Origin of the sequence: Streptomyces sp. NPDC056169 (assembly GCF_042268445.1) — a bacterium.
Lineage (GTDB): Bacteria > Actinomycetota > Actinomycetes > Streptomycetales > Streptomycetaceae > Streptomyces.
Map to the genome: position 1 here is coordinate 55349 of NZ_JBHJUO010000019.1, position 56554 is coordinate 111902.

The 56554-nt window shown below is 71.7% G+C and carries 50 protein-coding genes (2 of these 50 cut by a window edge); 17 read left to right on the plus strand and 33 right to left on the minus strand.

Annotated elements, in window-relative coordinates; genetic code table 11:
• The 4 genes from ACFC0G_RS29425 to ACFC0G_RS29440 all read left to right on the plus strand — a co-directional run.
• Positions 1 to 332 carry the end of a sensor histidine kinase gene (locus ACFC0G_RS29425; protein ID WP_376408700.1) on the plus strand. 955 nt of this gene lie to the left of the window's left edge, so only the last 332 of its 1287 coding nucleotides appear in the window; its start codon lies beyond the left edge, outside the window; it ends in the stop codon at positions 330 to 332.
• Positions 333 to 464: 132 nt separating this feature from the next.
• Positions 465 to 1124 (plus strand): response regulator transcription factor, encoded by a 660-nt coding sequence (locus tag ACFC0G_RS29430; protein WP_056652441.1) that lies wholly within the window; start codon positions 465 to 467, stop codon positions 1122 to 1124.
• A 358-nt stretch (positions 1125 to 1482) separates the two neighbouring features.
• On the plus strand, positions 1483 to 3420 hold the full coding sequence (locus ACFC0G_RS29435) for a 2-oxoacid:acceptor oxidoreductase subunit alpha (RefSeq protein ID WP_376408703.1): 1938 nt from the start codon (positions 1483 to 1485) through the stop codon (positions 3418 to 3420).
• The gene (locus tag ACFC0G_RS29440; RefSeq protein ID WP_376408706.1) at positions 3413 to 4474 is read left to right on the plus strand and encodes a 2-oxoacid:ferredoxin oxidoreductase subunit beta; all 1062 of its coding nucleotides are present in this window, start codon (positions 3413 to 3415) and stop codon (positions 4472 to 4474) included. Before ACFC0G_RS29435 ends, ACFC0G_RS29440 begins: the two co-directional genes overlap by 8 nt.
• 47 nt (positions 4475 to 4521) lie before the next feature.
• On the opposite strand, the gene ACFC0G_RS29445 is transcribed toward ACFC0G_RS29440, so the two are convergent.
• The 4 genes from ACFC0G_RS29445 to ACFC0G_RS29460 all read right to left on the minus strand — a co-directional run bounded on the left by ACFC0G_RS29445 (position 4522) and on the right by ACFC0G_RS29460 (position 10264).
• Positions 4522 to 6699, minus strand: a complete 2178-nt coding sequence (locus ACFC0G_RS29445; RefSeq protein WP_376408708.1) for a bifunctional serine/threonine-protein kinase/ABC transporter substrate-binding protein — start codon at positions 6697 to 6699, stop codon at positions 4522 to 4524.
• 3 nt (positions 6700 to 6702) lie between these two features.
• Complete coding sequence (locus ACFC0G_RS29450) at positions 6703 to 8943, minus strand: bifunctional serine/threonine-protein kinase/ABC transporter substrate-binding protein (RefSeq protein WP_376408710.1); 2241 nt, start codon at positions 8941 to 8943, stop codon at positions 6703 to 6705.
• Positions 8940 to 9713: a hypothetical protein gene (locus ACFC0G_RS29455; protein ID WP_376408713.1), complete on the minus strand. Its 774-nt coding sequence runs from the start codon at positions 9711 to 9713 to the stop codon at positions 8940 to 8942. The genes ACFC0G_RS29450 and ACFC0G_RS29455 overlap by 4 nt, the downstream gene beginning before the upstream one ends.
• 146 nt (positions 9714 to 9859) lie before the next feature.
• Positions 9860 to 10264: a winged helix-turn-helix transcriptional regulator gene (locus tag ACFC0G_RS29460; RefSeq protein ID WP_376408716.1), complete on the minus strand. Its 405-nt coding sequence runs from the start codon at positions 10262 to 10264 to the stop codon at positions 9860 to 9862.
• A gap of 103 nt (positions 10265 to 10367) precedes the next feature.
• On the opposite strand from ACFC0G_RS29460, the gene ACFC0G_RS29465 reads away from it, so the two are divergent.
• Both ACFC0G_RS29465 and rarD read left to right on the plus strand, forming a co-directional pair.
• Positions 10368 to 11231, plus strand: a complete 864-nt coding sequence (locus tag ACFC0G_RS29465) for an SDR family oxidoreductase (RefSeq protein WP_376408718.1) — start codon at positions 10368 to 10370, stop codon at positions 11229 to 11231.
• 92 nt (positions 11232 to 11323) lie between these two features.
• Positions 11324 to 12328 carry an EamA family transporter RarD gene (rarD, locus tag ACFC0G_RS29470; protein WP_376408721.1) on the plus strand — a complete coding sequence of 335 codons (1005 nt, stop codon included), beginning with the start codon at positions 11324 to 11326 and terminating at the stop codon, positions 12326 to 12328.
• Positions 12329 to 12353: 25 nt separating this feature from the next.
• Here the strand turns inward: rarD and ACFC0G_RS29475 are convergent, their stop codons facing one another.
• Entirely contained in the window at positions 12354 to 12671 is a 318-nt protein-coding gene (locus ACFC0G_RS29475) for a DUF6401 family natural product biosynthesis protein (RefSeq protein ID WP_376408724.1), read from the minus strand.
• Between the two features lie 123 nt (positions 12672 to 12794).
• On the opposite strand from ACFC0G_RS29475, the gene ACFC0G_RS29480 reads away from it, so the two are divergent.
• Together ACFC0G_RS29480 and ACFC0G_RS29485 are read left to right on the plus strand one after the other, a co-directional pair.
• A complete protein-coding gene (locus ACFC0G_RS29480) occupies positions 12795 to 13232 on the plus strand; it encodes a winged helix-turn-helix transcriptional regulator (RefSeq protein WP_376408727.1) in 438 nt (145 codons plus the stop codon).
• A 145-nt stretch (positions 13233 to 13377) separates the two neighbouring features.
• A complete protein-coding gene (locus tag ACFC0G_RS29485) occupies positions 13378 to 14025 on the plus strand; it encodes a DUF4291 domain-containing protein (RefSeq protein ID WP_376408730.1) in 648 nt (215 codons plus the stop codon).
• On the opposite strand, the gene ACFC0G_RS29490 is transcribed toward ACFC0G_RS29485, so the two are convergent.
• Both ACFC0G_RS29490 and ACFC0G_RS29495 read right to left on the minus strand, forming a co-directional pair.
• A complete protein-coding gene (locus ACFC0G_RS29490) occupies positions 13968 to 14621 on the minus strand; it encodes an NADPH-dependent F420 reductase (RefSeq protein WP_376408733.1) in 654 nt (217 codons plus the stop codon). The two genes, ACFC0G_RS29485 and ACFC0G_RS29490, sit on opposite strands and share 58 nt — an antisense overlap.
• A gap of 95 nt (positions 14622 to 14716) precedes the next feature.
• Positions 14717 to 15358, minus strand: a complete 642-nt coding sequence (locus ACFC0G_RS29495; protein ID WP_376408736.1) for a CGNR zinc finger domain-containing protein — start codon at positions 15356 to 15358, stop codon at positions 14717 to 14719.
• A gap of 21 nt (positions 15359 to 15379) precedes the next feature.
• Between ACFC0G_RS29495 and ACFC0G_RS29500 the strand changes: the two genes are divergently transcribed.
• Positions 15380 to 15847 carry a VOC family protein gene (locus ACFC0G_RS29500; protein ID WP_376408739.1) on the plus strand — a complete coding sequence of 156 codons (468 nt, stop codon included), beginning with the start codon at positions 15380 to 15382 and terminating at the stop codon, positions 15845 to 15847.
• Positions 15848 to 15865: 18 nt separating this feature from the next.
• Here ACFC0G_RS29500 and ACFC0G_RS29505 read toward each other — a convergent pair whose 3' ends face one another.
• Positions 15866 to 16363 carry a DUF1203 domain-containing protein gene (locus tag ACFC0G_RS29505; RefSeq protein ID WP_376408742.1) on the minus strand — a complete coding sequence of 166 codons (498 nt, stop codon included), beginning with the start codon at positions 16361 to 16363 and terminating at the stop codon, positions 15866 to 15868.
• 1069 nt (positions 16364 to 17432) lie between these two features.
• Positions 17433 to 18539 carry a hypothetical protein gene (locus tag ACFC0G_RS29510; protein ID WP_376408745.1) on the minus strand — a complete coding sequence of 369 codons (1107 nt, stop codon included), beginning with the start codon at positions 18537 to 18539 and terminating at the stop codon, positions 17433 to 17435.
• Positions 18540 to 18772: 233 nt separating this feature from the next.
• Here ACFC0G_RS29510 and ACFC0G_RS29515 point away from each other — a divergent pair, with 233 nt between their 5' ends.
• Entirely contained in the window at positions 18773 to 20080 is a 1308-nt protein-coding gene (locus ACFC0G_RS29515) for a M28 family metallopeptidase (RefSeq protein ID WP_376408748.1), read from the plus strand.
• Positions 20081 to 20165: 85 nt separating this feature from the next.
• Here ACFC0G_RS29515 and ACFC0G_RS29520 read toward each other — a convergent pair whose 3' ends face one another.
• A complete protein-coding gene (locus ACFC0G_RS29520) occupies positions 20166 to 21371 on the minus strand; it encodes an outer membrane lipoprotein carrier protein LolA (RefSeq protein WP_376408751.1) in 1206 nt (401 codons plus the stop codon).
• Positions 21372 to 21560: 189 nt separating this feature from the next.
• The gene (locus ACFC0G_RS29525) at positions 21561 to 22571 is read right to left on the minus strand and encodes a polyprenyl synthetase family protein (RefSeq protein ID WP_376408754.1); all 1011 of its coding nucleotides are present in this window, start codon (positions 22569 to 22571) and stop codon (positions 21561 to 21563) included.
• A gap of 211 nt (positions 22572 to 22782) precedes the next feature.
• On the opposite strand from ACFC0G_RS29525, the gene ACFC0G_RS29530 reads away from it, so the two are divergent.
• Positions 22783 to 24288 carry a peptide MFS transporter gene (locus tag ACFC0G_RS29530; protein ID WP_376408756.1) on the plus strand — a complete coding sequence of 502 codons (1506 nt, stop codon included), beginning with the start codon at positions 22783 to 22785 and terminating at the stop codon, positions 24286 to 24288.
• Positions 24289 to 24308: 20 nt separating this feature from the next.
• Positions 24309 to 26315, plus strand: a complete 2007-nt coding sequence (locus tag ACFC0G_RS29535; protein WP_376408758.1) for a CocE/NonD family hydrolase — start codon at positions 24309 to 24311, stop codon at positions 26313 to 26315.
• A gap of 77 nt (positions 26316 to 26392) precedes the next feature.
• Here the strand turns inward: ACFC0G_RS29535 and ACFC0G_RS29540 are convergent, their stop codons facing one another.
• Positions 26393 to 27751, minus strand: coding sequence for an LPXTG cell wall anchor domain-containing protein (locus ACFC0G_RS29540; protein ID WP_376408761.1), 1359 nt, complete (start codon positions 27749 to 27751; stop codon positions 26393 to 26395).
• Positions 27752 to 28039: 288 nt separating this feature from the next.
• Between ACFC0G_RS29540 and fahA the strand changes: the two genes are divergently transcribed.
• On the plus strand, positions 28040 to 29266 hold the full coding sequence (gene fahA / locus ACFC0G_RS29545; protein ID WP_376408764.1) for a fumarylacetoacetase: 1227 nt from the start codon (positions 28040 to 28042) through the stop codon (positions 29264 to 29266).
• Between the two features lie 42 nt (positions 29267 to 29308).
• Here the strand turns inward: fahA and ACFC0G_RS29550 are convergent, their stop codons facing one another.
• The 16 genes from ACFC0G_RS29550 to ACFC0G_RS29625 all read right to left on the minus strand — a co-directional run bounded on the left by ACFC0G_RS29550 (position 29309) and on the right by ACFC0G_RS29625 (position 47051).
• The gene (locus ACFC0G_RS29550) at positions 29309 to 30148 is read right to left on the minus strand and encodes a carbohydrate-binding protein (protein ID WP_376408767.1); all 840 of its coding nucleotides are present in this window, start codon (positions 30146 to 30148) and stop codon (positions 29309 to 29311) included.
• A gap of 46 nt (positions 30149 to 30194) precedes the next feature.
• Entirely contained in the window at positions 30195 to 31145 is a 951-nt protein-coding gene (locus ACFC0G_RS29555; protein WP_376408770.1) for an AraC family transcriptional regulator, read from the minus strand.
• Positions 31146 to 31306: 161 nt separating this feature from the next.
• Positions 31307 to 32959 carry an NADH-quinone oxidoreductase subunit NuoN gene (gene nuoN, locus ACFC0G_RS29560; RefSeq protein ID WP_376408773.1) on the minus strand — a complete coding sequence of 551 codons (1653 nt, stop codon included), beginning with the start codon at positions 32957 to 32959 and terminating at the stop codon, positions 31307 to 31309.
• On the minus strand, positions 32956 to 34536 hold the full coding sequence (locus tag ACFC0G_RS29565) for an NADH-quinone oxidoreductase subunit M (RefSeq protein ID WP_376408775.1): 1581 nt from the start codon (positions 34534 to 34536) through the stop codon (positions 32956 to 32958). Before ACFC0G_RS29565 ends, nuoN begins: the two co-directional genes overlap by 4 nt.
• 5 nt (positions 34537 to 34541) lie before the next feature.
• Positions 34542 to 36434, minus strand: coding sequence for an NADH-quinone oxidoreductase subunit L (gene nuoL / locus ACFC0G_RS29570; RefSeq protein ID WP_376408778.1), 1893 nt, complete (start codon positions 36432 to 36434; stop codon positions 34542 to 34544).
• 11 nt (positions 36435 to 36445) lie between these two features.
• Positions 36446 to 36745, minus strand: a complete 300-nt coding sequence (gene nuoK / locus ACFC0G_RS29575) for an NADH-quinone oxidoreductase subunit NuoK (RefSeq protein ID WP_030693539.1) — start codon at positions 36743 to 36745, stop codon at positions 36446 to 36448.
• Positions 36742 to 37569, minus strand: coding sequence for an NADH-quinone oxidoreductase subunit J (locus ACFC0G_RS29580; protein ID WP_376408781.1), 828 nt, complete (start codon positions 37567 to 37569; stop codon positions 36742 to 36744). Before ACFC0G_RS29580 ends, nuoK begins: the two co-directional genes overlap by 4 nt.
• Positions 37566 to 38144 (minus strand): NADH-quinone oxidoreductase subunit NuoI, encoded by a 579-nt coding sequence (gene nuoI / locus ACFC0G_RS29585; protein WP_376408783.1) that lies wholly within the window; start codon positions 38142 to 38144, stop codon positions 37566 to 37568. The genes ACFC0G_RS29580 and nuoI overlap by 4 nt, the downstream gene beginning before the upstream one ends.
• Positions 38137 to 39498 (minus strand): NADH-quinone oxidoreductase subunit NuoH, encoded by a 1362-nt coding sequence (gene nuoH / locus ACFC0G_RS29590; protein WP_376408786.1) that lies wholly within the window; start codon positions 39496 to 39498, stop codon positions 38137 to 38139. The genes nuoI and nuoH overlap by 8 nt, the downstream gene beginning before the upstream one ends.
• Complete coding sequence (locus tag ACFC0G_RS29595) at positions 39495 to 41978, minus strand: NADH-quinone oxidoreductase subunit G (RefSeq protein ID WP_376408789.1); 2484 nt, start codon at positions 41976 to 41978, stop codon at positions 39495 to 39497. Before ACFC0G_RS29595 ends, nuoH begins: the two co-directional genes overlap by 4 nt.
• Entirely contained in the window at positions 41975 to 43336 is a 1362-nt protein-coding gene (gene nuoF, locus ACFC0G_RS29600; RefSeq protein ID WP_376408792.1) for an NADH-quinone oxidoreductase subunit NuoF, read from the minus strand. The genes ACFC0G_RS29595 and nuoF overlap by 4 nt, the downstream gene beginning before the upstream one ends.
• Positions 43336 to 44076: an NADH-quinone oxidoreductase subunit NuoE gene (nuoE, locus tag ACFC0G_RS29605; protein ID WP_329621794.1), complete on the minus strand. Its 741-nt coding sequence runs from the start codon at positions 44074 to 44076 to the stop codon at positions 43336 to 43338. Before nuoE ends, nuoF begins: the two co-directional genes overlap by 1 nt.
• Positions 44073 to 45395, minus strand: a complete 1323-nt coding sequence (locus ACFC0G_RS29610; RefSeq protein ID WP_024756029.1) for an NADH-quinone oxidoreductase subunit D — start codon at positions 45393 to 45395, stop codon at positions 44073 to 44075. The genes nuoE and ACFC0G_RS29610 overlap by 4 nt, the downstream gene beginning before the upstream one ends.
• Positions 45392 to 46123 (minus strand): NADH-quinone oxidoreductase subunit C, encoded by a 732-nt coding sequence (locus ACFC0G_RS29615; RefSeq protein WP_376408795.1) that lies wholly within the window; start codon positions 46121 to 46123, stop codon positions 45392 to 45394. Before ACFC0G_RS29615 ends, ACFC0G_RS29610 begins: the two co-directional genes overlap by 4 nt.
• A complete protein-coding gene (locus ACFC0G_RS29620; RefSeq protein ID WP_024756031.1) occupies positions 46120 to 46674 on the minus strand; it encodes an NADH-quinone oxidoreductase subunit B family protein in 555 nt (184 codons plus the stop codon). Before ACFC0G_RS29620 ends, ACFC0G_RS29615 begins: the two co-directional genes overlap by 4 nt.
• A 17-nt stretch (positions 46675 to 46691) precedes the next feature.
• Positions 46692 to 47051 carry an NADH-quinone oxidoreductase subunit A gene (locus ACFC0G_RS29625; protein WP_266895216.1) on the minus strand — a complete coding sequence of 120 codons (360 nt, stop codon included), beginning with the start codon at positions 47049 to 47051 and terminating at the stop codon, positions 46692 to 46694.
• Positions 47052 to 47712: 661 nt separating this feature from the next.
• Between ACFC0G_RS29625 and ACFC0G_RS29630 the strand changes: the two genes are divergently transcribed.
• On the plus strand, positions 47713 to 48636 hold the full coding sequence (locus ACFC0G_RS29630) for a C40 family peptidase (RefSeq protein WP_376408799.1): 924 nt from the start codon (positions 47713 to 47715) through the stop codon (positions 48634 to 48636).
• 89 nt (positions 48637 to 48725) lie between these two features.
• Here ACFC0G_RS29630 and ACFC0G_RS29635 read toward each other — a convergent pair whose 3' ends face one another.
• The gene (locus ACFC0G_RS29635; RefSeq protein WP_376408802.1) at positions 48726 to 49670 is read right to left on the minus strand and encodes an NAD(P)-dependent oxidoreductase; all 945 of its coding nucleotides are present in this window, start codon (positions 49668 to 49670) and stop codon (positions 48726 to 48728) included.
• Between the two features lie 85 nt (positions 49671 to 49755).
• Here ACFC0G_RS29635 and ACFC0G_RS29640 point away from each other — a divergent pair, with 85 nt between their 5' ends.
• Positions 49756 to 50766, plus strand: coding sequence for a helix-turn-helix domain-containing protein (locus ACFC0G_RS29640; RefSeq protein WP_376408804.1), 1011 nt, complete (start codon positions 49756 to 49758; stop codon positions 50764 to 50766).
• 4 nt (positions 50767 to 50770) lie between these two features.
• Here the strand turns inward: ACFC0G_RS29640 and ACFC0G_RS29645 are convergent, their stop codons facing one another.
• From ACFC0G_RS29645 to ACFC0G_RS29660, 4 genes are read right to left on the minus strand one after another with little or no spacing between them, the layout of a single operon-like run.
• On the minus strand, positions 50771 to 52012 hold the full coding sequence (locus ACFC0G_RS29645; RefSeq protein WP_376408807.1) for an ABC transporter permease: 1242 nt from the start codon (positions 52010 to 52012) through the stop codon (positions 50771 to 50773).
• Positions 52009 to 52830 carry an ABC transporter ATP-binding protein gene (locus tag ACFC0G_RS29650; protein WP_376409015.1) on the minus strand — a complete coding sequence of 274 codons (822 nt, stop codon included), beginning with the start codon at positions 52828 to 52830 and terminating at the stop codon, positions 52009 to 52011. The genes ACFC0G_RS29645 and ACFC0G_RS29650 overlap by 4 nt, the downstream gene beginning before the upstream one ends.
• 50 nt (positions 52831 to 52880) lie before the next feature.
• Entirely contained in the window at positions 52881 to 54329 is a 1449-nt protein-coding gene (locus ACFC0G_RS29655) for a peptidoglycan-binding protein (protein ID WP_376408810.1), read from the minus strand.
• Positions 54322 to 54819 carry a hypothetical protein gene (locus ACFC0G_RS29660; protein WP_376408813.1) on the minus strand — a complete coding sequence of 166 codons (498 nt, stop codon included), beginning with the start codon at positions 54817 to 54819 and terminating at the stop codon, positions 54322 to 54324. Before ACFC0G_RS29660 ends, ACFC0G_RS29655 begins: the two co-directional genes overlap by 8 nt.
• Before the next feature lie 377 nt (positions 54820 to 55196).
• Between ACFC0G_RS29660 and ACFC0G_RS29665 the strand changes: the two genes are divergently transcribed.
• Entirely contained in the window at positions 55197 to 55610 is a 414-nt protein-coding gene (locus ACFC0G_RS29665; RefSeq protein WP_376408816.1) for a hypothetical protein, read from the plus strand.
• Between the two features lie 39 nt (positions 55611 to 55649).
• Positions 55650 to 56554: the 5' portion of a hypothetical protein gene (locus tag ACFC0G_RS29670; RefSeq protein WP_376408819.1), read on the plus strand. It continues 85 nt past the right edge of the window; 905 of the gene's 990 nt are visible here — the first part of the coding sequence; its start codon is at positions 55650 to 55652; its stop codon lies off the right edge, out of view.

A 56554-nucleotide genomic window follows, 5' to 3' on the forward strand; every position in this document is an offset into this window, starting at 1 on the left:
CCCGGTGCTCGGTCCCGGTGTCGGTGGACGTGGACCTGCCGGCCCGGCCGGTCGCGGCGATCGAGGGGATCGCGTACTTCTCGGTCTCGGAGCTCCTGCGGAACGTCACGGAGCACGCACGGGCGCGGCGCGCCTGGGTGGACGTGTGGCGGGCCGGCGACCGGCTGATGCTCCAGGTGCGGGACGACGGTGTCGGCGGCGCGGAGGCGGCGGCGGGCCGGAGCCTGGCGGGGCTCACCGAGCGGGTCGGGGCGGTGGACGGGGTGCTGGCGGTGGACTCGCCGGCGGGCGGTCCGACGACGGTGACGGTCGAGCTGCCCTGGCGTGCGTAGCGGTGCTCCGGCCGTCGCGGCCCGCCCCGGGGTGCTCCCCCGGGGCGGGCCGCTTCCTGCGATGCTGGGGCCGATGTCGACCGTCGGAGCAGGGGGCTGTGGGACGTGGGTGTACAAGAGGTGACGGACCGGGTGCGAGTGGTCATCGCGGAGGATTCGGTGCTGCTCCGTGAGGGGCTGACCCGGCTGCTGACCGACCGGGGGCACGAGGTCGTCGCCGGGGTGGGTGACGGCGAGGCGCTGGTGAAGCTGGTGGCCGGGCTCGCGGACGAGGGCGCGCTGCCGGACGTGGTCGTCGCGGACGTGCGGATGCCGCCGACGCACACGGACGAGGGCGTCCGGGCGGCGGTGCGGCTGCGCAAGGAGTACCCGGGTCTGGGTGTCCTGGTGCTGTCGCAGTACGTGGAGGAGCAGTACGCCACCGAACTCCTGGCCGGTTCGAGCCGGGGCGTGGGCTATCTGCTGAAGGACCGGGTCGCGGAGGTCCGCGAGTTCGTGGACGCGGTCGTCCGGGTCGCCGGGGGCGGTACGGCCCTGGATCCCGAGGTCGTGCAGCAGCTGCTCGGCCGGAGCCGGCAGCAGGACGTGCTCGCGAACCTGACGCCGCGCGAGCGGGAGGTCCTCGGTCTGATGGCGGAGGGGCGGACGAACTCGGCGATCGCGCGTCAGTTGGTGGTGAGCGACGGCGCGGTGGAGAAGCACATCAGCAACATCTTCCTGAAACTGGGCCTCTCCCCGAGTGACGGTGATCACCGGCGGGTACTGGCGGTGTTGACGTATCTGAAGTCCTGAATATCTGACACCCTGTCAGAAGTTGGCGCGGCCGCGCGTGACCGAGTGCGGCCGAGTGCGGCTGGAGCGAGGCCGGAGCGACATCGGGGAGGCTGCCGACCGTCCGACAACCGGAGGGTCCTAGATCCAATGGATGAGGCGTAACGCGACCTTCCGGAACAATCCGGGTGGCGACAGAACGTGACAATTCAGGGCAAGAGGGCGTCTCAAAAAGAGGTCCGGTATGCGAGAAGTCCCGGGAGGGCCCCCCTTACCGTCGTAGGGTGGGCCACGGGACGACCGGTGATCGGCCGGCGTCTCCCGAGCCTTCTCCCGCCTCCGGCGGAGAGTCCCCTTGCCACGAGGGAGGTCCAGTTCAGTGACCAGCCAGGTCAGTAGCGAGGCCGGTGAGGCCCTGCTCGGGGAGCAGCGCAGCGCCCCGGCGACGGCCCACCACGGCACCGAGAAGGAAGTGCGCCGTCTCGACCGGGTGATCATCCGCTTCGCGGGCGACTCCGGCGACGGCATGCAGCTCACGGGTGACCGCTTCACCTCGGAGACGGCGTCCTTCGGGAACGACCTCTCCACGCTGCCGAACTTCCCGGCCGAGATCCGGGCACCCGCCGGAACCCTGCCGGGCGTCTCGTCCTTCCAGCTGCACTTCGCCGACCACGACATCCTGACCCCGGGCGACGCCCCGAACGTGCTGGTCGCGATGAACCCGGCCGCGCTCAAGGCCAACATCGGCGACGTGCCGCGCGGCGGCGAGATCATCGTCAACACCGACGAGTTCGCCAAGCGCGCCATGGCCAAGGTCGGCTACGCGACGTCGCCCCTGGAGGACGGGTCGCTGGACGGCTACCGGGTCCACCCGGTGCCCCTGACCACGCTCACCATCGAGGCCCTCAAGGACTTCGGCCTGTCCCGGAAGGAGGCCGAGCGGAGCAAGAACATGTTCGCGCTCGGGCTGCTCTCCTGGATGTACCACCGGCCGACCGAGGGCACCGAGAGGTTCCTGCGCCAGAAGTTCGCGAAGAAGCCGCAGATCGCCGAGGCCAACGTGGCCGCCTTCCGGGCCGGCTGGAACTTCGGCGAGACCACCGAGGACTTCGCCGTCTCCTACGAGGTCGCCCCGGCGACCCGGGCCTTCCCCACCGGCACCTACCGGAACATCTCGGGGAACCTGGCCCTCTCGTACGGTCTGGTCGCCGCCTCCCGCCAGGCGGACCTGCCGCTCTACCTCGGCTCGTACCCGATCACCCCGGCCTCGGACATCCTCCACGAGCTGTCCAAGCACAAGAACTTCGGCGTGCGCACCTTCCAGGCCGAGGACGAGATCGCCGGCATCGGCGCCGCGCTGGGAGCCGCCTTCGGCGGTGCCCTCGGCGTGACGACCACGTCCGGCCCCGGTGTGGCCCTCAAGTCGGAGACGATCGGCCTCGCGGTCTCCCTGGAACTGCCGCTGCTGATCGTCGACATCCAGCGCGGCGGCCCGTCCACCGGTCTGCCCACCAAGACCGAGCAGGCCGACCTCCTCCAGGCCATGTACGGCCGCAACGGCGAGGCCCCGGTGCCGATCGTGGCGCCGAAGACGCCCGCCGACTGCTTCGACGCGGCGATCGAGGCGGCCCGGATCGCCCTCACGTACCGCACGCCCGTCTTCCTGCTCTCCGACGGCTACCTGGCCAACGGCTCCGAGCCCTGGCGCATCCCGGACGTCGACGAGCTCCCCGACCTGCGGACGCGGTTCGCGACCGGACCCAACCACGAGCTGGCCGACGGCACCGAGGTCTTCTGGCCGTACAAGCGCGACCCCGAGACCCTGGCCCGCCCCTGGGCCGTGCCCGGCACCCCCGGCCTCGAACACCGCATCGGCGGCATCGAGAAGCAGGACGGCACCGGCAACATCTCGTACGACCCCGCCAACCACGAGTTCATGGTCCGCACCCGCCAGGCCAAGATCGACGGCATCGACGTCCCCGACATCGAGGTCGACGACCCGGACGGCGCGACCACCCTCGTCCTCGGCTGGGGCTCCACCTACGGGCCGATCACCGCCGCCGTCCGCCGCCTCCGGGTCGCGGGCAAGCCGATCGCCCAGGCCCACCTGCGCCACCTCAACCCCTTCCCGAAGAACCTCGGGGAGGTCCTGAAGCGGTACGAGAAGGTCGTGATCCCCGAGATGAACCTCGGCCAGCTCGCCACCCTCGTCCGCGCCAAGTACCTCGTCGACGCCCGCAGCCACACCCAGGTCAACGGCATGCCGTTCAAGGCCGAACAGCTGGCCGCCGCCCTCAAGGAGACCATCGATGCCTGAGCCCACGGAGCTCCTGCTCAACCTGGTCCCCAAGGCCGAGGCCGTCCAGACGATGAAGGACTTCAAGTCCGACCAGGAGGTCCGCTGGTGCCCCGGCTGCGGTGACTACGCCGTCCTCGCCGCCGTCCAGGGCTTCATGCCCGAACTGGGCCTGGCGAAGGAGAACATCGTCTTCGTCTCCGGCATCGGCTGCTCCTCCCGCTTCCCGTACTACATGAACACGTACGGGATGCACTCCATCCACGGCCGCGCCCCGGCGATCGCCACCGGCCTCGCCACCTCCCGCCGCGACCTGTCCGTCTGGGTCGTCACGGGCGACGGCGACGCGCTCTCCATCGGCGGCAACCACCTCATCCACGCGCTCCGCCGCAACGTCAACCTGAAGATCCTGCTCTTCAACAACCGGATCTACGGGCTGACCAAGGGCCAGTACTCGCCCACCTCCGAGGTCGGCAAGATCACCAAGTCGACCCCGATGGGCTCGCTCGACGCGCCCTTCAACCCGGTGTCGCTCGCGCTCGGCGCGGAAGCCTCCTTCGTGGCCCGTACGGTCGACTCCGACCGCAAGCACCTCACCGAGGTGCTGCGGCAGGCCGCCGACCACAACGGCACGGCGCTCGTCGAGATCTACCAGAACTGCAACATCTTCAACGACGGCGCCTTCGAGGTCCTCAAGGACAAGGACCAGGCCCAGGAGGCGGTCATCCGCCTGGAGCACGGGCAGCCGATCCGCTTCGGCGCCGAGGGCGGCAAGGGCGTCGTCCGCGACCAGGCCACCGGCGACCTCCAGGTCGTCACGGTCACCCCGGAGAACGCGTCGCGGATCCTCGTCCACGACGCCCACGCGACCAGCCCCACCACCGCCTTCGCGCTCTCGCGGCTCGCGGACCCGGACACCCTCCACCAGACGCCCATCGGGGTGTTCCGGTCGGTGGAGCGCCCGGTCTACGACACGCTGATGGCGGATCAGCTGGAGACGGCCGTGGAGCAGAACGGCAAGGGCGACCTGGGCCGGCTCCTCACCGGCAACGACACCTGGACGGTGGCGGGGTAGCACGCGTACGACGTCAGGGGCCCGGCCGTGCGAACGGCCGGGCCCCTTCACGTGCCCTTCGCCGCCGCCTCGTCGAACTTCCCGAGGAAGCGGGGCACTCCGTCCTTCACCTGCCAGAGGAAGAGGCCCGCGAGGGCGGTGGGCCTGTTCTTGTCCGTGAAGACCGTGTACGTCTTGGAGAACCCTGTGTACGGGCTCCGCTGGAGATTGTTGCGAACCCCCGTGGCCGGCGACTCGACGTGGTCCAGAACCGCCGTGCGCACTGCCTGGAGCGCCCAGTTGGTGGCCTCGTACGCCTCCGTCGCGAACCGCTGGACGGGAGTCGTCCCGGCGAGCCCCCAGCGCTTCCGGTACGCGGCGGTGAACCGCCGGGCCGCCGCAAGCCCGTCGGGGTCGACATACCCCGTGCCGAAGAACCAGCCTTCGGCGGCCGGGCCGGCCAGGGTGAGGAACTCCGGCTGGAGCACGTACTCGACGCTGCCGCAGGGCCCCCGGTATCCCAGGTCGCGCAGGGCCCTGGCGCACAGCGCGGCCCGGCGCGGCGACACCCCCGCGAACATCACGCCCTGCGGGTCGGTCGCCAGGGCGGCCCGTACGGCGGGGCCGAAGTCCTCGCTGTCGGCCTCCACGGCGTGCGAGGTGGCCACCCCGCCCTTGTCCGGCGACGGCGGGTAGTCCTTCAGGTTCTTGACCGCCAACCAGCTGTACCGGCCGGCGGCCCTGTCCTCCACGACGGCGGTCCTGACGGCCCCGTGCTCGGTGAGGTAGCGGCCGAAGGGGACGATCATCAGGTCCTGAAGGGTCCGCGGCTGGAAGTAGGTGAGCGTGGTCTCCTGGCCCTTGATCTGACCGGCTTGGACGTCGGCGATGACACTCGCCAACGCCATCCCGGCGGCGGCGAGCGCGTCTCCCGCGGCGATGGCGGTCGCCGTGGCCGTCGGCCCCAGGACGCCCACCAGGTGAGGGTCCTTGAGCAGAGCCCGGGCGGCCGCCTCGGCGCGCGCCGGCTTCCCCCCGTCGTCCTCGACCCGGAGACGCACCTCGAAGGGCCGGTCGGAGCGGGCGTTGAACTCCTCCACGGCCAGCCGGATGCCGCGCTCCTGCCCCCGGCCGTCCGTCCTGGTGGGACCGCTCAGGTCGGTGAGAACGCCGATCGTGTACGTGGCGAGCGGGGCGCCGGTGCCGACCGTGCCCGTCCCGCCCGGTGTCCGGCTCAGCAGCCAGGCGGTCAGGCCGCCGGCTCCCGCCACGGCGGCGGCCGAGCCCGCCATGAGAACGCGTCGCCGCGAGATCCCCGGGGGCTGCTCGGAGTTCACCAGCATCGTCGGCTCGGCGACGGGCAGGTCCAGGACCCGTGACGAGCGCTCGGCGATGAGCGCGGGCAGGCCGGGCGGCAGCCAGTCCCCCGCCGGTCCCTCGGCGTCCCCCAGCGCCGCCCGCACCTCGGCCGCCGCCGGCCGGTCCGCCGGATCCTTGGCCAGACACGCGCCGACCAGCGGCAAGAGCGTGTCCGGTACGCCGTCGAGGTCGGGCTCCTCGTGGACGGTGCGGTAGACGACGGCCGCCACCCCGCCCGTACCGAAGGGACGTTCCCCCGTCAGCGCGTACGCGAGGACGCAGCCGAGCGAGAAGACGTCGCTGGCCGGGCCGACCTCGCCGGCCCCGGCGGCGCGGGCCTGCTCGGGGGCGAGGAAGCCGGGGGTGCCGATCATCGCGTCGGTGGCGGTCAGGGCGGTCTGCCCGGCGGACCGGGCGATGCCGAAGTCGATGAGCCGCGGCCCGTCGAGGGCGAGGAGGACGTTCCCCGGCTTGACGTCGCGGTGGACGAGCCCGGCGGCGTGCATGTCGGCGAGCGCGGCGGCGAGCCGGGCGCCCAGGGCCCGTACGGTCGGCTCGGGCAGGGCGCCGTGCAGGCCGACGGCCTCGGCGAGGGACGGCCCCGGCACGTACTCGGTCGCCAGCCAGGGCTCCCGGGCCTCCGGGTCCGCCCCGAGGACCCGGACGACCCAGCGGCCCGTGATGCGCTCGGCGGCGCGGGCCTCGCGGCGGAACCGCTCCCGGAAGCCCGGATCGGCGGCGTGCTCGGCGCGGATCAGCTTGACGGCGGCGAGCGCCCCGCCGCCGGAGCGGGCGAGGTAGACCACACCCATGCCGCCGGCGCCGAGGCGGCCGAGGATCCGGTACCCGGCGATGGCCGACGGGTCGGCCTTGCGGAGCGGCTGCACGGGTCAGGCCTTCTTGTCGTTCTTCGCGGGCTTGTTCGGCAGCAGGGGCGCTGAGCCGATCTGCTTGTACGCGCCGTTCTGCACCGCGAAGACGAAGGTGCCGCCGAGCCCCAGGTCGCCGAACTCGTTGAAGTGGTAACCGCCCATCGCGCCGGTGTACTTCTGCTTGCGCAGCGCGGCCCACAGGCCCTTGCGGGCGGGCTTGCCACCGGCCTTCGCCCGGGCCGTCAGCTGCTTGACCGTCATGGTGACCACGTCGTACGACTCGCCCGTGTAGTACGCGGGGCCCGTGTCGTACCGCTTGCGGTGGGCGGCGGTGAAGGCGGCGGCCGTCTTCTGCGTGGTGGGGTCGGCGACGGGCGCGCACACGAACCAGCCCTCGGCGGCGGCCCCGGCCTGCTTGAGGAACTCCTGGCCGAAGACGGCCTGGCCGGTGAACCTCGGCCCGGTGAAGCCGAGGCCGGTGAGGGCGCGGGCGGCGTGGACGGCCGTCTCGGTGACTCCGCAGTGGACGTACGCGTCCATCCCGGCGTCGATCATCTCGCCGAGCACCCGGCGGTACGCGGCGGCGTCGGCGTGGGCGGGGACGACCCGGAAGTGCGGGGTGATGCCGGCCTGCCCGAAGCCGAAGCGGACACCGCCGGTGACCTGCCAGCTGTAGTGGTCCTCGGTCCGGTCCTCCAGAACCCCGGGGCGGCGGATCTGGGGAAGCAGCGTGACGGCGAAAGAGAGGTGGGTGCCCGCGCTGATGTGGTTGGGGATGGCGCGCAGGAACGTCTCGTTCCGCGCGGTGTCCGACCGCAGGGTGAGCAAGTTGTATCCGGCCGAGACCGTGATCAGGGGGATCCCGGCCTCCTCGAAGGCGGGCATGACGGCCTGTCCGACGGCATCGGTGGTGGGGCCGAGGACGGCGAGGACCCCGGGGTCGGTGGTGAGGGTCTTGGCGGTCTCCAGGGCCCGGGAGCCGTCGCCCCGTTCGTCGACGACCTTGAGGTCGAGCGTGAAGGGTTTGTCCTTGCGGGCGTTGAACTGCTCGACGGCCAGCCGTGCGCCGCGCTCCTGGGCGCGGCCGATCTCCTTGGCGGGCCCGGACAGGTCGGCGAGGACGCCGATCGCCCAGCGGGTGCGGGGCGGAGCGGTCTTCTTGCCGCCGCCCTTGGCGTCGTCCTCGTCGTCGAGCCCCGCCCAGACGGCGGCCGCACCGCCGCCGACGGCCAGCACGGCGGCGCCGGAGGCGAGCAGCAGGAAGCCGCGTCTGCTCTTCTCCGGGGCGGCCGGGGCGGTGGTGCCACCGGTCTCGGTGACGTCGATCTCGGGGAGGGCGAGCATCCGGGCGGAGCGTTCGGCGATGGTCCGGACGACCGGGGCGGGCAGCCAGTCGGCTCCGTTGCCCGGGCTGTCCTCGACGAGCCGGACGCCGATCTCGGCCGCGGTGGGCCGGGCGGCCGGGTCCTTGGCGAGACAGGCCCTGACGAGGTCGAGCAGCCCTTCGGGGACGCCGGTGAGGTCGGGTTCGTCGTGGACGGTCCGGTACATCAGGGCGTCCACGGCGCCGGTGCCGAAGGGCGGGCGGCCGGTCGCCGCGTACGCGAGGAGGCAGCCGAGGGCGAAGACGTCGGCGGGCGGGCCGATGGCGTCGGTGCGGGCCTCGGCCTGCTCGGGGGCGAGGAAGCCGGGGGTGCCGACGACCATGTCGGTGGCGGTGAGCGCGGTCTCGCCGGTGGCGCGGGCGATGCCGAAGTCGATGAGGCGGGGGCCGTCGACGGCGAGGAGGACGTTGCCGGGCTTGACGTCCCGGTGGACGAGCCCGGCCGCGTGCACGGCGGCGAGGGCGCGGGCGACGGACCAGCCGAGGAGCCGGACGCTCCGCTCGGGCAGCGCGCCGTGCGCGGTGACGGCCTCGCCGAGGGAGGGGCCTGCGACGAAGGCGGTGGCCATCCACGGTTCGGGGGCGTCGGGGTCGGCGCCGGTGACGGGGACGGCCCAGGGGCTGGAGACCCGGCGGGCGGCCTCGACCTCGCGGCGGAAGCGGGCCCGGAAGTCGGGCTGGTCGGCCTGGTCGGCGTGGGTGACCTTGACGGCGGCGAGTTCGCCGGCTGCCGTGCGGCCGAGGTACACGACGCCCATGCCGCCGGCGCCGAGGCGGCCGAGGAGCCGGTAGCCGGCGATCGCCGACGGGTCGGAGGGCAGCAGCGGCTGGAGGGCGCCGGGCTCGGGGCGGGGCTGCGGGGTGGTGGCGCTCACGACTGGACCTCCAGCTCGTCCTGGGCGCGTTCGAGCATGGTGACGAGCGCCTGGATCTGTGCCTGGCTCGTGCCGATGGCAGCGCCCTGGTTCAACTCGGTGTAGCCGGGGGCGCCCTTGACGACGGTGGCGACGGTGACCTGGCCGATCCTGGACTGGTACCAGCTGTAGAACTGCTTCCCCTTCACGGCGTCGTTGAGGTAGGAGCCGCCCTCGCGGAGTGCGTCGTGGGCGGTGGCGTTGCCGCCGACGCCGAAGGGATTGCCGAGCGACATGAGGCCGGTGATGCGCTCGCCGTCGCGGAGTTTCTGGTCGGGGCAGCGCAGCACCTCTTCGAGGGTCGAGGCCATCTCCCAGTCGGCGTCGGACTCGGTGCGGTGCACGGTGACGGTGGCGGCGACCCGCAGGACGCCCTTGCCGCCGGCGGCGGGGATCTCGCTGTAGGCGGTGACGCTGGCGAGGACGTCGGCCGGTCGGGTGCCCGTCTCCCAGGAGCAGTTGGCGCCGAGGACGGGCCAGTAGTCCGGGTCGCTGAGGTAGGGCGTGCGCTTGACGTAGCCCGGGGCCCAGGCGTCGGGCCCGGCGACGACGGCAAGGGCGAGGCGCCGGGCCTCGGCTTCGGTCTTCGGCGCGCGCTCGGGGTCCGGGGTGAAGTCGAGGGCGGTCGGGGTGGGTGCCGGGGCGGTGGTCGGCGTCCTGGTGGGTGGTGGCGCCGCCGTGGTCGTACCGCCCTTGCCCTCCGGCTTCCCTCCGTCGGTGCACCCCGTCACGGCCAGCCCACCCACCAGCACGGCGCAGCAGGCGCGCCACAGTCTTCGGTCCCCGTATGCCACAGTTCCCCCACGGTCTTCACGGTCTCCCCCGACAGTGAGCAGATCGTACGGCCCGGCGCGGGCAACTCGCCCTGGTTACAGCATCATTGGGACGGACTCGTGGCACTCTCGCGACGCGACGCGTCGTACCGTCCGCGAGCCTCCTCGACGGCTCCGACCTGCCGCTCGGTCCAGCGGGCGAGCTCCCAGACCTGGCGGGCGGCCTCCTCGCCCAGGCCGGTGAGGGTGTAGTCGACGCGGGGCGGAATGACGGGCTTGGCGTCGCGGTGGACGAAGCCGTCGCGCTCCAGGGTCTGGAGGGTCTGGGCGAGCATCTTCTCGCTGACGCCGCCGATCGCGCGGCGCAGTTCGCTGAAGCGGTACGAGCGCTCCAGCAGGGCCGCGAGGATCAGGACGCCCCAGCGGCTGGTGACGTGCTCCAGGACGAGCCGGGAGGGGCACATCGGCTCGTTCACGTCGGGCTTCTTGACCTGTGGACTTACTCCCATACCAGTACCTTACTTCAAAGTGGGTACTTACGAAAGGAAAGCGCCCGTCGTACGGTGAGTGCATCGCCCACCGCACCCCACGGGAAAAGGAACAGGACACACCATGAGCATCGTCGTCACCGGAGCCACCGGACAGCTCGGCCGTCTCGTCATCGACGCCCTCCTCGCCACCGTCCCCGCCGGGTCCGTCGCGGCCGTCGTCCGCAACAAGGAGAAGGCCGCGGACCTCGCGGAGCGCGGCGTCGAGCTGCGGATCGCGGACTACAGCCGTCCGGAGACCCTGGCCGAGGCCTTCGGGGCCGGCGACCGGGTGCTCCTCATCTCGGGCAGCGAGGTCGGGCAGCGCGTCGCGCAGCACACCGCCGTGATCGACGCGGCCAAGGCGGCGGGCGTCGCCCAGCTCGCGTACACCGGCATCCTCGGCGGCCCGGAGGCCGACTTCGACCTGGCCGACGAGCACAAGGAGACCGAGCGGCTGATCCTCGCCTCGGGCCTGCCGTACACCTTCCTCCGCAACGGCTGGTACAGCGAGAACTACACCGCGAACCTCGCCCCCGTCCTGGCCCACGGCGCCGTCGTCTCCAACGCCGGCGAGGGCCGGATCGCCTCCGCCACCCGCGCCGACTACGCCGCCGCGGCGGCCGCCGTCCTGACCGGCCCGGCCGAGGAGCACGTGAACCGGGCCTACGAGCTGAGCGGCGACACCGCCTGGTCGCACGCCGAGTACGCGGCCGAGGTCGCCGCGCAGTCCGGCCGGGAGATCACGTACAGCAACGTCCCCGCCGAGGCCCACCTCGCGATCCTCACCGGCGCCGGGGTCCCGGAACCCTTCGCCGCGATCCTGGTCGACGTCGACCGGGCCGTCGAGCACGGCGCGCTCGCCCTGCGGACCGGCGACCTGGCCCGACTGATCGGCCGCCCCACCACCCCGATCGCCGTGACGATCAAGGAAGCCCTCGCCGCGTGAACTGTCATGACCGTATGGCGATACGGGCATGACAAGCAGCCCCGTGCGGCGCTACCTTCGACAGGACAGCGTGGCGCGGGGCAGGAGGTCCGGTGGAGACGAAGAACGAAGGACGAGCAGGATTGCTCTACGGGATCGGCGCCTACGGCATGTGGGGACTGGTCCCGCTCTTCTGGCCACTCCTCAAGCCCGCCGGCGCCGTCGAGATCCTCGCCCACCGGATGGTCTGGTCACTCGTCTTCGTCGGCCTCGCGCTGCTCGCGCTCCGCCGCTGGAGCTGGATACCGGAGCTCGTGCGCAGCCCGCGGAAGCTGGCGCTGATCACCGTCGCCGCCGCCGTCATCAGCGTGAACTGGGGCCTCTACATCTGGTCGGTCAACACCGGCCGCGTCGTCGAGGCCTCCCTCGGCTACTTCATCAACCCGCTCGTCACCATCGCGCTCGGCGTCCTGGTGCTCAAGGAGCGGCTGCGCCCGGCCCAGTGGGCGGCGGTCGGCGTCGGCTTCGCGGCCGTCCTGGTCCTCGCGATCGGGTACGGGCAGCCGCCGTGGGTCTCGCTCACCCTCGCCTTCTCCTTCGCGATCTACGGCCTGGCGAAGAAGAAGCTCAACCTCGGCGGCCTGGAGTCGCTCGCCGCCGAGACCGCGGTCCAGTTCCTGCCGGCGCTCGGCTATCTGATCTGGCTCGGCACCCAGGGCACCCTGGCGTTCGGCTCCGAGGGCACGGGCCACGCGGCCCTGCTCGCCGCCACCGGCATCGTCACGGCGGTGCCGCTGGTCTGCTTCGGCGCGGCGGCCATCCGCGTACCGCTGTCGACGCTCGGCCTCCTCCAGTACCTGGCGCCGACCTTCCAGTTCCTGCTCGGGGTCCTCTACTTCCACGAGGCGATGCCGCCGGAGCGGTGGGCGGGCTTCTCCCTCGTCTGGCTCGCCCTGACGCTCCTCACCTGGGACGCGCTGCGCACGGCCCGCCGCAGCCGGGCCGCGATGGCCGCGGCGGCGGCGGAGGCGGTGGCGTCCGCGGAAGCGGTGGCGGTGGCGTCGGTCGAGGCGGCGGCGCAGCCTTCCCCCGCGTCGGCGGTCCGCCCGGGGCGCTGACGCCGAGGGGCCGGGGGCCCGCCCCTCACGCGTTCAGGAGGTCGTGCTCCCGGATCAGCCAGCAGACCGCCGTCAGCCGCAGGGTCACGAAGTCGTGGCCCGCGGGCTCGGCCCACTCGGCCTCGGAGAGCCCGTAGGTGAACCCGAGGACGTAGTCGGCGAGCTCCTCCCGGCGTACGGTCCGGCCCTCCGGCCCCCGCTGGGCCGGGACGAGCGCGTCGCACACGGCGGCGGCGTGCTGGTCGACGGCGGCCGCGAGGCCCGGCTCGGAGGTGACCTCCGCGAGCCGGGGCAGGTACGCGACGACGACCTCGGTCAACGGGCAGCCGGATGAATCGCTCATCACTCCACATTAGGGGCGGATCGGGGCGTTCAGGCCGTGACCTTGGTCGCACCCCGGCCCCTTCCGTCGCCGACCTCGGTTCCCTCTTGTAACCGACCCGGCCCTGCGCCAGGATCAGGTGTCATGGACGAGACCACCATGAAGTCACCGAGCCACTGCGCGGGAAGCTACGGGAGCGACGGGGACCCGGACCCCTTCCAGTGGGACACCCGCGAGGACTGCGAGGTCCGCCAGATCCTCGACCGCGTCGCCGACAAGTGGTCCCTCCTCGTCATCGCCCTCCTCGACCGCCGCGTCCTGCGCTTCACGGAGCTCAAGCGCGAGATCGACGGCGTCAGCCAGCGCATGCTGACCGTCACGCTGCGCCAGCTGGAGCGCGACGGCCTGGTGAAGCGCACCGTCCACCCGGTGGTCCCGCCCCGGGTCGAGTACGAGCTCACGCCCCTGGGCGGCACCCTGCACACCACGATCCGTTCCCTCGTGACCTGGACCGAGCAGCACCAGAACGAGATCGCGGCGGCGCGCGAGGAGTACGACGCGAAGGAGGCGGCAGTCGCGTGAGCACCGGGGCGGGGCGACCGGACGACGGGTGGCCCCGCCGATGACCCGGTGGCCCCGCCGATGACCCGGTGGCCCCACCAATAGCCCGGTGGCCCCGCCGATAACCGGTGGCCCGGCCCCCCGGACTTCGCGCACCCTGACGGTCATGGAAGAACCGAAGTACCGGATCCGGGCGCTCCACACCCCGGACACCGTCACCGTCTACCAGGCGTACACGCCGGCGATCGGCCTGCCGGCCGCCCGCGACGGTCGATTCCCGGCCTCGTGGAAGCGGGACCGGATGACGTGGATCAAGCCGTCGTTCCTGTGGATGATGTACCGCTGCGGCTGGGGCGCGAAGGAGGGCCAGGAGACGGTCCTCGCCGTGGAGATCACCCGCGAGGGCTTCGAGTGGGCCCTGCGGAACGCCTGCCTCTCGCACTACGTACGCGGCTTCCACCCCGACCAGGCCTCCTGGAAACGGCAGTTGAGGCAGGCCCCGGCCCGCGTCCAGTGGGACCCGGAGCGCGATCCGCACCTGCGGCCGCTCCCCCACCGCTCGCTCCAGCTCGGCCTGTCGGGCGAGGCCTCCCGGCGGTACGCGGACGAGTGGACGGTCTCCGTCACCGACGTGACCCCGCTCGCCCACGACGTCCACGCGCTCGTCCGCGCCGGCGACCTGGCCGCCGCCGGCCGGCTGCTGCCCCGGGAGGAGCCGTATCCGGCGCCCGAGGGGCTGCTCGACCACCTCCGGGTTCAGGAACCGGCGGTCACGACCGAGAAGTTGAAGTCGCCGGTGCCGAGCACGCCGTAGAGGCGCAGCCACAGCGGCAGGAGCTGTTCGGTGGCCCGGGCGCTCGACAGGTCGCCGAGGTCCAGGATCCGGTCGGCGGGCCAGCCGAAGGAGCCGAGCAGGTCCGCGACCACGGCCTTCGCGTCCTCGTCGTCGCCGCTGAGGAACACGTGGTGCCGGCCCGGGACCCGGCCGGGCTCGACCATCACCGTGTTGGTCATGGTGTTGAGCGTCTTGACGACGCGGGTCTCCGGGAACGCCTTCTGGAGGTGCTCGGCGAGGCTGCCGCCGTCGAACGTGACGACCTTGGGCGGGAAGCCCTCCGAGAAGTCGAGCGCGTTGGACACGTCGACGAGCACCTTGCCGCGGAGGTTCTCCGCGCCCGCGGCCTCCAGGACCGCGAGGGAGACGAGCCCGCCCGTCGCGTTCACCACCAGCTCGGCGGGGCCGGCGACGTCGGCGAAGGTGCCGTGTCCGCCGCCGTGCGCCTCGGCCCACTTCACGGCCTCGGCGTTGTCCGCGGTGCGGGAGCCCAGGGCGACCTCGTGCCCGAGCGAAACCAGCTTGCCGGCGAGGCGACGACCGACCTCGCCCGTTCCCAGTACGGCGATCTTCATGACGTGCGCTCTCCTCGGTTGTCGATTCGGTTGTCGATCGGCGTCCGACCGGCGCCCGATCGGTGTCCGAAAACCAACGGCCCAACCGCCCGACCTTACGACGCCGAGGGCGCCTCTGGCGTCCCGAACCGTCCCACGTCGTCCCGTTCTCGCGCGGCGCGGTGGGCCCGCACCTTGTGGCGGTTGCCGCAGCGGTCCATCGAGCACCAACGGCGGCGCCCGGGACGGGAGGTGTCGGCGAAGACGAGGGCGCAGTCGTCGGCGCCGCATACGCGGACGCGGTCGGCGTACGGGCCGGTGAGGAGCTCGACCGCGTCCCTGGCGACCGTCGCGAGGAGCCGGGCCCCGGTGGCGCCGGGCGCCCACGCGCGCGTGCCGTCGGCGGCGATCAGGGCGACGAGCGGCGGCTCTGCGGCAGCGGCGTTGACCACGGCCAGCTCCCGGGGGTCGGGGGCGGCGCCCCGGGCCCGCGCGAGGGCGAGGCCCCAGAGCGCGTCCCGCACCTCCCGTACGGCCGCCAACTCGCCGTCCGTGACGGTGAGGTCGAGTCCGGGGGCGAGGCGGCAGTCCCGCGCCCAGTCGAGCAGCCCGTCGGCCCGGTCGAGGACCTCGTACCGCGCGGCGACGGGCCCGGGGCCGCCGGTGAGCAGCAGCTCCAGGGAGAGGGCTCCGGCGTCGAAGCGGAACACCTGCCCGTCACGGTGCCGAAGGGTCATTCCGGTGGCGGCCAGCGTCATGTAACCAGTATAACCAGTTACATGAAGCCCATCCATTGGAAGCTTGTCCTCGACGCCGCCGACCCGCACGCGCAGGCCGTCTTCTGGGCCGCCGCCCTCGGCTACGCGGAGGAGGACCACGACGCGCTCATCCGCCGCCTCCTCGACCTCGGGGCCGCCCCGCCCGCGACGACCGTGACGGTCCACGAGGGCACGGACCACGAGCGCCTCGGCTGGCGGGACCTCGCCGCCGTCCGCCACCCGGACGACCCCCACGACCCGGCGACGGGCGTGGGGCTCGGCCGGCGCGTCCTCATCCAGCGCGTCCCGGAGCCCAAGACCACCAAGAACCGGCTCCACCTCGACCTCCACCCGGACCCGGGCACCCGTGAGGCGGAGGTCACCCGGCTGGAAGCGCTCGGCGCGACGGTCCTGCGCCGGGTGGAGGAGCCGTCCGGGTCCTGGACGGTGATGGCGGACCCGGAGGGCAACGAGTTCTGCGTGCACTGAGGGACGCCGGGGCCGGGGTCAGGGCCTGCGCACCTCGAACTGGAAGCAGCCGTACTCCACCGCGCGGACGTGCACGAGGACGACGGCCGGGTCGGCGAAGGCCTCCTCGAAGGCCTGGTCGAAGCCCTCGCCGGGCACTTCCGGCAGCTCAAGGAGCCGCCCGCCGGCGATGCGGCCCTCGGCGTCGTACCGCCGGACGGTCCGCAGCGCCCCGGCCCGAGCGAAGGGGTACGCCTCCGAGGGCGCGGGGCCGCCGCACTCCTCGGCGTGCACGAAGACGGGCCCCTGCTCGTCGTACGCCCCCGGTGCGACCCCGTCCTCGGCGGCCCAGCGCCGCAGCGGCGCGTACGACACGAGCGCGATCTTCTCCCCGACGACGGCGGACCGCAGGCAGCACCGCAGGGGGCTCCCGTCCTCGACGGCGACGAACGGCACACAGGGACGCCCGGCGTCGTCGACGACGCGCAGCTGGGCGAGGGCGAGGGGCGGAATGGCGCGGGCGCTGTAGAGACTCATGCCCCCAGCGTCACGTGCCCCCACCACGGCCGCTGGCGGAATTCGGACGGGGCGCTCGGGGGGAGGCGCTCGGGGCGGGGCAGGCGGCAACGGATGGCCGTTTCCGGCGAGCTTCTGGTGGGACCGCCCTCTTTCCGAGAGTCGCAGCTTCCGGCACCGCGTCAAGGGCGCCTTCGGCGTCGCTACGCGATGGGCTGCGCCCACCCTTGACCCGGCGCCGGAAGCTGCGCAACAACTCTCGGAGGGCGGTCCGGGGGCCGGAGTCGCCGGGGGCCCGGGCAGCATCCGGGGCCGGAGGGCGCCTGACGGGCCGGTGGGTGGGGGCTTGGTTAGTGGCCGAGGCGAGTGGTCACCTTCCGTCGGTTCGGGGTGCGCGGTCGTTGAATGGGGCAGCTGGGCTTGGCTTAGCGAGAAACGGCCGCCGTTTGGCCGGGATTCAGGCCCCGCTGGTCGCTCCCGGTGGGTGGAGACATGCCTAACCCGCAGTTACTCCAGGTAATGAACTCAGAGATGTCCGCCAAAAGGGGCATTTCACCTTTACCGGGCGGAGAAAGTGCACGAATGTCTCGCCACCACCCCACCGACCACTCACCCCTGATCCCTGACCCCTGACCCCTGACCGCTGACCGCTCACCGCTGACCGCTGACCGCTGACCGCTGACCAGCCACCAATCACCAACCACCAACCACCAACCACCGGGAGTGACCAGCGGGGCCTGAATCCCAACAACCCACCCGCCGTCCCCCGCCAAGCGCCGCCGGGCCGCCCCATTCAACAACCGCGCACCCCGGACCAACCCCAAGGGACCCACCCGCCCCCGCCACTGACCAAGCCCCCACCCACCGGCCCGCCACCCGCCATCCGGCCCCGGATACTGCCCGAAGCCCCGCGTGGCCACGCCCCCGGCCGCCCTCCGAGTGTGAAAAGGCGGCCTCCGCCGCCGGGTCAAGGGTGGGCGCAGCCCATCGGCGAAGCCGACTTGCCCTTGACGCGGCGGTGGAGGCCGCCACACTCGGAAAGAGGGCGGCCGCACCAGAAGCCCGTGAAGCCGGGTCATCCCCAGAGCCTCTACAACCTCCGCAACACCTGCGCCTCCGCCCGCTCCACCGACGCCCTCCCATGCACATGCACCAGTGCCAGGTGGAAGAGCGACGGGGCCAACGGGGCCCAGCGGTGGCGGCGTTCGGGGCTGAGGAGGTGGCGGGTGACATCCGCCGTACGGAACGGGACGTACTCGATCGTCCCGTGCTCCCAGCGGTCCGCGACGCCCCGGCCCATGCGGGCCTGGAGCTGCTCCCCCGTGAGGTCGGTGAGCCGGGCGTAGAAGTGCGCGCTCCAGTGGCGCTTGCTGACGTCGAGGACGAAGGCGAGGAGCGCGAGCGTGTACTCGTGCGGCTCGATGGCCAGTTCCTCGCGCATGCCACGGCGGGCCACCGCGTGCAGGTCGGGGGCGTTGCGGCCGGCGGAGTCGATGTGCCGGGAGAGGCCTTCGTTGACCGAGGAGTTCCAGAGGCCGGGGGCCATCCGGACGCGGTCGCTGCGGCGGCTGACGACGAGCAGGTGGTCGGCGGTGACGACGGCGACGTTGACGGCGAAGCTGCACTGGAGGAAGGCGGGCGAGGCGAGCGGCGCGTCCGGGTCGAGGTAGCGGCCGCGCGGTGTCGTGCCGTCCGGGAGGCGGCGGTCGAGCTGCTGGGCGGCGAGGAAGGTGTAGTAGTCGGTGGGCCGCAGCCGTAGGTGGACCTCGGACTGTTCGTCGAGGGCGGTACGGGAGATCTCGACGGACTCGACGGCGTACCGGGGCCCGTTCCAGACGGGCCGGCGTTCGCCGGCCTCGGCGGCCCGGCTCTCCTCGGCCTCGATCTCGGCGCGCCACTCCACCATCTCGTCCGGCAACGCGACGTCGCCTTCGAGGACTTGGACGTGGACGGATTCCGGGGCGATGGCCCGGTCGCCGTCGCCCTCGACGATCAGGGCGGGGGTGTGGAGCGGGCCGAGGGAGAACGCGGTCCAGGCGCGGCCCGGTTCCTGCCGGTAGGTGAGGCTGCGGACGACTCCGGCGGAGCGGCGTCTGACCTTGAACCACAGGTCCTGCGTCCACTGTTGGAAGAGGGTCGCGAAGACGACTCCCAGGATGGCGCCGACTATTCCGTTGCCGAGGTCTATTCCGCTCACGGGCAGCAGCGTAGGTCAGACCCAGGTCGCGGAGGTTTTCGTTCGCTGAGCGAACGCACCTGACCGGTTTCCGCTCTTGACGCAGAGTCAAACTCTCACTGAACATTCAGCACGCACAACAGAACAACTGAACACCGCACATGCACTCGCACAGCTCCAGCGCCTCGTGGCACCCAAGCCCGAGGCGTCTCGCACGTTCCGTCCCATCCCCGTTCGGAATCCGGAGCCCCCACATGAACATCTCCGTGCCCAGACGCATCACCGCGGTCGCCGCTCTCGCGGCCCTCGCGCTCGCCGGTCTCACCGGCACCGCAGGCGCCGATTCGCGCGCGGTAGCCGCCGCGCCCGACATCTCCCTGGCCAACGTCAAGCAGCACTTGACGGACCTCCAGTCGATCGCCACCGCCAACGGCGGCAACCGCGCCCACGGCCGTACCGGCTACAAGGCGTCCATCGACTTCGTGAAGGCCAAGCTGGACGCCGCCGGCTACACCACCACCCTGCAGACCTTCACCTCCAGCGGCGCCACCGGCTACAACCTGATAGCCGACTGGCCGGGCGGTGACCCGAACCAGGTCCTGATGGCCGGTTCGCACCTCGACTCGGTCACCTCGGGCCCCGGCATCAACGACAACGGCTCCGGCTCCGCCGCCGTCCTGGAGACGGCCCTCGCCGTGTCCCGCGCCGGCTACCAGCCCACCAAGCACCTGCGGTTCGGCTGGTGGGGCGCGGAGGAGCTCGGGCTCATCGGATCGAAGTACTACGTCAACAACCTGCCGACCGCCGAGCGCGCGAAGGTCAAGGGCTACCTGAACTTCGACATGATCGGCTCGCCCAACCCGGGCTACTTCGTCTACGACGACGACCCGACCATCGAGCAGACGTTCAAGAACTACTTCGCCGGGCTCGGCATCGCCACCGAGATCGAGACGGAGGGCGACGGCCGCTCCGACCACGCCCCGTTCAAGAACGTGGGCATCCCGGTCGGCGGCCTCTTCACCGGCGCCGACTACATCAAGACGGCGGCCCAGGCCCAGAAGTGGGGCGGCACCTCCGGTCAGGCCTTCGACCGCTGCTACCACTCGTCGTGCGACACGACGGCGAACATCAACGACACCGCGCTGGACCGCAACAGCGACGCGATCGCGCACGCGATCTGGACGCTGTCCGGCACCACGACGACGCCGCCCACCGGCACGGTCTTCGAGAACGCGGCCGACGTGTCCGTCCCGGACAACGGCGCCGCGGTCACCTCGACGGTCAACGTCACCGGCATCACCGGCAACGCGCCCAGCAACCTCTCGGTCGGCGTGGACATCGTCCACACCTACCGCGGTGACCTCGTCGTCGACCTCGTCGCCCCCGACGGCTCGGTCTACAGCCTCAGCAACCGCTCCGGCGGCAGCGCCGACAACATCGTCCAGACCTTCACCGTGAACGCCTCCACCGAGGTCGCCAACGGTGCCTGGAAGCTCCGCGTCCAGGACAAGGCCTCCGCCGACACGGGCTACATCAACAACTTCAAGCTGACGTTCCCGTAGGGCTCAGGAAACACAGAACTCCCGGGTGGGTCGGTGACCATCGCCCCCGACCCGCCCGGGGTCCCAACCCGGCCGTACCCGCCTGCTACTTGCCGGCGTTGGCCGCGTCCACCAGCGCGTCCTGCGTCACCGCGCCGACGTAGACCTTGCCGTCGTCCGTGAGCAGCGCGTTCACCAGCTTCGTCTTGAAGACGGTGCCCGAGCCGAACTTCCCGGTGACCTTGTCGCCGAAGGAGTCCAGGAGACCCTGGATCTCCTTCGGCGCCTCGTCGGTCTTGGGGGCCGGGGCGCCCGAGTCGAGCTTCGCGATGGCCGTCCAGCCCTCGCCGATGACGTTCAGGTCGCCCTCGCCGAGGCCGGCGAAGCCGCCGAGACCGCCGCCGATGCCGCCGAACTCCTTCTCGAAGTCCTTCCCGAGGTCCTCGGGGAGCTTCTCCGCCCCCGCGCCCTTCTCCGCGGCGCCCTCGGTCACCTTCGCGCCCGCGGGGACCTTGAAGTCGAAGTCCGAGGCCGCCGGCTTGCCGAAGTCGACCTTCGTGAAGCCCGCGTCGACGACCGGCTTGCCGCCCTCGACCGAGGAGAGGGTGAACTTCAGCGGGGTGCCGTTCGCCGCGTCCACGGCGATCTTGACCGACTCGACCGTCGAGCCGGACTGCTTCGGCTTGATCACCAGCTGGTACGCGTCCCGGCCGGCCACCTTCGCGGTGCCGTCGACGGTGATCGACGTGGTGTCGCCGGCCGCCTTCAGGACCTCGTCGGCGAGCTCCTTGGGCGTGCCCGGGAGCTCCTTGGCCGGCTTCTCGCCCTTCTCGCCCGTCACGCCCTCGCCCTCGGCGGCCTTCTCGTGGAAGACCTCCTTGGACTTGCTGTCGTACGCCCAGACGTCGTCGCCGTTGTGGATCAGGCTGTACTCGTCGGAGCCGTCGACCAGCGTCAGCTTCTGGCGGTCGGGGCCGTCGGCGGCCACGCGCAGCGTGTGGGTGCCGGAGACGAGCTCGGTGAGCTTCTCCGTGGGGTCCGCCGAGGAGGAGCCGCCGCCCCCGCCGGCCAGACCGCCGAGGTCGGCCAGGCCGCCGAGGGGCAGGCCGAGGTCGGTGGAGATCTTGAACGTGCCGGACAGGGTCTGGGTGTCCGAGGCGGCGATCTTCTCGATGAGCTGCTGTGCCGTGATCGCGGGCAGGTCCGGGTCGCCGGACGCGGCCAGTGCCGGGACGAGCCCGATGGTCGCCGCGGCCACTCCTGCCACCGCGACCGGGACGATGAACCGGCTCGCCTTACGGTTGTCTGCCATGGTCTCCGCTTCCTCCGTGCTGCGCCCTAGTGGTCGATGGCTCCATCTGACCAAATCGGGGGCACAGAAGCGTCAGCCCCCGGGATCAACCTCGCGTACTGCTTCGGGATGACCCCACCCTGAGATTCCCTCACCCGCCCGGCTGACTCCTCGGCGCGGCCGGTTGACCCATCGGCGCCCGCGGGGCCCTCAGCCCGCGCGGTGGACGACCGCGTCGCACATCTCCTGGAGCGCCGCCTTCGCGTACCCGTCGGGCAGCGGTGCCAGCATCGCCCGCGCCTCTTCCGCGTACCGCACGGTGTCCCGGCGGGCCTGCTCCAGGGCCGGGTGGACGCGGAGCCGCCGCAGGACCTCGGCGTGCCGGTCGTCGTCGGTGAGGTCGCTGTCGACGAGGGCGACGAGCTCGACGTCCTCGGGGCGGCCGTGGGCGGCCGCCGCGGCCCGCAGGCGCAGGATGGGCAGCGTCGGGATGCCCTCGCGGAGGTCGATGCCGGGGGTCTTGCCGGACTCGTGGGAGTCGGAGGCGATGTCGAGGACGTCGTCGGCGAGCTGGAAGGCGACGCCGAGCCGCTCGCCGTACTGGGTGAGGATGTCGACGACGCTCTCGTCGGCGCCGGACATCATCGCGCCGAAGCGGCAGGAGACGGCGACGAGCGAGCCGGTCTTGCCGCCGAGGACGTCGAGGTAGTGGTCGACGGGGTCGCGGCCGTCGGTCGGTCCGGCGGTCTCCAGGATCTGGCCGGTCACGAGGCGTTCGAACGCCTCGGACTGGATCCGTACGGCCTCGGGGCCGAGGTCCGCGAGCGTGTGCGAGGCGCGGGCGAAGAGGAAGTCACCCGTGAGGACGGCGATCGAGTTGCCCCAGCGCGTGTTGGCGCTCGGCACGCCCCGGCGCACGTCGGCCTCGTCCATGACGTCGTCGTGGTAGAGCGTGGCCAGGTGGGTGAGCTCGACGACCACGGCGGAGGGCACGACGCCCGGCGCGTAGGGGTCGCCGAACTGGGCGGAGAGCATCACGAGCAGGGGGCGGAACCGCTTGCCGCCGGCCAGGACGAGGTGCTGCGCGGCCTCCGTGATGAAGGGGACATCGCTCTTGGTGGCGTCCAGGAGGCCCGCCTCCACAGCCGCCAACCCGGTCTGGACATCGGCCTCAAGAGCCTGGTCCCGCACGCTAAGACCGAACGGCCCGACGACGGTCACGAGGGGGTCTCCTGTCTGCTGACGCCTGCTGACGATCACACGGGTTGATCACACGGATTGTTCACATGGACTGTTGACGATCACACGGATTGTCGATGTGTCGCTCGCTTCACTCAAGCCAGCGTATCCGGTCACCTTTCGATCACCGTGGGCGCCTTCCCGTCACCCCCGGTATGTTCGTGATCAGCTCATACGACCAGGAGTAGGCGTTTTGTCCCGAACAACGATCGATACGGATCCGAACGGCGAGCAGCCGCCCCCGGAGGACGACCACGCGTTCCTCGGCCATCCCCGGGGCCTGCTGACCCTCTCGGGCCTGGAGGTCTGGGAGCGGTTCTCGTTCCTCGGCATGCAGGCGATCCTCGTCCTGTACTTCGCCGCCACCGTCGCCGACGGCGGCCTCGGCATGGACCCGGGCAACGCCGCCTCGGTCTCCGCCGCCTACGGCACGCTCGTCTACCTCGTCTCGGTGGCCGGCGGCTGGCTCGCGGACCGCATCCTCGGCTCGTACCGCGCGGTCCTCTGGGGCGGCATCCTGATCGCCTGCGGCCATTACGCCATGGCGGTGCCGACCGCCGCCATGACCTGGGTGGGCCTGGGCCTGATCAGCGCCGGCACCGGCCTCCTGAAGCCGAACGTGGCGACCATGGTCGGCAAGCTCTACCGGACGGACGACGACCGCCGCGACGCCGGTTTCGCGCTCTACTACATGGCGATCAACATCGGCGCGTTCGCCGGACCGCTGATCACCGGCTGGCTCGCCGACCACAAGGGCTACCACTGGGGCTTCTCGGCCGCCGCGATCGGCATGACCTTCGGCCTGATCCAGTACGTGGCGGGCCGCCGTCACCTGGCCGGGCGCAAGCACTCCGCCGAATTCGCCCTCGCCCCGGACGCCATGCGCCGGGCCGTCCGGCTGATCGCCGTCGGGACGGTCGTGACGGCCGCCGTCGCCGTGGTCCTCGCCCTCGCGGGCTGGCTGACCATGGACCGGGTCGTGGACCTGCTGACCCTGATCTCGGTGATCGCGCCCGTCGTCTTCTTCTGGGTGATGTTCACCAGCCCCCGGGTCACGGCGGAGGAGCGCGGCCGCCTCAAGCCGTACATCGTGCTCTTCCTGGCCTCGGTGGTGTTCAACTTCATCCTCTTCCAGGCGTACTCGACGATGATCCTGCTGGCCTCCACCAACGCCCGCACGACCATCCTCGGCTTCGACTTCCCCGCCAGCTGGTACGCCTCCGCCCTCGGCGCCTTCGAGGTCCTCCTCGCGCCCGTCGTGGCCGCCGTCTGGGCCCGGATGGGCCACAAGCAGCCGCACGCCTCCAACAAGATCGCCTTCGGCGTGATCCTCGGCGGCCTCTCCTTCCTCCTGATGGTCCTGCCGACCTCCGGGCACGCCGACGACACGTACCAGATGGCCGCCTGGTGGATCGTCGGCTCGTACCTGCTGCTCGGCCTCGGCGACGTGCTCCTGGAGACCTCCGGGATGTCCGCCACGAGCAAGCTCGCCCCGAAGGCCTTCTCCAGCCAGACGATGTCGCTGTGGTTCCTCTCGCTCGCGCTCGCCAACGGCATCCAGGCCCAGACCGTGAAGCTCTACGACGACGTCTCCAAGCCCGTGTACTTCGGCGTGAACGGCGCCGTGGCCGTCGCCGTCGGCCTCGCCGTGATCGCCCTGGCGCCCTGGCTGCGCCGCACCATGCACCCCGTCCACTGAGGCGACCCCGAGGGGACCCGATGACGAAGCCGAAGATCCGAACCGACTTCCCGTACGAGACCCGCCACGAGGACGTCCGCATCCCGCTCCCGGACGGGACGCGGCTGTACGCCCGGATCTGGCGCCCGGTCACCGAGGAGCCCGTACCGGCCCTCCTTGAGTACCTGCCGTACCGCCTCTCCGACTGGACCGCGCCCCGCGACTGGCAGCGGCACCCCTGGTACGCGGGCCACGGCTACGCCTCCGTACGGGTCGACGTCCGCGGCCACGGCAACAGCGAGGGCCTCCCCGGCGACGAGTACGACGCCGTCGAGCTCGCCGACGGCGTGGCCGTCGTGAACTGGCTCGCCGAGCAGCCCTGGTGCACGGGCAAGGTCGGCATGTTCGGCATCTCCTGGGGCGGCTTCAACTCGCTCCAGATCGCCGCCCTCGCCCCGGAACCCCTCAAGGCGATCGTCACCGTGTGCTCCACCGACGACCGGTACGACAACGACGTCCACTACATGGGCGGCTCGGTCCTCGGCGTCGACATGCACGCCTGGGCCGCCACCATGCTCGCCTTCGTCTGCCGGCCGCCCGACCCCCGGTACGCGGGCGAGGAGTGGCGCAAGCGGTGGCTGAAGCGCCTGGAGGCCGTGGACCCGCTCATCCACACCTGGCTCGCCCACCAGACCCGCGACGCGTACTGGCGGCACGGCAGCGTCTGCGAGGACTACTCCGCCATCGGGGCCGCCGTGCTCGCCGTGGGCGGCTGGCACGACCCGTACCGGGACACCGTCCTGCGGCTCGCCGAGCACCTCCCCCAGGACCGGGTGCGCGGCATCATCGGCCCCTGGTCCCACCAGTACCCGGACCGCGGCCTGCCGCCGGGGCCCGCGATCGGCTTCCTCCAGGAGACCCTGCGCTGGTGGGACCACCACCTCAAGGGCGTCGACAACGACGTGATGGCCGAGCCGCTGCTGCGCACCTGGATCAGCGAGTCGCACCCGCCGGCCACCGTGTACGAGGAGCTGCCGGGCCGCTGGGTCACCGACCCCGCCTGGCCGTCCCCGAACGTCACCCCCGTCACGTACGCCTTCCAGGGCGCCCCGGTCGTCGTCGACTCCCCGCAGCAGACCGGCATCGACGCCGGCCGGTTCTTCCCCTTCGGCAACGACGCCGACCTGCCGCCGGACCAGCGCGAGGAGGACGCCCACTCGGCCTGCTTCGACTTCCCCGTCCCCGAGGACGGCGGCCCCATCGAGATCCTCGGCCGCCCGTCCGTGAGCCTCCACCTGCAGACGCCCGCACCGACCGGCCAGGTCGTCGCCCGGCTCTGCGACATCGCCCCCGACGGCTCCTCCACGCTCGTCACGCGCGGCGCGCTGAACTTCTCCGCCCGCTACGGCCGCGACCGGTCCGTGGAGGCGCAGATCGGCGAGTGGGAGAGCTTCGTCTTCGAGCTGAACGGCATCGGGCACACCTTCCCGCCCGGCCACCGGGTGCGGCTCGCGGTCTCCTCCACGTACTGGCCGTGGATCTGGCCGCAGCCGGACGCGGCGGGCTTCACGCTCGACCCGGCGGGCTCCTCCCTCACCCTGCCGGTCCGCCGCCACACGGAGGACGCCGTCGAGTGGGACGAGCCGGAGCAGTCCGAGCCGCTGGGCGTCGCCTACCCGCGCACCCTGGAGGAGCCGCGCCCGGAGCGGGTCGTGGTGCGGGACGTCGCGAAGGGCGAGTGGAAGCTGGAGGTCGACCCGAAGTACGGGGGGACGCGGGTGTACCCGGACGGCCTGGAGTTCACCGAGGACGCGGTGGAGACGTACACGATCGACGAGGGCGACCCGTTGTCCGCGCGGACCCGCTCGGAGTGGTCGATCCGGCTGCACCGGCCGGAGATGGCCTGGGACGTCACGGTCGACACGCGCTCGGAGATCTCCTGCGACGCGGACTCCTTCCACACGGCGAACGAGGTCGTGTGCAAGGAGGGCGGCGAGGTCGTCTTCCACCGCACGTGGGAGAAGAGCATCCCGCGCACGGCGGGCTGAGGTCGGCTGCCGGACACGCGCGAAGGCGCCCGCACCGGGGTCGGTGCGGGCGCCTTCGTCATGCCTTACGCGGCTGCTTACGCGTTCGCGCCGGCCTTGCGGCGGCGGGCGAGGACGAGCGCGCCGGCGCCGAGGGCGACGGCCCCGGCGGCGGCCAGGCCGAGCGGCAGGGTGTCGTTGGCACCGGTGGCGGCGAGGGCGCCGTCGTTCACCGGGGTGTTCGACGAGCCGCCCTGCTGGGTGGTGTCGCCGTTGCCCGTGGAGGTGACGGTCGGCGCCGGGGTGGGCGTCGCGGTCGACGGGGAGGGCTCCGGGGACTCCGTCGCCGAGGTGGGCTTCGGGGACGGCTTGTCGCCCTTGGCGGCGAGGATGTCGAAGTCGGCGGTCGCGTACTGCTCGCCGAGACCGCAGCTGCCGTCGTTGTTCTCGTACACGCCGACGGCGAAGGCGACACCGGGGCCGGCCGGGGTGTCGCTCTCCAGGGTGAGGCGCAGCTTCACGTCCTTGGAGCCGCCCTTGACCAGGTCGCCGACCTCGATGGCGTCGTGCTCCTCGGTGACCTTCGTCCACTCCAGGACGTCGGCGGAGGACCACTCGATGGAGATGTACTCCTTGAAGTCGCTCTCGTCGTCGATGTCCTCGGCGCTGTCGGGCAGGGCCGCGGCGTAGGCGAGGGCGCCGACCTGGTCGAGGGTGCGGTCGGAGGTGTTGCTGACGCGCAGCGAGAAGATCGCGCTGGTGCCGGCGGTGACCGACTTCGGGCCGCTCAGGGCGACCTTCACGGAGTCGTCCTCCTCGCAGTCGCTGAGGCCCTCCTCCAAGGCGGCCGCCAGGGCGTCCTCCGCGTCGGCGAGCTCCTGCTTGGCCACCACGATGTCGACGTCGATGAGCCCGACCTTCCGCGCGAGGGCGACACGCGCGTCGTCGTAGGCGGTGTCCGCGTTCGTCAGACGGAGGTCGGCGGCGCTCTTGCCGGCGGCGGCGGCCTCGGCGGCGGTCTTCGCGGCGGTGACGGCCTGCTCGGCCGTCGCGATCTCCTCCGGAGTGGCGGTGCTGCCGGTCTCCTTCAGCTTCGCCAGGGCCTCCTCGGCGGTGACGAGCGCCGCGTCCGCGGTGGCCTTCGCGGTCTTGGCGGCCTCGACGGCGGCCTTGGCCGCGGCGAGCTCGGTCTTCAGAGCCTCGTCGATCTTGTCGTCCTTGATGTCCTGCACGGCCGCCTTGCGCTTGGCCTTGAGGTCCTTGAGCTTGGCCTCCGCCTCGGCGACGGCCTTCTCCAGCTCCTCGTACGAGGGCTTGTCGGCCTCGTCGGACGCGGGCTTCTGCGTCTGCGTGCCGCCCGGCTTGGTGTCGGCGAAGGCGGGCGCGGCGGAGAGGAAGACGACCGGGGTGGTCACGGCGGCGGCCACGGCGGTCGCGAGGATGCGACGGATCTTCACAGTGCGGGACCTTTTTCCTGGTCAGGAAGGGGAGAGACATACGGGGCGCGCGCCTGCGGTCACTTCACGCGGCGCGATACCACCGTGATCGTATGGCCGAGAACGCCCCTGAGGGAGGGCTGTTCTCGCGGTTCTGGGACGAGCGCAATCCCCGTCGGCCACATAAACCGCACGAAGACGGACAGTTGCCCACGGAGGCCGCACTTTCTGTGTGATCCATGTCATCAGCGCCCGGCGGCAGGCCCCGTAACGTGTCCCCCACACACGTGGAAAGCGAGGCACGCACAGATGTCCGAGCACAGCCCGCTCGACCTGGCCGAGGGCGATCCCTTCGGCCCGCACAACCTCCCGTACGGCGTCTTCTCCACCGCCGACGAGCCCGAGCGGCGCCGGCTCGGTGTCCGGATCGGCGGGTACGTGCTGGACGCGGGCGCCGCGGCGCACGCGCTCGGCTCGCCCTACGCGGCGCTGCTCGCCCGGACGAGCCTGAACCCGCTGCTCGCGGCCGGGCGGACCGCCTGGCGCGATGTGCGCCGGGCGCTCACGGCCTGGGTGACGGTGCCCGCGCACCGGGCGGACATCGAGCCGCTCCTGTACCCGCTGGACGCGGTGACGCTGCACCTGCCGTACGAGGTCGCGGACTACGTCGACTTCTACGCGAGCGAGCACCACGCGACGAACGTGGGCCGGATCTTCCGCCCGGACGGCGACGCGCTGACCCCCAACTGGAAGCACCTGCCGATCGGTTACCACGGTCGCGCGGGCACGGTCGTGGTCTCCGGCACCGATGTCGTACGCCCTTCCGGGCAGCGCAAGGCGCCGGCGGACGCGGCTCCGGTCTTCGGGCCCTCGATCAAGCTGGACATCGAGGCGGAGGTCGGCTTCCTCGTCGGCGCCCCGTCGGAGCTGGGGAAGCCGGTCGCGCTCGGCGACTTCCGGGAGCACGTCTTCGGCCTGTCGCTGCTCAACGACTGGTCGGCGCGGGACGTCCAGGCCTGGGAGTACGTGCCGCTGGGCCCGTTCCTCGGCAAGTCGTTCCAGACCTCGGTGTCGGCGTGGGTGACGCCCCTGGAGGCGCTGGACGCCGCCAGGACCGCCCCGCCCGCGCGGGACTTCCCGCTGCTTCCGTACCTGGACGACGCGGCCGAGGAGGAGCCGGGCGGCTTCGACGTGCGGATCACGGTGGAGATCAACGGCGAGGCCGTGGCCGAGCCGCCGTTCTCCACCATGTACTGGACGGCGGCCCAGCAGCTCGCCCACATGACGGTGAACGGCGCCTCGCTGCGCACGGGCGACCTGTACGGCTCCGGGACGGTGTCCGGGCCCGAGGTCGGCCAGCGCGGCTCGCTCCTCGAACTCACCTGGAACGGCCGGGACGCGATCGAACTGGCCGGTGGCAAGCGGACGTTCCTGGAGGACGGCGACGAGGTCGTGCTGACGGCCTGGGCGCCGGGCCCGGACGGCACGCGGGTGGGGCTGGGCGAGGTCCGGGGCCGGATCGTTCCTTCCGCCTGAGCCGTACCGAGTCGTACTCAGTCGTACTGAGTCGTACGGCCGTCAGCGCACCCGCCACAGCGCGGGGACGTTCGGCGGCTCCCAGCCGGCCTGGGCCGTGTGTGCCTGGAGGCACGCGTAGCCCAGGCCGCCGTACGTGACGGCGTCCCCGGCCTTGTAGGCGGTCCCGGCGGCCCAGGTGCCGCCGGGAGACCCCGTGGCCGTGGGCGTGGGCGTGGGCGTCGGCGTGGGGCTCGGGCCGGGGTCCTGCGGCACGTTCAGGACGAAGTCGAAGGCGGCCTCCCTGGCCCCGCCCGCGTCCCGGACGGTCATGAGCAGCCGCGGGTCGAAGATCGTGTCGGTGTTGTTGCGGGGTTCGCCCGGGAAGTACAGCTGGGTGGTGAGCACGGGCCTGCCGGGGGCCTGGAGCTTGACGTGGATGTGCCGGGTGCGGCCCGGGTAGAGGCCGGGCACGATGGTGGTGAGCTTGAAGGCGCCCTGCGCGTCGGTGAACTGGTGGCCGCGGAAGCGGAATCCCGAGTTGTCGTAGGCGCCGTTGGTGTCGGCCTGCCAGAAGTCGAGCAGGACGCCCGATATCGGTTTGCAGGCGAGGCCGAAGACATAGCCGCTGACGGTCAGCCGCACGCCGGCCGTGCCGGACTCCAACAGGCTGGTCCGCAGTGGGGAGTTCGGCTTGAAGTACGGGCCCTCGGTCTGCGGCGGGGTCGGATCGTCGCCGTCGTCGCACGCCGGGGTGAGCGCGGGCGCCGACTCGCCGGCGGTGAGGGTGCGGGCGAGCGCGGGGACGCCCATGAGCACCGCGGGCGCCGCCATGCCGGCGGCGAGCGCGGCGCGCAGCACCGCCTTGCGGGTGATGTGTCCGGTGCTGGTCTCGTGGTCCATGCCTGCTCCTCCTGCGGGGGCGGGGGTGGCGGGGATGGCAACGAACCTAGGGCCGCGGGCCGTCGACTTCGAGGGACGGAACACGGCGGTCGTGGTGTTTTCGGAAGTGCCCCGGGCTGTGGCCCGTCTCGCGGCGGAAGAAACGGCAGAAGTAGGCGGGATCGTCGAAGCCGACCCGGGCGGCGATCTGGCGGATCGTCAGTCCCGTGCCGATCAGGAGGCGTTGTGCCTCGCGCGTGCGGGCCTCCCGGAGCAGCGCGCCGGGGGTGCGGCCGGTGGCGGCCCGTACGGCCTCGGTGAGGTGGCCGGGGGTGACCCCGATCCGCTCGGCGCACTCCCGTACGGAACGGGCCGCCGCCGCCCGGTCGTCGGCCGTGTCCGCTCCGGTGGCGGCGACGAGGCGGGCGAACTCCTCGGCGACGGCCCCGGTCCTGCCGGTCGGCGCCCCGCCGTCCGGGCCGGGCAGTCGTGCCGTACGGACGAGGAGGACGCGCAGCAGGGACCGCAGGACGGTCGCGAAGCCGGCGGCGCCGTGCCCGTACTCCTCGGCGAGTTCGGCCATCAGTCGGGCGGTACGGGCGTGGGTGGGCCCGTCGAGGGTGAGCCAGGGGCGCTCGCCGAGGCGGCGCAGCAGGTCCCGGTCGCCGGGGTGGTCGAGGAGGAACTCCTCGGTGAAGAGGACGACGGTGCCGTCCAGGCCGCGGGCGTCCTCCCAGTGGTGGACCTGTCCGGGCACGATCACGGCCAGGTGGGGCGGGCGGAGCTCCCAGCGGGCCAGGTCGACGACGTGGGCGCCGGTCCCGGCGGTGACGTGGACGATCTCGTAGAAGGTGTGGCGGTGCGGGAAGGCGGCCCGCGACAGGGGGCCGACGGCGTCGAAGCTTCCGGCGGCGAAGGGCACGTCGTCGGGGAGGCGCAGTTCCAGGCGGTGGACGGGCGGGTCGCCCGCTCTGGGGGTGGCGCAGGGAGTCCCTGGTAAGACGGTCGAGCCGCGCATCGTGGCGCTTCCTCCCGGTGAGTGGTACAGACCATTCGGGGCGGATTCCACGATGCCACGGGCACCTCCCGCCGGTCACCCCCGCGTGCGGCAGCCCCGGCGGATGCGGAAGGGGCCCGGCTCGCGATGAGCCGGGCCCCTCCTCGCACGCACGCGCACGGCTACCGGACGAAGACGCTCGCCTGGTTCGCCAGGTCCAGGAAGTACTGCGGCGCGAGGCCGAGCACCAGCGTGACGACCACACCCGCCGTGATGGTGAGCGTGGTCAGGGCCGAGGGCACGGCGACCGTGGGGCCGTCCGCCTTCGGCTCGCTGAAGAACATCAGCACGATCACCCGGATGTAGAAGAACGCGGCGATCGCCGAGGAGAGCACGCCGACCACGACGAGCGCGCCCGCGCCGCCGTCCGCCGCCGCCTTGAAGACCGCGAACTTCCCGGAGAAGCCGGAGGTCAGCGGAATGCCGGCGAAGGCGAGCAGGAAGACCGCGAAGACCGCCGCGACGAGCGGCGAACGGCGCCCGAGACCGGCCCACTTGGAGAGGTGGGTGGCCTCGCCGCCCGCGTCCCTGACCAGGGTGACGACGGCGAACGCGCCGATCGTCACGAAGGAGTACGCCCCCAGGTAGAAGAGGACGGACGAGATGCCGGCGGGGGTGGCGGCGATGACACCGGCCAGCAGGAACCCGGCGTGCGCGATGGACGAGTAGGCCAGGAGCCGCTTGATGTCGGTCTGGGTGATGGCGACGATCGCACCGCCCAGCATGGTGACGAACGCGATGCCCCACATGACCGGCCGCCAGTCCCAGGTGAGGCCCGGCAGCACCACGTACAGCAGGCGGAGCAGCGCGCCGAACGCGGCGACCTTGGTCGCGGCGGCCATGAAGCCGGTGACCGGGGTCGGGGCGCCCTGGTAGACGTCCGGGGTCCACATGTGGAACGGCACGGCGCCGACCTTGAAGAGGAGCCCCGCGAGGACCATGGCGAAGCCGATGAGCAGCAGGGCGTCGTTGCCCATGGTGTCGGCGAGCGCCGGGTCGACGGAGGCCAGGGTGCCGTCGACGACGTTGGCGATGGTGGCGTACGAGACGGAGCCCGCGTAGCCGTAGAGCAGGGCGATCCCGAAGAGCAGGAACGCCGAGGAGAAGGCGCCGAGCAGGAAGTACTTGACGGCCGCCTCCTGCGACATCAGCCGCTTGCGGCGGGCGACGGCGCAGAGCAGGTACAGCGGGAGGGAGAAGACCTCCAGGGCGACGAAGAGCGTCAGGAGGTCGTTGGCCGCCGGGAAGACGAGCATGCCGGCGATCGCGAAGAGCGCGAGCGGGAAGACCTCGGTGGTGGTGAACCCGGCCTTGACGGCCGCCTTCTCCTGCTCGCTGCCGGGGACGGCGGCGGCCTCGGCGGCGAAGGAGTCGACCTTGTGGCCGTGGTCGGCCGGGTCGAGCCGGCGCTCGGCGAAGGTGAAGACCGACACGATCGAGGCGAGGAGAATGGTGCCCTGGAGGAAGAGGGCGGGTCCGTCGACGGCGATGGCGCCCATGGCCGCGATCTGGGCCTTGGTGGAGCCGTAGCCGCCGGCCGCGAGGCCGACGACGGCGGCGAAGGCCGCGGCGAGGGCGAGGACCGACAGGAAGACCTGGGAGACGTACCGGCCCTTGCGGGGCACGAAGGCCTCGACGAGGACGCTGAGGATCGCGGCGGTGAGCACGATGAGGACGGGCGACAGCTGCGTGTACTCGATGTGCGGTGCCGGGATCTTGTTCAGCGGCTCGACCGCCGCCGTCGTCCACAGGCTGTGGACAGCCGTTGTACTCACTGGGCGGCCTCCACGTTGGGCACGGTGGGCTGGGGGTCCTTCTGCTGGACGTCGGACATGGTGTGCTGGACCGCCGGGTTGACGATGTCCGTCAGCGGCTTCGGGAAGACGCCGAGGAAGATCAGGACGGCGATCAGCGGGACGACCACCGCCAGCTCGCGCACCCGCAGGTCGGGCAGCTCGCGCACCTCCTCCTTCACCGGCCCGGTCATCGTCCGCTGGTACAGGACGAGGACGTAGAGCGCGGCGAGGACGATGCCGGTGGTGGCGATGACGCCGGCCACCGGGTACCGGGCGTAGGTGCCGACCAGGACCAGGAACTCGCTGACGAACGGCGCGAGTCCGGGCAGCGACAGGGTCGCGAGACCGCCGATGAGGAAGGTGCCGGCGAGCACCGGGGCGACCTTCTGCACACCGCCGTAGTCGGCGATGAGCCGCGAGCCGCGCCGGGAGATCAGGAAGCCGGCGACGAGCATCAGCGCGGCCGTCGAGATGCCGTGGTTGACCATGTAGAGCGTGGCACCGGTTTGGCCCTGGGTGGTCATCGCGAAGATGCCCAGGATGATGAAGCCGAAGTGCGAGATCGACGCGTAGGCGACAAGACGCTTGATGTCCCGCTGGCCGACGGCGAGCAGCGCCCCGTACACGATGCTGATGAGCGCGAGGACGATGATCGCCGGGGTGGCCCACTTCGAGGCCTCGGGGAAGAGCCCGAGGCAGAAGCGGAGCATCGCGAAGGTGCCGACCTTGTCGACGACGGCGGTGATGAGGACGGCGACCGGGGCGGTCGCCTCCCCCATCGCGTTCGGCAGCCAGGTGTGCAGCGGCCAGAGCGGCGCCTTCACCGCGAAGGCGAAGAAGAAGCCGAGGAAGAGCAGCCGCTCGGTGTTGGTCGCCATGTCGAGCGAGCCGTTGGCCCTGGCCTCGGCGATCTCGGTGAGCGAGAAGTTCCCCGCGACCACGTACAGCCCGATGACCGCGGCCAGCATGATGAGGCCGCCGACCAGGTTGTAGAGCAGGAACTTGACGGCCGCGTACGAGCGCTGGGCCGCCGCGTTCTCGTCGGAGCCCGAGTGCGCCCGGTCGCCGAAGCCGCCGATGAGGAAGTACATCGGGATGAGCATGGCTTCGAAGAGGACGTAGAAGAGGAAGACGTCGGTGGCCTCGAAGGAGAGGATCACCATCGCCTCGACCATGAGGATCAGGGCGAAGAAGCCCTGGGTCGGGCGCCAGCGCGAGGACTTGGTCTCCAGGGGGTCGGCGTCGCGCCAGCCCGCCAGGATGATGAAGGGGATCAGCAGGGCGGTGAGCGCGATGAGCGCCACCCCGATGCCGTCCACGCCGAGTTCGTAGCGGACGCCGAAGTCCTTGATCCAGGCGTGGGACTCGGTCAGCTGGTACCGATCGCCGCCGGGCTCGAACCGTACGAAGACGACGGCGGCGAGCACGAGCGTGGCGAGCGAGACGAGCAGCGCCAGCCATTTGGCGGCGGTGCGACGGGCGGCGGGGACGGCGGCGGTGAGGATCGCACCGGCCGCCGGCACCGCTGCCGTCAGCGTAAGGAGCGGGAGAGACATGGGAGTTACACCGCCCTCATCAGCAGGGTCGCGGCGATCAGCACCGCAGTACCTCCGAACATGGAGACCGCGTACGTGCGGGCGTAGCCGTTCTGGAGCTTGCGCAGCCGGCCGGAGAGTCCGCCGACGGCGGCCGCGGTGCCGTTGACGACGCCGTCGACCAGGGAGTGGTCGACGTAGACGAGCGAGCGGGTGAGGTGCGTGCCGCCGGTGACGAAGACGGCGTGGTTGAAGTCGTCCTGGAGCAGGTCGCGGCGGGCGGCCCGGGTGAGGAGCGAGCCGCGCGGGGCGACCACCGGGACGGGCCGGCGCCCGTACTGGAGCCAGGCGAGGCCGACGCCGATCACCATGACGGCGACGGTGGCGGTGGTGACGGTCGCGGCGCTGAGCGGCGAGTGGCCGTGGGCGAAGCCGGTGACCGGCTCCAGCCACTCGACGAACCCGGCGAACTCGAAGTAGGCGCCGGCCGCGACGGACCCGACGGCCAGCAGGATCATCGGAATCGTCATGGACTTGGGCGACTCGTGCGGGTGCGGCGGGTTGCCGTTCTCGTCGTCCTGCCAGCGCTTCTCGCCGAAGAAGGTCATCAGCATCACGCGGGTCATGTAGTACGCGGTGATGGCCGCGCCGAGGAGGGTGACCGAGCCGAGGATCCAGCCCTCGGTGCCGCCCTTCGCGAAGGCCGCCTCGATGATCTTGTCCTTGGAGAAGAAGCCGGACAGACCGGGGAAGCCGATGATCGCGAGGTAGCCGAGGCCGAAGGTGACGAAGGTGACCGGCATGTACTTCCGCAGGCCGCCGTACTTCCTCATGTCGACCTCGTCGTTCATGCCGTGCATGACCGAACCGGCGCCGAGGAACAGCCCGGCCTTGAAGAAGCCGTGCGTCACGAGGTGCATGATCGCGAAGACGTAGCCGATGGGGCCGAGGCCGGCCGCCAGGATCATGTAGCCGATCTGCGACATCGTCGAACCGGCCAGCGCCTTCTTGATGTCGTCCTTCGCGCAACCGACGATCGCACCGAAGAGGAGCGTGACCGCGCCGACGACGGTGACGACGAGCTGCGCGTCCGGCGCCGCGTTGAAGATGTCGGCGGAGCGGACGATCAGATAGACACCGGCGGTCACCATCGTGGCCGCGTGGATGAGGGCCGAGACCGGGGTCGGGCCCTCCATCGCGTCCCCGAGCCAGGACTGCAGCGGCACCTGGGCCGACTTGCCGCAGGCCGCGAGGAGCAGCATCAGGCCGATCGCGGTCAGCGTCCCCTGGGACGCCTCGCCGGTCGACGCCAGGACCGGCCCGAAGGCGAAGGTCCCGAAGGTGGTGAACATGATCATGATGGCGATCGACAGGCCCATGTCGCCGACCCGGTTGACCAGGAAGGCCTTCTTCGCGGCGGTGGCCGCGCTGGGCTTGTGCTGCCAGAAGCCGATCAGGAGGTACGAGGCGAGGCCGACGCCCTCCCAGCCGAAGTACAGGAGCAGGTAGTTGTCGGCGAGGACGAGCAGGAGCATCGCCGCGACGAACAGGTTGAGGTAGCCGAAGAAGCGGCGGCGGCGCTCGTCGTGCTCCATGTAGCCGATGGAGTACACGTGGATGAGCGTGCCGACCCCGCTGATCAGCAGGACGAAGGTCATCGACAGCTGGTCGAGCTGGAAGGCGATGTCCGCCTGGAAGCCCTCCACCGGGATCCAGGTGTACAGCGACTGGTGCAGCGCCCGGTCGTCGGCGCTCTTGCCGAGCATGTCGGCGAAGAGCGCCAGGCCGATGACGAAGGTGACGGCCGCGAGCAGGGTGCCGAGCCAGTGCCCGGACTTGTCGAGCCGCCGGCCGCCGCAGAGCAGGACCGCGGCGCCGAGCAGGGGCACCCCGACGAGCAGCGCAATGAGATTTTCCACGGGTCAGCCCCTCACAGCTTCATCAGGCTGGCGTCGTCGACCGAGGCCGAGTGGCGGGCACGGAAGACGGACACGATGATCGCGAGCCCGACGACGACCTCCGCGGCGGCGACGACCATCGTGAAGAACGCGATGATCTGGCCGTCGAGGTTTCCGTGCATGCGGGAGAAGGTGACGAACGCGAGGTTGCAGGCGTTGAGCATCAGCTCGACGCACATGAAGACGACGATCGCGTTGCGCCGGATCAGTACCCCGGCCGCACCGATGGTGAACAGCAGGGCCGAGAGGTACAGGTAGTTGACGGGGTTCACCGGGTGGCCTCCTCTTCGTCCCGGTCCCGGCCGAGGCGCTCCTCGGAGCGCTGCTCCAGGGCCTTGAGGTCGGCCAGTGCCTCGCTGGACACGTCCCGGATCTGGCCCCGCTTGCGCAGGGTCTGCATGACGGTGAGCTCCGACGGGGAGCCGTCGGGCAGCAGACCGGCGACGTCCACGGCGTTGTGCCGGGCGTAGACGCCGGGTGCGGGCAGCGGCGGCACGTGCGTGCCCTGGCGGACGCGCTGCTCGGAGAGCTCGCGCTGGGTGCGGGCCGGCTCGGTGCGCTCGCGGTGGGTGAGCACCATCGCGCCGACGGCGGCGGTGATGAGGAGCGCGCCGGTGATCTCGAAGGCGAAGACGTACTTGGTGAAGATGAGGGCGGCGAGGCCCTCGACGTTTCCGCCGCGCGCGGAGTTGGCCGCGCCGAGGCCGTTGAACTCGGTGAGCGAGGCCTGGCCGATGCCGGCGATCAGCAGGACGCCGAAGCCGAGGCCGCAGGCCGCGGCCCACCAGCGCTGGCCCTTGATGGTCTCCTTCAGGGAGTCCGCGGCCGTGACGCCGACCAGCATGACGATGAAGAGGAAGAGCATCATGATCGCGCCGGTGTAGACGACGATCTGGACGATGCCGAGGAAGTACGCGCCGTTGGCGAGGTAGAAGACCGCCAGGATGATCATCGTGCCGGCCAGCGACAGCGCGCTGTGCATGGCCTTCTTCATCAGGATCGTGGCGAGGGCGCCGGCGACGGCGACGGTGCCGAGGACCCAGAACTGGAAGGCCTCGCCGCTCGACGTGGTGTACGCCGCGAGGTTGGCGCTCATGCGTCCGCCCCCTCCGGCTCGCCCTGCTCGCCCTTGGAGACGGCGACCTGCTGGACGGTCCCGGGCGCGGCCTCGGTGACGAGGCCCCGGTAGTAGTCCTGCTCGGTCATGCCGGGGAAGATCGCGTGCGGCGAGTCGACCATGGTCTCCTCCAGGCCCGCGAGGAGCTGCTCCTTGGTGTAGATCAGGTTCTCGCGGGAGGAGTCGGCCAGTTCGAACTCGTTGGTCATCGTCAGCGCGCGTGTGGGGCAGGCCTCGATGCACAGCCCGCACAGGATGCAGCGGGCGTAGTTGATCTGGTAGACGCGGCCGTAGCGCTCGCCGGGCGAGTAGCGCTCCTCCTCGGTGTTGTCCGCGCCCTCGACGTAGATGGCGTCGGCGGGACAGGCCCAGGCGCACAACTCGCAGCCGACGCACTTCTCCAGACCGTCGGGGTGACGGTTGAGCTGGTGCCGGCCGTGGAAGCGGGGCGCCGTCGTCTTCTGCTGCTCCGGGTACTGCTCGGTCAACCGCTTCTTGAACATGGCCTTGAAGGTCACGCCGAAGCCGGCCACCGGATTCTGGAAGTCAGACACCGTCCGTCTCCTTTCCCTCACTCGCAGTAGCAGTATCGGAGGCGCCACTGACAACGAGGTCCCCCTCGCGCCGCGGCCTGCGCCGGGGCACGGGCGGCAGGGACTGTCCGGGCTTGGGCGGTACGGGGAAGCCTCCGGCCATCGGGTCGAAGGTCCGCGCGTCCTCGGGGGCCTCCGCCTCGGCCTTCGCCTTCCTGTCGCGGAACGTGTCGAAGAGGAAGGACAGCAGCAGCAGTCCGAGGACGACACCGGCCACGTACAGGACGATGTTGGAGAAGGCGATGTTCTCGTTCCGCAGGGCCCGGACGGTGGCGACGAGCATGAGCCACACCACGGAGACCGGGATGAGGACCTTCCATCCGAGCTTCATCAGCTGGTCGTAGCGGACGCGCGGCAGGGTGCCGCGGAGCCAGATGAAGAAGAAGAGGAGCAGCTGCACCTTGAGGACGAACCAGAGCATCGGCCACCAGCCGTGGTTCGCGCCCTCCCAGAAGGTGGAGATCGGGTACGGGGCCCGCCAGCCGCCCAGGAAGAGCGTCACCGACACGGCCGAGACCGTCACCATGTTCACGTACTCGGCGAGCATGAACATCGCGAACTTGATGGACGAGTACTCGGTGTTGAAGCCGCCGACGAGGTCGCCCTCGGACTCCGGCATGTCGAAGGGGGCGCGGTTGGTCTCGCCGACCATCGTGACGATGTAGATGATGAACGAGACCGGCAGCAGGATGACGAACCAGCGGTCCGCCTGCGCCTCGACGATCGCCGAGGTCGACATCGACCCGGAGTAGAGGAAGACGGAGGCGAAGGCCGCGCCCATGGCGATCTCGTACGAGATCATCTGCGCGCAGGACCGCAGGCCGCCGAGGAGCGGGTACGTGGAGCCGGAGGACCAGCCGGCGAGGACGATGCCGTAGATGCCGACGGAGGCGATCGCGAGGACGTACAGCATCGCGATCGGCAGGTCGGTCAGCTGCATCGCCGTGCGGTGGCCGAAGATCGAGACCTCGTTGCCCGCCGGGCCGAAGGGGATCACGGCGATGGCCATGAACGCGGGGGCGGCGGCGATGATCGGCGCGAGGATGTAGACGACCTTGTCGGCCTTCTTGACGACCAGGTCCTCCTTGAGCATCAGCTTGATGCCGTCCGCGAGGGACTGGAGGAGGCCCCAGGGGCCGTGCCGGTTGGGGCCGATGCGCAGCTGCATCCAGGCGACGACCTTGCGCTCCCACACGATGGAGAAGAGCACGGTGATCATCAGGAAGGCGAAGCAGAAGACGGCCTTGATCGCGACGAGCCACCAGGGGTCCGTGCCGAACATGGACAGGTCTTCGGCGGCGAGGACGGTGTTCATTCCTGGACCTCCGTCGTGGCGGCCGCGCCGATGCGGACCAGGTCGCCGGGGTGGGCGCCGGTGTCGGAGTAGACGCCCGCGCCGGCCGAGTTCAGCGGGAGCCAGACCACGCGGTCGGGCATCTCGGTGACCTGGAGGGGGAAGGTGACGGAGCCGGCCGGTCCTGTGACCTCCAGGGTGTCGCCGTCCTTGACTCCGGTGTCGGCGGCGGTGGCGGCCGAGAGCCGGGCGACCGCCGCGTGGCGGGTGCCGGCCAGGGCGGTGTCGCCCTCCTGGAGGCGGCCGAGGTCGAGGAGCAGCCGGTGTCCGGCGAGGACGGCCTCGCCGTCGCCGGGCCGGGGCGCGGCCTGACCGGGCTCGGAGGGCTCGGAGGCCCGCTCCTCGGTCCAGCGGCCGAGCCGGTCCAGCTCGCGCCGTGCGGACCGCAGGTCGGGCAGGGCCAGGTGGGCGTCCATGGCGTCGGCGAGCATGTGGAGCACGCGCGCGTCGGCCGGGGCGAGCGGCCTGGTCATCTGCTCGGGCTTGAGCGCGGCCTCGAAGAGGCGTGCCCTGCCCTCCCAGTTGAGGAAGGTGCCGGGCTTCTCGGCGACGGCGGCGACCGGCAGGACGACGTCGGCGCGGTCGGTGACCTCGCTCGGCCGCAGTTCGAGCGAGACCACGAAGGCCTCGTCGAGCGCGGCACGCGCGCGTGCCGGGTCGGGCAGGTCGTTGACCTCGACGCCGGCGACGAGCAGGGCGGCGAGTTCGCCGGTGGCCGCGGCCTCCAGGATCTGGCCGGTGTCGCGGCCGTAGCGGTGCGGGAGTTCGCGGACGCCCCAGGCGGCGGCGACCTCCTCCCGCGCGCGCGGGTCGGTCGCGGGCCGGCCGCCGGGCAGCAGGGTCGGGATCGCGCCCGCCTCCACCGCTCCGCGTTCGCCGGAGCGGCGCGGGATCCAGACGAGCCGGGCGCCGGTGGCGGCCGACGCGCGCAGGGCGGCGGTGAGCGCGCCGGGCACGCCGGCGAGGCGCTCGCCGACGGCGATGACGGAGCCGTCCGTGCGGAGGGCCTCGACGGCGGCGAGTCCGTCGCCTTCGAGGCCGACCCGGGAGGTGAGGGCGTCGAGCCACTCGGTCTCGGTGCCGGGTGCGGCGGGCAGCAGGGTGCCGCCCGCCTTGTCCAGGCCGCGGGTCGCGTGGGAGGCGACGGCGTAGGTCTTCTGCCCGTGCTTGCGCCAGGCCTTGCGGAGCCGCAGGAAGACGCCGGGGGCTTCCTCCTCGGACTCCAGGCCGACGAGGAGGACGGCCGGGGCGGCTTCGAGCGAGGTGTACGTGACGCCCGTGCCGTCCAGGTCCCTGCCCCGCCCCGCGACGGCGGACGCGAGGAAGTCGGCCTCCTCGCCGGAGTGGACCCGGGCCCGGAAGTCGACGTCGTTGGTGTCGAGGGCGACCCGGGCGAACTTGGCGTACGCGTAGGAGTCCTCGACGGTCAGCCGGCCGCCGGCGAGGACGCCGGTCCGGCCGCGGACGAGGCCGCGTGCGGCGGCCTCCAGGGCCTCGGGCCAGGAGGCGGTTTCGAGCTCACCGGTCTCCTGGTTCCGCACGAGCGGGGTGGTGAGCCGGTCGCGCTGCTGCGCGTACCGGAAGCCGAAGCGGCCCTTGTCGCAGATCCACTCCTCGTTGACCTCGGGGTCCTCGGCGGCGAGCTTCCGCATGACCTTGCCGCGCCGGTGGTCGGTGCGGGTGGCGCAGCCGCCGGCGCACTGCTCGCAGACGGACGGCGAGGAGACCAGGTCGAAGGGGCGGGAGCGGAAGCGGTAGGCGGCCGAGGTGAGGGCGCCGACCGGGCAGATCTGGATGGTGTTGCCGGAGAAGTACGACTCGAAGGGGTCGCCCTCGCCGGTGCCGACCTGCTGGAGCGCGCCGCGCTCGATCAGCTCGATCATCGGGTCGCCCGCGACCTGGTTGGAGAAGCGGGTGCAGCGGGCGCAGAGCACGCAGCGCTCGCGGTCGAGGAGCACCTGGGTGGAGATCGCTACGGGCTTCTCGTAGGTGCGCTTGACGCCGTCGAAGCGGGATTCGGACTGGCCGTGGGACATGGCCTGGTTCTGCAGGGGGCATTCGCCGCCCTTGTCGCAGACCGGGCAGTCCAGCGGGTGGTTGACGAGGAGCAGCTCCATCACGCCGTGCTGGGCCTTCTCGGCGACCGGGCTGGTCAGCTGCGACTTCACCACCATGCCGTCGGTGCAGGTGATGGTGCAGGACGCCATGGGCTTGCGCTGGCCCTCGACCTCGACGATGCACTGGCGGCAGGCGCCGGCGGGGTCGAGGAGCGGGTGGTCGCAGAAGCGCGGGATCTCGATGCCGAGCTGTTCGGCGGCGCGGATGACCAGCGTCCCCTTGGGGACGGAGATCTCGACGCCGTCGATGGTCAGCGTGACGAGGTCCTGGGGCGGGAGCGCCGCCTCGCCGCCCCCGGAGGGGGCAGACGTGGTGACTGTCATGCGTTCACCTCCGTGTGGTCTGCGCGCCGGTCGGCCCAGACGGTCGACCTGGCGGGGTCGAAGGGGCAGCCCTTGCCCGTGATGTGCTGCTCGTACTCCGCGCGGAAGTACTTCAGCGAGGAGAAGATCGGCGAGGCGGCGCCGTCGCCGAGGGCGCAGAACGACTTGCCGTTGATGTTGTCGGCGATGTCGTTGAGCTTGTCTAGGTCGGACATCTGCCCCTTGCCGGCTTCGATGTCGCGGAGCAACTGGACGAGCCAGTAGGTGCCTTCGCGGCACGGGGTGCACTTGCCGCAGGACTCGTGGGCGTAGAACTCGGTCCAGCGGGTGACGGCCCGGACGACGCAGGTGGTCTCGTCGAAGCACTGGAGGGCCTTGGTGCCGAGCATGGATCCGGCGGCGCCGACGCCCTCGTAGTCGAGGGGCACGTCGAGGTGCTCCTCGGTGAACATGGGGGTGGAGGAGCCGCCGGGGGTCCAGAACTTGAGGCGGTGGCCCGGCCGCATGCCGCCGCTCATGTCGAGGAGCTGGCGCAGCGTGATGCCGAGGGGGGCCTCGTACTGGCCGGGGGAGACGACGTGCCCGCTGAGCGAGTAGAGCGTGAAGCCCGGGGACTTCTCGCTGCCCATCGAGGTGAACCACTCCTTGCCGCGGTGGAGGATCGCGGGAACGGACGCGATGGACTCGACGTTGTTCACGACAGTGGGGCAGGCGTACAGACCGGCGACCGCGGGGAAGGGGGGTCGCAGCCGGGGCTGGCCGCGACGGCCTTCGAGCGAGTCGAGGAGGGCGGTCTCCTCGCCGCAGATGTACGCGCCGGCGCCGGCGTGCACGGTGAGTTCGAGGTTCAGTCCGCTGCCGAGGATGTCCTGGCCGAGGTAGCCGGCGGCGTAGGCCTCGCGGACGGCCTCGTGGAGGCGGCGCAGGACGGGCACGACCTCGCCGCGGAGATAGATGAACGCGTGCTCGGAGCGGATCGCGTAGCAGGCGATGATCATTCCCTCGATGAGGGAGTGCGGGTTGGCGAAAAGGAGCGGGATGTCCTTGCAGGTGCCGGGCTCGGACTCGTCGGCGTTGACGACGAGGTAGTGGGGCTTGCCGTCGCCCTGCGGGATGAACTGCCACTTCATGCCGGTGGGGAAGCCGGCGCCGCCGCGACCGCGGAGCCCGGATTCCTTGACGTACGCGATGAGGTCGTCGGGGGTCATCGCGAGGGCCCGCTTCAGGCCCTGGTATCCCTCGTGCCGCTCGTAGGTCTCCAGGGTCCAGGAGTTGGGCTGGTCCCAAAAGGCGGAGAGGACGGGGGCGAGAAGCTTCTCGGGGCTGTTGTTGTTGTCGATCTCGGCCGCCAAGGTCATCACTCCCCCTCCTGACGGGTTGCCTCACCGCGCGGGTGAACGATTCGGTGGTGGGGCGCCTCTCCCTTGGAGAGGCGCAGGCCGACGAGGGAGGCCGGGCCGGCTCCGCCGGTGGCCTCGACGGCGCCGGGGCGCTCGTCGGGGAAGCCCGCGAGGATGCGCGCGGTCTCCTTGAAGGTGCAGAGCGGGGCTCCGCGGGTGGGTTCGACGGTCCGTCCGGCCCGCAGGTCGTCCACCATCTTCTTGGCGGAGGCCGGGGTCTGGTTGTCGAAGAACTCCCAGTTGACCATCACGACGGGTGCGAAGTCGCAGGCGGCGTTGCACTCGATGTGTTCGAGCGTGATCTTGCCGTCGTCCGTCGTCTCGTCGTTCCCGACGCCGAGGTGCTGCTTGAGCTCCTCGAAGATGGCGTCGCCGCCCATGACCGCGCAGAGCGTGTTCGTACAGACGCCGACCTGGTAGTCGCCGGAGGGCTTGCGCCGGTACATCGTGTAGAAGGTGGCGACGGCGGTGACCTCGGCGGTGGTCAGGCCGAGGAGGTCGGCGCAGAACCGCATGCCGGTACGGGTCACGTGGCCCTCCTCCGACTGCACGAGGTGCAGCATCGGCAGGAGCGCGGAGCGGGAGTCGGGGTAGCGGGCGATGATCGCCTTCGCGTCCTCCGTCAGGCGCGCGTGGACCTCGGCCGGGTAGGCGGGGGCGGGGAGCTGGGGCATCCCCAGGCTGACGTTCTCCGTCATCGGTCGACGCCTCCCATCACGGGGTCGATGGAGGCGACGGCGACGATGACGTCGGCGACCTGGCCGCCCTCGCACATCGCGGCCATGGCCTGGAGGTTGGTGAAGGACGGGTCGCGGAAGTGGACCCGGAAGGGGCGGGTGCCGCCGTCGGAGACGACGTGCACGCCGAGTTCGCCCTTGGGCGACTCGACGGCCGCGTAGGCCTGTCCCGCGGGGACCCGGAAGCCCTCGGTGACCAGCTTGAAGTGGTGGATCAGGGCCTCCATGGAGGTGCCCATGATCTTCTTGATGTGGTCGAGGGAGTTGCCGAGGCCGTCGGGGCCGAGGGCGAGCTGCGCGGGCCAGGCGATCTTCTTGTCGCCGACCATGACCGGTCCGGGCGCGAGGCGGTCGAGGCACTGCTCGACGATCCGCAGCGACTGCCGCATCTCCTCCAGGCGGACGAGGAAGCGTCCGTAGGAGTCGCAGGTGTCGGCGGTCGGGACGTCGAACTCGTAGTTCTCGTAGCCGCAGTACGGGTCGGTCTTGCGCAGGTCGTGCGGGAGGCCGGCGGAGCGCAGGATCGGGCCGGTGGCGCCGAGGGCCATGCAGCCGGTCAGGTCGAGGTAGCCGACGTCCTGCATGCGGGCCTTGAAGATGGGGTTGCCGGTGGCGAGCTTGTCGTACTCCGGCAGGTTCTTCTTCATGGTCTTCACGAACTCGCGGACGGCGTCGACGGCGCCGGGCGGCAGGTCCTGGGCGAGGCCGCCGGGGCGGATGAACGCGTGGTTCATGCGCAGGCCGGTGATCAGCTCGTACAGGTCCAGGATCATCTCGCGGTCCCGGAAGCCGTAGATCATGATCGTGGTGGCGCCGAGCTCCATGCCGCCGGTGGCGATGCACACCAGGTGGGAGGAGAGCCGGTTGAGCTCCATGAGCAGGACGCGGATGATGCTCGCCCGGTCCGGGATCTGGTCGGTGATGCCGAGGAGCTTCTCGACGCCGAGGCAGTACGCCGTCTCGTTGTAGAACGAGGTGAGGTAGTCCATGCGCGTGACGAAGGTGGTGCCCTGCGTCCAGGTCCGGTATTCGAGGTTCTTCTCGATGCCGGTGTGGAGGTAGCCGATGCCGCAGCGGGCCTCGGTGACGGTCTCGCCGTCGATCTCCAGGATGAGCCGGAGCACGCCGTGGGTGGACGGGTGCTGCGGGCCCATGTTGACGATGATGCGCTCGTCGTCGGCCTTGGCGGCGGACTGGACGACCTCTTCCCAGTCGCCGCCGGTCACCGTGTAGACGGCGCCTTCTGTCGTCTCGCGGGGAGACGCGTGGGAAGTGCTCACGAGTACGACCTCCGCTGGTCCGGAGCCGGGATCTGGGCGCCCTTGTACTCGACGGCGATGCCGCCGAGGGGATAGTCCTTGCGCTGCGGGTGGCCCTGCCAGTCGTCCGGCATCATGATCCGGGTGAGGGCGGGGTGGCCGTCGAAGACGATGCCGAAGAAGTCGTACGTCTCGCGCTCGTGCCAGTCGTTCGTCGGGTAGACGGCGACGAGGGACGGGATGCGCGGGTCGGCGTCGGGCGCCGAGACCTCCAGGCGGATCAGCCGGCCGTGGGTGAGCGAGCGCAGGTGGTAGACGGCGTGCAGCTCGCGGCCCTTGTCGCCCGGGTAGTGGACGCCGGAGACGCCGGTACAGAGCTCGAAGCGGAGTGCCGGGTCGTCGCGCAGGGTCCGGGCGACCCGGACGAGGTGCTCGCGCTCGATGTGGAACGTGAGCTCGTCGCGGTCGACGACCGTCCTCTCGATGGCGTTGGCGGGGAGCAGTCCCTGCTCCTCCAGCGCGCCTTCGAGTTCGTCGGCGACCTCGTCGAACCAGCCGCCGTAGGGGCGGTTGGCCGGGCCGGGGAGGCGGACCGAGCGGACGAGGCCGCTGTATCCGGACGTGTCGCCGCCGTTGTTGGCGCCGAACATGCCACGCTGGAGGCGTACCTCCTCGCCGTGCTCCCCGCGCTGACCCGGCAGGTTCTGCTCGCTCAGCTCCTTCTCGGGGTTGGGTGTCTCGTCACTCACCGGAGCAGACCCTTCAATTCGATGGTCGGCAGCGCCTTGAGCGCCGCCTCCTCCGCCTCGCGCGCCGCCTCCTCGGCGTTCACGCCGAGCTTGGAGGTCTGGATCTTCTGGTGGAGCTTGAGAATCGCGTCGAGGAGCATCTCCGGCCGCGGCGGGCAGCCGGGCAGGTAGATGTCGACGGGCACGATGTGGTCGACGCCCTGCACGATCGCGTAGTTGTTGAACATGCCGCCCGAGGAGGCGCAGACGCCCATGGAGATGACCCACTTGGGGTTGGGCATCTGGTCGTAGACCTGCCGCAGGACGGGCGCCATCTTCTGGCTGACGCGGCCGGCGACGATCATGAGGTCGGCCTGGCGCGGCGATCCGCGGAAGACCTCCATGCCGAAGCGGGCCAGGTCGTACCGGCCGGCGCCGGTGGTCATCATCTCGATGGCGCAGCAGGCGAGGCCGAAGGTCGCGGGGAACACGGACGCCTTGCGCACCCAGCCCGCGGCCTGTTCGACCGTCGTCAGCAGAAAGCCGCTCGGGAGTTTCTCTTCGAGTCCCATAGGTGCCCCTCAGCCCCTCAGTCCCATTCCAGGCCGCCGCGACGCCACACGTAGGCGTAGGCGACGAAGACGGTGAGCACGAAGAGCAGCATCTCCACGAGCCCGAAAAGCCCCAGGGCGTCGAAGGTGACGGCCCAGGGGTAGAGGAAGACGATCTCGATGTCGAAGACGATGAAGAGCATCGCCGTCAGGTAGTACTTGATCGGGAAGCGGCCGCCTCCGACGGGCGTGGGTGTCGGCTCGATGCCGCACTCGTACGCCTCAAGCTTTGCCCTGTTGTACCGCTTTGGCCCGATAAGCGTGGCCATGACCACGGAGAAGATCGCAAACCCCGCACCCAGGGCACCGAGCACGAGGACGGGCGCGTACGCATTCACGCTCCTCGCTCCTTCCAGTCGTCCTTGACCGTTGGATCGCACGGCCGGACCGTGAAAGATCGCCCCCATGTGAGGCAGTTCACAAGCCCGGCTGCCCCGCATCTTATGCCCGCCCCTCTGTGATCTGCGACACGGGGTACAGCAACGAGTTTGTGATCTCCACCACCTGACGAAGGATCATGAAGCCGGATGAGGGGTGATCTTGTTGCGCGAAGCGCCCAGGTGATCACCAGATGTGACATCCGTACCGGAAGTCGCTGCTCGGAGGGGGTGCCGCACTATCAAGCCATGGCCCATACAGGCAAATTGGCGATGGGATGGATCAAGGTGATAAAGGAAGCCGCCGTCGCCCGGTCGGGGGGTCCCGTGTACGGAGGTGGACGCGTGCACCCGTTCACGAGCTCGCCTGTGACCTGCGTCACGCCCCACGAGGGTCCGAGGAAACGGGGCTTGGCCACAGACGTGAAGAGGTGGTAAGTGACGGGCAATTCGGACGTTTTATTGAAAACGCATGATCAAGGGCGCGATGACGCGTGCCCGATTTGCCCGTTACGGCGTCAATAAGGGCGCCAGAGAAGCGGATTCGGCCACTCCCCACGCAACTGTGGCGCAGCCCACGTTTCTTGAAGGGAACCACCAAGCCCTGATAGCGGTTGTTCCCATGTCCCACACCGCTCACATACCCAGCCACCGGAAGCCCCGCCGCAGCGCCTCGAAGCTCGCGCTCCGCGCAGGAGTTGCCGGTGGCGTCCTCGGCACCATCGCGGTGGCCGGTGCTGCCGGGCCGGCGTCTGCCGAGCCGGTGACCGAGACCATCGAAATGCCCACGCTCGGGTCCCTCGACACCGCGGGCCTGGCGAGCGCCGTCGCCGCCTCGGCCGAGACGTCCCAGCAGGAGGCCCTCGACCAGAGCCTCCAGGCCCAGGAGAACGCGGCCCTGCAGAAGGCCGCCAAGGAGGCCAAGAAGGCCAAGGCCGAGGCGGACCGCAAGGCCGAGGCCGAGCGCGCCGAGAAGGCCCGCGCCGAGGCCGAGGCCAAGGCTCAGGCCGAGCAGGAGCGCAAGGACGCCGAGGAGCGCGCCTCCCGCGACGCCGCGCGCACCCAGCTCTCCACCACCTCCACGAGCAACAGCTCGTCGGGCTCCGGCGTCTCGGACTCCGGCTCGGGCTCCGGTTCCTCCTCGGACAGCGGCTCGTCCACGGGCAGCAGCACCGAGACGCAGGCCCCCTCCGGCACCGCCGCCGCGATCGTGGCCTTCGCGCGCGCCCAGATCGGCGACGCGTACGTCATGGGCGGCACCGGCCCCAACTCCTGGGACTGCTCCGGCCTCGTCCAGGCCGCCTACGCCCAGGCCGGCATCGACCTGCCGCGCATCTCCGGCGACCAGTCGAGTCGCGGCACCTCCGTCTCGCTGAGCAACCTCCAGCCGGGCGACGTCCTGTACTGGGGCAGCCGCAGCGGCTCGTACCACGTCGCCATCTACGTCGGCGGCGGCAAGTACGTCGGCGCGCAGAACCCGTCCACGGGCGTCGTCGAGCGCTCGCTCGACTGGGACACCCCGTCGGGCGCCGTCCGGATCCTCTGATCCGACGCACCACGTGAGCCGAAGGGCCGTCACTCCTCGGGGGAGAGACGGTCCTTCGGCTTTTGTTCTGCTTCGGTAAGCTTCGGGCGTTATTTCCGGAATGCCTCGATGAGACGTGCGTAGCTGTCGCCGCCGTGACCCGCCTCCACCGCCGAGCGCATCAGGTCCAGGTGCAGGCGCGGCAGCCGCCCGTCCACACCCCGCGCCTCCCCCGCGTGCAGCAGGTGCCCGATGGCCGCCACCTGCACGTCGATGGTGGCGTCGTCTCCCGGGTACTCCCCCGCGTCGATCTGCTCGGCGTAGCCGCTCATGAACCAGGAGACGGTCTTCAGCCAGCGGTTCGAGACCTCCGTGAACCGCGCGGCGCTCACCCCGTCCGCGCCCGCGAGGGCCGTCGCGTGCAGCCAGCCGCCGAACACCGACCACATGAGGCCCAGCAGCCCCGCGTCGTAGAGCGAGGCGAGTCCGGCGTCGGCGCCGAGGTCGACCGGGTCCCCGAGCACGGCCAGGGCCGGACGGTGCGCGGCAAGGAGCTCCGGCGCGCCCGAGTAGAGGATCATGTTGGCGCTGTCGCCGATGCCGGGCGGGGTCGTCATGATCCCGCCGTCCAGGTAGCCGATGCCGTGCTCCGCCGCCCACTCCGCCTCCGCGCGGGCCTGCTCGGGCGAGCCCGAGGTGAGGTTGACGAGGACCTTGCCGCGCAGCGCCCCGGCCGCGGGGGCGAGCAGCTCGCGCACGGCCGGGTAGTCGAGGACGCAGACCAGGACGAGCTCGGCGCCCGCGACGGCCTCGGCGACATCCGCGGCGCGGACCGCTCCCCGGGCGACGAGGGGATCGGCCTTCTGCGCGGTGCGGTTCCAGACGGTGGTGGGGTGGCCGGCGGCGAGGAGCGCGGCGGCGAGGGCGGCGCCCATCTGGCCGAGGCCGATGACGGTGACGGGAGCGGGGATGGGGGCGGTGGCGGTGGCGGTGGCGGTGGCGGTGGCGGTGGCGGTGGCGGTGGCGGTGGCGAGGGTGGTGTTCTGCTTGCTCATGGGTTCCACGCTCGCAGCGGCGGGATCCGGCCGACAGTGGCGGAACTGACCCTGTGCGCACGGTTCCTGCCATAGCCTGGCGGTCATGAGCACAGGTCCGGGAGTCGTCGCCATCGCCGTCGTGCCGGACGGCGGGGTCGGTCTCACCCTCTGGGAGCTGTACGAGATCTCCATCGCGTCCGCGGTCTTCGGCATCCCGCAGCCGGATCTGGCCGATTCCTGGTACGAGTTGCGCCTCTGCGGCGACCTGACCGCGGCGCCGCCGCCGGGGCCGCTCTCCCTGCGCGTCACCCACGGCCTCGACGGGCTCGTCGGCGCGGACACGGTCATCGTGCCGTCCGTGCCCGAGGCGGTCGTCGACGACGGCGAGGAGGTGCCCGCCGAGCTGGTGGCGGCCCTGCGCGCGGCGGCCGACTCCGGCGCCCGCGTGGTCTCCCTGTGCACGGGGGCCTTCGCGCTCGCCGCCGCGGGGCTCCTCGACGGCCGGCGCGCGACCGCGCACTGGCAGCACACCGCGCAGCTCGCCGCCCGCCACCCCGAGGTGATCGTCGACGACTCCGTGCTCTACACCGACGAGGGATCGGTGCTGACCAGCGCCGGTGCCACCGCCGCGCTCGACCTGTGCCTGCACCTGGTCCGCAAGGACCTCGGCGCGGGCGTGGCGGGCCAGTTGGCCCGGCGGCTCGTGGTGCCCGCCCACCGGACCGGCGGGCAGGCTCAGTTCATCGAGACGCCGCTGCCGCCCAGCGACGACGACAGTCTCGGCCCGGTCCTCCAGTGGGCGACGGAGCACCTGGCCGAGCCGCTGACCGTGGAGGACCTGGCCCGGCGGGCCCGGCTGAGCACCCGGACCTTCCACCGCAGGCTCCAGGAGGCCTGCGGGACCACGCCGCTCCAGTGGCTGCTCCAGCAGCGGGTCGCGCGGGCGCAGACCCTGCTGGAGTCGACCGATCTGCCGGTGGAGCAGATCGGCGACCGCAGCGGTCTGGGCACCGCGGCCAACCTGCGGCGCCATTTCACCCGTACGGTCGGGGTCTCCCCGAGCGACTACCGGCGGGCGTTCAGGCCTTCGGGGCCCCCTTCGCGAGGCCGTTGACGCTTCAGTGGCGGAGGGCCTCGGCCGGCTCGATCCGGGAGGCCCGCCAGGCCGGGTAGAGACCGGCCACGACACCGGTGACCAGGCCGATCGCGGGGGCCGCGACGACGACCGCCGGGTGGACGACCGGGGTCCAGTCCCGGACGAGCGCCACCCCGATCACCGTGCACACGCCCAGGGCCGTCCCGACGAGCCCGCCGACCGCGCCCAGGGCCCCGGACTCCGTGAGGAACTGGACGGTGATGTGCCGGCCCCGGGCGCCCAGGGCGCGCCGCAGTCCGATCTCGCCGGTCCGTTCCAGGACCGCGACCAGGGTGGTGTTGGCGATGCCGACCGCGCCGATGACCAGACAGATCCCGGCGAGCAGCAGGAACAGCTGGTCGAGGTCGCCGGTGACGCCGGCCCGCAGCGTCCTCGGGTCCGGCGGCGGAACGGCCTTCAGGTACTCCGGATGGTCCGGGCGCAGCGCGACCGGGGCCTCGTCGGCGATCTGCCGGGCGGCCCCCGTCTCGGTCGCGACGAGCATCCGCGCCTCCCCGGCCCCGGGCGGCCCCCACATCCGCTCGGCGGTCGTCCGGGGCACGCTCACCGACATCAGCACGTCCGGCCTGCGTTCGACGTCGTCGACGATGCCGGCCACCACGAACGGCTCGTCCCCGATGAACACCGCCGGCCGGGTCTCCAGGGTGGTGATGCCGAGCCGGGCCGCGACGGACACCCCGATGACGGCGACCGGCTGCGCCTTCGCCGAGGCGAACTCGTCGTAGAGCCGGCCCTGCGCGAGGCGGGGGACGGCGGCGCGGAGCGCGCCCGGCGAGGCGGCGACCACGTCGACCGGTACGCCGTCCGCGCCGTCGCCGACGGGCGCGGCGCGGACGGTGACGTCCGGGCCGAGCCGGACCGTCCAGTAGACCCCGGCGGCCCGGACGCCGCCGAGCCGCTGGATCCGGGCGTCCGCGTCGGCGGGGAAGCCGGGGCCCGCGAACTCGTTCTGGTCCCGGGCGACGTCCTCGACGGTGACCTCGGTGGCGGTCAGCAGGTCGAAGCGGGAGTCGATCTGGGAGGACGTGGTCGCCGTCAGCCCGAGGATCGCGACGAAGGTGCCGACGCCGAGGACCGTGCCGAGCGCGGTGAGCACCGACCGGCCGGGGCGCTGGACCATGCCCGCGACGGCCTCGGAGAGCGCGTCGCGGGGGGTGAGGCGGGAGGGTTCGACGACCCGGCGGGCCCGGAGACGGCTTCTCATACGGGGCTCCGATCCGCGCGGGGTACGCCGTCCCGGGGAGCGCCTTCCCCAGGTCCGTCCCCGGGTACGCAGTCCCGGGGTGCGTCGCCCCTGGGCCCCTCGTCCCTCGGCTGTTCGCTCAGGACGCCGTCGCGGATCGTCACCGTGCGGCCGGCGCGGGCGGCGACCTCGCTGTCGTGGGTGATGACGACGACCGTCATGCCGGAGGCGTGGAGTTCGCCGAGGAGCGCGAGGACCGTCTCCGCGTTGCCGGAGTCGAGGTTTCCCGTCGGCTCGTCGCAGAGCAGCAGCGAGGGCCGGCCCGCCAGCGCGCGGGCGATGGCGACGCGCTGGCGCTCGCCGCCCGAGAGGCGGCCCGGGAGCGCGTCGACGCGGTGGGCGAGGCCGACGCGTTCCAGCGCCTCCCTGGCCCGGGTGCGGCGCTCGGCGCGGGGGACGGCCGAGTACACCATGGAGAGCATCACGTTCTCCATGGCGCTGCGGTGCGGCATGAGGTGGAACGCCTGGAAGACGAAGCCGATGCGGCGGCCGCGCAGGGCCGTGCGATCGCCGTCGGAGAGGGCGGCCGTGTCGATGCCGTCGAGGAGGTAGGTGCCCTCGGTGGGGGCGTCGAGGAGTCCGGCGACGTTCAGGAACGTGGACTTGCCGGAGCCGGAGGGACCGACGACGGTGACGAACTCGCCTTTCTTGATGGCGAGTTCACAGGGGCGCAGGGCCTGGACGGGCGGCGGCCCCGGGTAGGTGAGGCCGACCTGCCGGAACGCGATGACGGGGACGCCCGGATCACCCGGATCACCCGGACCGGCCGGGGCGGGCAGGGCGGGCGGTGGGCCGGGCTGCCGGTCCCGCCGGCGTCGTACGAACGGGCTCACGACGACCCCCGGCCGTCCGGGGCGGCGCCGTTGGCGGCCACCCCGGTGACGACCTCGGCTCCCTCCTCCAGGGTGCCCGCGGCGAGCGGGACGACCTCGACGTATCCGTCGCCGAGGGTGCCGGTGCGCACCTCCACCGGGGTGCGGCGGCCGTCTCCGGCCACGACGGTGACGAGGGTCCGGCCGTCCGCGCCCGCCGACACGGCGGTGACGGGGACGACGAGGGCCTCGCCGTCGGTGGAGGCCGCCTCGATCGTCAGCCGTACCTCCTGGCCGGCGAGGGCGGGCGGGATCTCCTTGTCGGGCACGGCGGTGAAGAGGAAGCCGGTGGGGCCGTTCGCGGGGGCGGCCGCGCCGTCCTGGCCTTCTCCGCCGCCGTCGGTGGGCGGGGTGTCGGCGCGCGGGCCGGTGGCGGTGTCGGCGACGGTCGCCACCCGGGCGGCGAGTTCGGTGCCGGAGGTCTCGTCGAGGACGCGGACCTTCTGGCCGGACCTGACCATGCCCTTCTGGTGGTCCTGGAGGTGGCCCTGGGCCAGGAGCCGGCCGGAGGACAGGGTCATCAGGGTGCCGGAGGCCGGGGAGCCGGGGCGCGCGGCGAGGGACGCGACCCGGGCGGGGAAGCGCTCCACGAAGACCACCTCCCCGGCGGGGACCATGGGTCCGGCGGCGGCCCACGCCTTGTCCAGGGCGGTCCGGGCGACGGCGAGGTCGGCGACGACCCGGTCGCGCGCCTTGCGGAGCGCCTTCACCTGCGCCTTGTCCTTGTTGTCGGCGAGGGCGTCCCGGGCGTCCTCGGCGGCGCGTTCGGCGGCGGTCACCGCCGCCGTGGCGCTGTCGACGGCGGCGCCGTCGTCGTCCTGGGCGGGCCGGGGGTCGTACCCGACGGAGGCGTAGAACTCCGCGACGGCGTTCTTGGTCCCGTCGCCGAAGGTGCCCTTCGGGTCGCCGCCCCGGCCGTGGCCGAGCGCGGCGAGCGCGGTCTGGAGCTGGGCGACGTCGTCGCCGGTCGCCCCCGGCTTGAGGTCGCGGTAGACGGGCAGCCGGCCCTTCAGTACGAGGACGGGGCGGCCCGATATCTCCAGGAGGACCTGCCCGGGGCGCACCGCGGCGCCGACGGCGGCCGGCGTCTTGGTGACGACGGGCGTCCCGCCCTCGCCGCCGGAGACGACGGGGGCGACCTGCACGGTCTGTCCGGCGGCGACGGTGCCGCGCAGGACGACGGTCTCGTGGAGGACGCGCCGCTCCACGGGCGCGGTGAGCAGGTCGGGCGGGGGTGCCTCGGCGTCGGCGGCGACCTGCGCGGGGGACTTGACGACCGTACCGGCGACGGCACCGGCGCCGATGAGCAGCACGGCGCCGACGACCAGGGCGCCGATCCCCGCGCGGCCGCGGCGGGTACGGGGTTCGCGGGAGGTGTCGCCGTCCCCGCCGACGACCTCAGCCACCGTCGACCGCGTTTCCCTGGCCTCCCTGGTCCTCCCCCGCCACCGGGCGGCACTTGCGGAGGATCTCGGGGAGCTTCTCGTCGTACTTGACCGCCTCGCTCTCCGGCAGCCGGCCGGTCTTCGGGTCCGGGTCGGGATAGTCGGGGAATCCGTTGCGCCGGACGCACTCGGAGACGGCCTTGTCCTGCTTCAGCTGCGCCTGGTCGACGGGCGGTTCGGTGGGCATCAGGCTCTTGCACGCCTTGTCGGCCTCGCGCTGCGCCTGCTCGCTGTTGGCGTCCTTGTCGACCCGCCGGGCGCCTCCCTCCGACTCCACGAGCTTCAGTCCGTGCTCGGCGAGGCAGTCGTAGAACGGGGCGAAGGCGGCTTCGACCGAGGACGTCGGGTCCGGACGGGCGGCGGCGGGGCCGGTGTCGGTGTCGGGGTCGCCCCCGCACCCGGTGAGCGCGAGAGCGGCGAGGAGCAAGGGGGCGGCCAGCGAACGTCTCATCGGTGCACGTCCTTATCCGGGGGTCCCGATGCCGGGGCTTCCCGATACGGGGGCGGCGCTCGGGGCCGGTGGCGTGGTGCGCCTCCACGGCTCGGCGCGGAACAGGCCGGGCGGCTCGTACGGCTGCTCGACCGGGGCCACTCTAGCCACACGGAAGAGGGGACGCCTCTTCCCTCAACTGGCATGCCGTACACACGTGTTGTCCACGATTTAAGCCATGGCGCGGAAGATTCACCGGACTTGACATAGTCGCGGGAGCGCCGCTTGGCCAATTCCCCGCCGGTGGCGTCTACTTCCCTGTCGTCGTCACGCAGGCACCGACTGTCACATGGCTTACATGGTGCGTGACAGCCCTCCCCGTACCGAAAGGCAAGGACATGAAGAACACCGCTCTCCGGCGCGCCCTCGGCACCGTCGTGGTCCTCGGCACCCTCGGAACGGGCGTGCTGGCAACCGCCGGCAGCGCCTCGGCCGTGACCCGGGACGGCTACCTGGACATCCGGGAGTTCGGCCTGTTCTACAACTCGTCCCTCGGCGGCTCTTTCCTTGACCTGTACATGGCAGACGGCGATCTCGCCAACGACCGGTTCATCAGCCCCGGCCCCGGCCAGGGGTACACCGTGGGCAACAACGCCGCCTCGTACTTCAACAAGGACAAGGTCACCTGGTACGTCTACACCGGCGCCAGCGCCGGTGGCATCGAGGGCTGGATCCCCGCGGACCGCTTCGGCACCTTCTCCGAGACGTTCAAGAACGAGGTCTCCTCGGTCTACCACTTCAAGGCCCGCTGACCCCTCCCTCCCCCGCCTCGCCTTCCCGGAGCCCCCTTCATGCGTCCCCGCCGTCCACTCACCGCCGCCGCCCTCCTGCTGAGTACGGCGCTGCTCACCGCGTGCTCGTCGGGCGAACCGGGCGACCCGGGCCGACCGGGAGGACAGGGCGGCCAGGCCGTCTCCGCCGGTGCGAAGCCGCCGTCCGACCCGGCCAAGGTGCCCGCCGCGCAGCTGGTGTACCCCCTGGACCCGTACAAGACGTCGAACGAGCAGATCCGCAGCCTGGAGAAGGCACAGGACCTGCTGACGGCGGACTGCATGAAGCGGTTCGGGTTCACGTACCGGCCGCCGGTCCGGCCCCTGCCGCGCACCAGGAGCACCTGGTCGCGGTACGGGGTCACGGACGAGACGACGGCCGCCCGGTACGGGTACGTCAAGCCCGGCGTCGGCCCCGGGCCCGGCAAGGCGGCCGAGGGCTCCCTCTCCTCGTCCGAGCAGCTGGCCCTGCACGGCCCGCCGCTCAAGTCCAAGCCGGGCGGCGGCATGGTCCTTCCCCCGACCACTCTGGAGGAGTCCCGGAAGACCGACAGCGGCCGGACGGTCGGCGGGCAGAAGGTGCCGGTCGGCGGCTGCGGCCGGGAGGGCCACCTCCGGCTCTACGCGGAGAAGAAGGACCCCGTGGACCTGCTCTACGTCTTCGGGATGGAGTCGGAGGCGTTCTCCCGGGCCAAGGAGGACCCGAAGGTGGCGAAGGCCCTCAAGGCCTGGTCGGCGTGCATGGCGGAGAAGGGGTACGGCGTCACCGACCCCGTCTCGCCGCAGAAGGCCCTCGGCCTGAGGTCCGAGGCCGAGTTCGGCAACGCCAGGGCGATCGCCGCCGCACGGCAGGACGTCGCCTGCAAGAAGCGGACGGATCTGGTGGCCCTCTGGTACACCTCCGAGGTCGGGTTCCAGAACGAGCT

Coding starts and splice junctions, on each gene's coding strand:
- ACFC0G_RS29440 (WP_376408706.1), top strand. CDS start 3,413: ATGCCTGAGCCCACGGAGCTCCTGCTCAACCTGGTCCCCAAGGCCGAG.
- ACFC0G_RS29460 (WP_376408716.1), bottom strand. CDS start 10,264: ATGGGAGTAAGTCCACAGGTCAAGAAGCCCGACGTGAACGAGCCGATG.
- ACFC0G_RS29465 (WP_376408718.1), top strand. CDS start 10,368: ATGAGCATCGTCGTCACCGGAGCCACCGGACAGCTCGGCCGTCTCGTC.
- ACFC0G_RS29475 (WP_376408724.1), bottom strand. CDS start 12,671: ATGAGCGATTCATCCGGCTGCCCGTTGACCGAGGTCGTCGTCGCGTAC.
- ACFC0G_RS29480 (WP_376408727.1), top strand. CDS start 12,795: ATGGACGAGACCACCATGAAGTCACCGAGCCACTGCGCGGGAAGCTAC.
- ACFC0G_RS29485 (WP_376408730.1), top strand. CDS start 13,378: ATGGAAGAACCGAAGTACCGGATCCGGGCGCTCCACACCCCGGACACC.
- ACFC0G_RS29490 (WP_376408733.1), bottom strand. CDS start 14,621: ATGAAGATCGCCGTACTGGGAACGGGCGAGGTCGGTCGTCGCCTCGCC.
- ACFC0G_RS29495 (WP_376408736.1), bottom strand. CDS start 15,358: ATGACGCTGGCCGCCACCGGAATGACCCTTCGGCACCGTGACGGGCAG.
- ACFC0G_RS29500 (WP_376408739.1), top strand. CDS start 15,380: ATGAAGCCCATCCATTGGAAGCTTGTCCTCGACGCCGCCGACCCGCAC.
- ACFC0G_RS29505 (WP_376408742.1), bottom strand. CDS start 16,363: ATGAGTCTCTACAGCGCCCGCGCCATTCCGCCCCTCGCCCTCGCCCAG.
- ACFC0G_RS29515 (WP_376408748.1), top strand. CDS start 18,773: ATGAACATCTCCGTGCCCAGACGCATCACCGCGGTCGCCGCTCTCGCG.
- ACFC0G_RS29520 (WP_376408751.1), bottom strand. CDS start 21,371: ATGGCAGACAACCGTAAGGCGAGCCGGTTCATCGTCCCGGTCGCGGTG.
- ACFC0G_RS29535 (WP_376408758.1), top strand. CDS start 24,309: ATGACGAAGCCGAAGATCCGAACCGACTTCCCGTACGAGACCCGCCAC.
- fahA (WP_376408764.1), top strand. CDS start 28,040: ATGTCCGAGCACAGCCCGCTCGACCTGGCCGAGGGCGATCCCTTCGGC.
- ACFC0G_RS29550 (WP_376408767.1), bottom strand. CDS start 30,148: ATGGACCACGAGACCAGCACCGGACACATCACCCGCAAGGCGGTGCTG.
- ACFC0G_RS29555 (WP_376408770.1), bottom strand. CDS start 31,145: ATGCGCGGCTCGACCGTCTTACCAGGGACTCCCTGCGCCACCCCCAGA.
- ACFC0G_RS29565 (WP_376408775.1), bottom strand. CDS start 34,536: ATGTCTCTCCCGCTCCTTACGCTGACGGCAGCGGTGCCGGCGGCCGGT.
- ACFC0G_RS29580 (WP_376408781.1), bottom strand. CDS start 37,569: ATGAGCGCCAACCTCGCGGCGTACACCACGTCGAGCGGCGAGGCCTTC.
- nuoH (WP_376408786.1), bottom strand. CDS start 39,498: ATGAACACCGTCCTCGCCGCCGAAGACCTGTCCATGTTCGGCACGGAC.
- ACFC0G_RS29595 (WP_376408789.1), bottom strand. CDS start 41,978: ATGACAGTCACCACGTCTGCCCCCTCCGGGGGCGGCGAGGCGGCGCTC.
- nuoF (WP_376408792.1), bottom strand. CDS start 43,336: ATGACCTTGGCGGCCGAGATCGACAACAACAACAGCCCCGAGAAGCTT.
- nuoE (WP_329621794.1), bottom strand. CDS start 44,076: ATGACGGAGAACGTCAGCCTGGGGATGCCCCAGCTCCCCGCCCCCGCC.
- ACFC0G_RS29620 (WP_024756031.1), bottom strand. CDS start 46,674: ATGGGACTCGAAGAGAAACTCCCGAGCGGCTTTCTGCTGACGACGGTC.
- ACFC0G_RS29630 (WP_376408799.1), top strand. CDS start 47,713: ATGTCCCACACCGCTCACATACCCAGCCACCGGAAGCCCCGCCGCAGC.
- ACFC0G_RS29635 (WP_376408802.1), bottom strand. CDS start 49,670: ATGAGCAAGCAGAACACCACCCTCGCCACCGCCACCGCCACCGCCACC.
- ACFC0G_RS29640 (WP_376408804.1), top strand. CDS start 49,756: ATGAGCACAGGTCCGGGAGTCGTCGCCATCGCCGTCGTGCCGGACGGC.
- ACFC0G_RS29645 (WP_376408807.1), bottom strand. CDS start 52,012: ATGAGAAGCCGTCTCCGGGCCCGCCGGGTCGTCGAACCCTCCCGCCTC.
- ACFC0G_RS29660 (WP_376408813.1), bottom strand. CDS start 54,819: ATGAGACGTTCGCTGGCCGCCCCCTTGCTCCTCGCCGCTCTCGCGCTC.
- ACFC0G_RS29665 (WP_376408816.1), top strand. CDS start 55,197: ATGAAGAACACCGCTCTCCGGCGCGCCCTCGGCACCGTCGTGGTCCTC.